Source organism: Armatimonadota bacterium, from assembly GCA_016869025.1.
Classification (GTDB): Bacteria; Sysuimicrobiota; Sysuimicrobiia; order Sysuimicrobiales; family Humicultoraceae; genus VGFA01.
In genome coordinates this window covers 115,343-171,465 of the sequence record VGFA01000003.1, presented here as the reverse complement: position 1 = coordinate 171,465, position 56,123 = coordinate 115,343, and the positions used below count along the sequence as shown (strand labels likewise).

The window sequence follows — 56,123 nt, the reverse complement described above, 5'->3', positions numbered from 1 at the left end:
TTTCGGCAAGGGCGTGATCCAAACCCTGTTCCCCCTGGCAGGCGGTGGAGCCGCAGCCGTGACAACGGCCAAATACCTCACCCCGGCTGGCACGGATATCCACGGCAAGGGGATTCTGCCCGACGTGGCCGCAGGAGATCGCCTCGAGGGTAAGGCAGAGGCAGAGGTTGACCGGATTCAGGCACAGCAACTCCGGCGAGGGATAGAAGTGCTCAAGCAGCGCGCGGCGCAGCGACGCTAGATGGCACGACCCGGACGGCGGCGAACGAAGCGAGGGTCCGAGAGCGTTATGCGAATGGCCTGGCTGGCCATGGCCATCCTGTTGCTGGGGATCGCGGCAGGATGGTGGCTGGCTTCTGAACGGCGGCCGGCACCACCCGACGGGGTTTCGTCTCCTCGGGCGGTCAGGACCCCGCCTTCGGCTGCTGTGCAGACGACGAGACCGCGCCGGTCTCCGGTGCCTGCGCCGTCCTACCCGGCAGATTCGTCTGCCAGGGTGGCGATTGTCTTCGACGATGCAGGCGGCAGCCTGGGCGACGTGGAAGAGATCATTGCCATTGGGCGGCCGGCTACCGTGGCCGTACTTCCAGGCCTGCGGTACTCTGGCGAGGTTTCCCAAAGGGCCCAGACTGCGGGGCTGGAGGTAATCCTGCATCTTCCATTGGAGCCCATGGATGGCGCCAAGGCCCTGGGCCCGGGCGGGGTGACGGTGGCGATGGGCGAGGCCCAGATCCAGGCAGCGGTGCGGGCCGGACTGGCGTCGGTTCCAGGCGCCACCGGCGTTAGTAACCACATGGGATCGCGCGCGACCGCAGACCGGCGGGTCATGCGCGCGGTCATGGACGTGGTCCGGGAGCGCGGTCTCTTCTTTCTGGACAGCAAGACAACTCCCCACTCTGTGGCCGGCTCGGTCGCGGCAGAGACTGGTATCCGGAGCGCCGCCCGTACCGTGTTCCTGGACAATGAGAACGATCCCGAGGCAATCCGCCGTGAGATCCGTCGTCTGATCGAGATCGCGCTCCGCCACGGCGAGGCGGTCGCCGTTGCGCACGCCCAGCGTCTTACCTCGCGCGTTGTGGCTGAGATGCTGCCCGAGTTTGACCGCGCGGGGGTTGCGTTCGTGCCGGTCTCAGCAATCGCCCGATGACGTCGGGACGGGCTGAGATGGGGAGAGGGAGGGGACGCATGAGCACGCAGGGCACGGTGAGGCCGGCGAACGAGGACATGTGGGATGCGGTACTCCAGCAGTTCAACCGCGCCGCCGATCACCTGTCGTTGAAGAGGGGGGTGCGGGAGTTTCTGGCATTTCCCAAGCGCGAACTGGCCGTGAACTTCCCGGTGAAGATGGACGACGGGTCCGTGCGCATCTTCACCGGCTACCGAGTGCACCACAGCACGGTGCTCGGCCCCAGCAAGGGTGGCATCCGCTACGATCGGGGCATCACGCTCAGCCAGGTGAGGGCGCTGGCCATGCTGATGTCCTGGAAGTGTGCCGTGGTCGGCCTGCCCTTTGGCGGAGCCAAAGGCGGCGTGGTGGTCAACCCCAAGGAGCTGTCCCACGTTGAGCTGGAGCACCTGACGCGGCGGTACGCCACCGAGATCTCCATCCTCATGGGCCCTGAGGCGGACATCCCGGCCCCGGACATGGGAACGAATCCCCAGGTCATGGCCTGGATCATGGACACCTACAGCATGCACAGGGGCTACTCCACGCCGGCTGTGGTGACGGGCAAGCCGATCGCCATCGGCGGATCGTACGGCAGGCTGGAAGCCCCTGGCCGCTCGGTGGCGATCGCCGCGCGGGAGGCGACACGGCGTCTGGGAATGAGCATAGACGGCGCGACCGTGGCCATTCAAGGGTTCGGGAAGGTCGGGTCGGTGGTGGCAGCGCTGCTGGCCCAGCAGGGCTGCCGGATCATCGCGGTGAGCGACACGCAGGGTGGAGTGTCCAACCCCGCAGGGCTCGACCATGCCCGGCTCGTGGAGCACAAGCGGCAGGCAGGCACCGTGGTCGGGTTCCCCGGAGCACAGACCATCAGCAATGTGGAGTTGCTCGAACTACCCTGTGACGTGCTGGTTCCGGGCGCCGTCGAAGGGCAGATCACGGCGGACAACGCGGCGCGCGTGAGGGCGCGCTTGATAGTGGAGGCCGCCAACGGCCCGACCACCCCGGGCGGAGACGCGGTGCTGGCCGAGCGCGGGATCAAGGTGATCCCCGACATTCTTGCCAACGCCGGCGGGGTCATCGTCTCGTACTTCGAGTGGGTCCAGGGGTTGCAGCAGTTCTTCTGGACCGAGGAGGAAGTGAACGCAAACTTGGACAGGATCATGGTCCGCAGCTTCGAGGCCGTGGAGCAGATTGCCAGCAGCCGGAGCGTTGACCTGCGGACCGCGGCCCTGATCAAAGCCATTGACCGCGTGGCCCAGGCCGTGCTCATCCGCGGCATCTACCCTTAGCGGGCCGGCCGATGATCCGACAACTGCTGCTCGCTCTCTCCGAGAACGACCGCGTTCACGCTTTTGTCCTCAGGCAGCGTATGGTGCGCCGCGCCGCGCGGAGGTTCGTGGCCGGCGAGACGCTGGACGAGGCGCTGGAGGTCGTGGACCGGCTGGCCGCAGAGGGATACCTCCTTTCGCTCAACCTGCTGGGGGAGAAGACCACTTCGCTCGACGAGGCCCGGGCGGCGGCCGACGCCTACGTTGAGGTCGCGACCCGGCTACGGGGCCGCCCCGTAGACTGCTACATCTCGGTCAAGCTCACCCAGCTCGGTCTTGACCTCGATACCGACCTTGCCGCGGACAACCTGCGCCGGGTGCTCCAGGCAGCCCAAACGGACGGACGGTTCGTCCGTGTGGACATGGAGCACTCGCCGTACGTTGACCGGACCCTTGACATCATCACGCGACTCAGGGCTGAGGGAAATGGCGCGGTGGGCGCGGTCATCCAGGCGTACCTCTACCGGAGCGGAGACGATGTTGACCGCCTTCTGAGGCAGGGCGTTCCCATCCGGCTATGCAAGGGCGCCTACGCCGAGCCGCCCACGGTTGCCTATCCCCGCAAGCAGGACGTGGACGCCAACTTCGCCAGGCTTCAACAGCGACTGTTGCGCGATCCGGCCTGCCATGCCATTGCCACCCACGATGAGCGGTTGATCCAGGCCGCCGTCTCCTTTGTGGAGCGCGAGAACATCGCGCGCGACCGCTACGAGTTCCAGATGATCTACGGGATCCGCCGGGATCTTCAGGAATGGCTGCTCCGAGGGGGACACCGGGTGCGGATCTACGTGCCCTTCGGGACCCATTGGTACCCGTACCTGATGCGGCGCATGGCTGAGCGCCCCGCGAACCTCGCTTTCGTGCTACGGAACCTCCTGCGGGGCTAGGAGGAGGAACCGGCATCCACGGCGGCGAACCATTATTCACTTTCGCGCGGAAGACGCGGAAGACCCAGGTTTGCGGGGAGGTGATCGCAGCCTAGGAATACCCGGTTGCCGGGGGGGCAAGATGTCAGGCGATGATCGCAGACTCCAAGCCACGAGGGAGGGAGAGACAGAGGATGAAGCGCATGAGGATTCCGATTGCTCTCGTTGTCGCCCTGATAATCGCGGGCGGCCCGTACTTCGTTCCGGCGGCTCCTGCGGCGACGGTCGGACCCGTTACGGATCCGGTTGGCGTCGTGAAGATCGCCAAGGGAGCGCCGCTCACCATCGCCTACTGGATGGTCGTCGCCGGCCCTGATGCGAGCCTTGGCACTGACACGAAGCGGGGTGTCGAGATAGCAATCGACGACAGGGGCGGCAAGCTCTTGGGCCATCCAATCAAGCTGATAGGTGAGGACACCGGCTGCAACGCGGAGGGCGGTCAAACCGCGGCGACCAAGTTGGCGGCCAACAAGGCGATCGTGGCCGCCATCGGCTCCAACTGCTCCAGCGAGGCCGTGCCCGGGGCTCCCATTCTCTGGAAGGCGGGCATCGTGACCGTCTCGCCCTCCAACACCGCGCCCAAGCTGACCGCTGCTGACCGGGGGCCGACCTACGATGGGTACCTGCGCACCGCCCACAATGACAAGGTCCAGGGTCGGGTGGCCGCGGAGTTCGCCTGGAAGGTCCTCAAGGTGAAGAAGGCGGCGACTATCCACGACGGCAGCCCCTATGCCGAAGGGCTCCAGGGCGTGTTTGCCGAGGTCTTCAAGAAGCTGGGTGGTACCATCACCGCCCAGGAGGCGATCGGGCCCACCGATACCGACATGCGGCCGATGCTGACCAAGATCGCGGCCGGCAAGCCCGAGTTGATCTACTACCCGATCTTCATTGCCGCGGGCGGCTTCATCACCCGTCAGGCCAAAGAGGTGTCCGGGCTGCCACAAGCCAAGCTGATGGGCGCAGACGGCATGTTCTCGCCGGACTTCATGAAGGCCGCCGGGGAGTCGGCTGTGGGGATGTACCACTCCAGCCCCGACCTGTCGCCTGAAGCGCTGGGCCCGGCGTACAAGACGTTCCTGGACAAGCACCAGAAGAAGTACGGCGAAAAGCCGCTGGCGCCTTTCCACCCGCACGCCTACGACGCCGCGAAGATGATCTTCGCCGCCGTCGAGAAGGTGGCCAAGAAGGATGCGGCGGGCAATACCTACATCGGGCGGAAGGCGCTGCGCGATGCCCTGTTCGCGACAAAGAACTTCAAGGGTCTGACCGGTACCCTGACCTGCGATAAGTACGGCGACTGTGCGGACCCGAAGATCGCGGTCTATCAGACCCTGTCCGCTGACCCGGCGAAGTGGGATCCGGGGAAGAACCCGAAGAAGGTCTACCCGTAGTCGGCAGGGATTGTCGGCAACGAACGTGCAAACGCGGGGGATGAGCCAGAGGAATTCCTTGGGCTCATCCCCATTTTTCGGCTAGGAGGCGGGCGTGCAGCGTAGTCTGATGCGCAGGTTCTCGGTTGTTGACCTCTACCTGTGGGCCTTCCGGATAGTGGTCCTCATGGTGGTGGTCTGGGGGATGATCGGGACGATCATGGCTCGAAGGTACCCGGGCGATGTCTGGATCGACTTCGTGGTGTTTGGAATGTCCCAGGGGAGCATCTATGCTCTGATCGCCCTTGGGTACACCATGGTCTACGGTATCCTTCGAATGATCAACTTCGCCCACGGCGAGGTCTTCATGAGCGGGGCGTACACCGGCTACTTCGTGGCCGCGGCCTTTGGGAGATCCGGCTACCTGGACCGGAATCCCGTGGTGAGCCTTCTGGTAGTCCTGGCTGTCGCCATGATTACCTCGACGGCGATCGCGCTGCTGCTGGAGCGCGTTGCGTACCGGCCGCTGCGACGCTCGCCGCGCCTGGTGCCCCTCATTGCGGCGATTGGGGCGTCGTTCTTCCTGCAGTACACGTTCCGCGGCTTCTTCGGCTCCGGGTTCCAGGCCTACCCCGAAGCTCAGATGCTCAAGGGTACGTGGGTCATTGCGGGCATCGGCATCCTGCGGACGCAGGCCGTGGTGCTCGTGGCGTCCGTACTGATGATGCTGGGCCTCTACGCGTTCGTAATGCGAACCAAGACCGGCACCGCGATGCGGGCCGTGTCCGAGGACAGGGAAGCGGCGGCGCTGATGGGCATTGACGTGGACCGCGCAATCGTCATTGCCTTCGCTGTCGGAGCCTCGATGGCCGGCGCGGCCGGTTTCCTGTACGCGATCGTCTTCAAGCAGGTACACTTCTTCATGGGGTTCGTCCCGGGCATCAAGGCGTTCACAGCCGCGGTGCTCGGCGGCATCGGCAACATCCCTGGTGCCATGCTCGGCGGTCTGTTCCTGGGCCTGTTTGAATCCGTCGGCCCGATCCTGTTTCTCGAAGGCCTTGGGATCGTGGCGCCCTATCAGCTCAAGGACGTGATCGCCTTCACGATGCTGGTCATGGTCCTGATCTTCCGGCCGTCGGGAATCATGGGCGAGCGTCTTGTGGCAAAGAAGGCCTAGCCGGAGATGGCGAGCGCACCGATGAGCATGCGTCGTCAGCCATGGATCGCGGCCGCCCAGAAGGGACTCATCTGGGGCGGCGTGGCAGTCTTCCTCGCCCTCGTGGGCATGGTCGAGACTTTCGCAGGGCGACAAATAGTCGTGGGAGTGATCTCGCTCGGACTCGCGCTGCCGGTTCTCACCGCCGTCGTGGCAGGGTACCAGGGCGCGCAGGGCCATCCGGGCGGCGCACCCGGTGCGTTCCTGGCGCGGGGAGCGCTGGGTGGGGCGGCGGTGGGGACGGTTGTGTCCGGGCTCGTTGTGCTTGGCACCTTTGTCAACATGCGGAGCATGTTCGTGAGTGCCTCGCCCACGATGTTCGAGACCCTGTCGTTCGGCCGGGGCGTCTCTGGGATTCCCCTTGTCCTGCTCGGCGCCGCCGCAGTCGGGGCAGTTGGAGCGGCCGCTTCGCTTCTGTCCCCCGGCGTTCGCAGGCCTCTGGTCACCGCCCTGGCTTGGACCCTGGGCATCGGTCTCTTCCAGGAGCTGTTGCAGATTCTTCTGCATGCGGAGGGCACCAGGACTGCGGTTCGCGAACTGCTGTTCGTCGAAGATGGACTCTCGATGCGCGGTGCGACAATCGTGTTTGCCCTGGCCTGGGGGGCGACCGCCGGCTGGGCCCGCCGTGGCGGTGCCGTGCGGCAGTGGCATGGGCGGCTTTCCGCACCGCGGCAGCGTGTGCTGCGTCTGAGCTCGCTGGGCGCAGCCGTGGCCCTGCTTCTGCTGGTGCCGTTGGGCGGGGGGTTGTTTCTTTCCCAGGTACTCGTGCTCGTCGGGCTCTTCGCCCTGCTGGGGCTGGGGCTCAACATCGTGGTGGGCTTCGCCGGCCTGCTCGACCTGGGTTATGTCGCGTTCTTTGCCATCGGTGCCTACACGGTGGGCCTGCTGACCTCGGTAGGGGAGCACGGCATCATAGGGCTCTCGTTCTGGGCGGCTGTGCCCGTCGCGGTGGCCGTCTCCCTGGTCGCCGGAGTGCTGCTGGGCGTTCCGGTGCTGGGGATCCGCGGGGACTACCTGGCCATCGCCACACTTGGATTCGGTGAGATCATCCGGATCCTGGTTCTGTCCGACTTCCTGCGGCCGTGGCTGGGAGGCTCCCAGGGAGTGCTCGGCATCCCCAAGCCGATGATAGGCGGCTTTGAGTTCCGGGGTCCTGAGCAACTCTTCTATCTGACCCTTGCCAGTTGCGCCCTGGTCATCTTCATCGCCATGCGGTTGCGCGACTCGCGCCTTGGGCGGGCGTGGATGGCTGTGCGCGAGGACGAGGACGTGGCCGAGGCCATGGGAATCAACCTGGTCAACGTCAAGCTGATGGCCTTTGCGATGGGCGCGGCTTTTGGGGGCCTGAGCGGCGCGATCTTCGCAGTCATGCTGGGCTCGATCTTCCCGCACAGCTTCCAGCTGCTCATCTCGATCAACGTGCTGGCCCTGATCATCGTCGGCGGCATGGGGAGCATGCCCGGCGTGATCGTGGGTTCGCTGTTTCTGGTCGGGATGCCGGAGCTGCTTCGGGAGTTCGCCGAGTACCGGTTTCTGATCTATGGGGCATCTCTGGTCTTGATGATGCAGCTCCGTCCCGAAGGCCTGTGGCCTGCCGCGGCCCTGAGACGCGAGCTGCACGCAGCCGAGGAGATGGGTCCCTCAGGTCGAGCCGAGGCCGCGGCCGGCTCAGGCCGCCCCCTTGAGGAATAGCATGGCGATCCTGACCTCGCGGAATCTCACGAAGCGCTTCGGTGGGCTGGTAGCCCTGAACCGAGTGGACCTGGATGTGCGGGAGCAGTCCATCCACAGCATCATTGGACCCAATGGCGCCGGCAAGACCACCTACTTCAACTGCGCGACCGGGTTCTACCGGCAGGAAGAAGGGGAAATGGTCTTCAGGGACACACCCATTGACGGGCTCTCCCCGGATCGCATCACCCGCCTGGGGATCGCCAGGACCTACCAGAACATCCGGGTCTTTGCCAACATGACCTCCCTGGAGAACATCTTGGTAGGAATGCACTCGCACCTGCGATCGTCGTGGGTCGGGGCGGTGCTGAACACCGCCTACACACGGCAGGAGGACCAGGAGTCCACTGCGGCGGCCCGCGACCTCCTGCAGTTCGTCGGGCTGCGGGGCAAGGGCGACTTCCTGGCCAAGAACCTTCCCTATGGCGACCAGCGGCGTCTCGAGGTAGCACGTGCGCTGGCCAGCCGGCCGGCGCTACTGTTGCTTGACGAGCCAACCGCTGGCATGAACCCGCGCGAGACCATCGAGATGATGTCCTTCATCCGACGCCTGCGCGACGAGAAGGGGATAACCATCCTGCTGATCGAGCACCAGATGCGCGTCGTCATGGGCATTTCCGAGATCGTAACCGTGCTCGACTACGGCACCAAGATCGCAGAGGGAACCCCGCAGGAGGTGCAGAACGACCCGCGGGTGATAGAGGCATACCTGGGCACGCGCAAGACCGGCGCGTACGCGACCCACTGATTCAATCTGGCGAGGGCCTCCATGGCGCTTCTGGAAGTTGAGAACCTGCACGTCTACTACGGGAACATCCACGCCCTCAAGGGCATCTACCTGAGGGTGGACCCTGGCGAGATCGTTACGCTGATCGGCGCCAACGGCGCCGGCAAGAGCACCACGCTGAAGACGATCAGCGGGTTGCTGCGTCCCCACCTGGGGCACATAACCCTGGCAGGCGAGGACCTCGTTGCGACCAGCCCGCACGAGATCGTGGCTAAGGGCGTTGTCCACGTGCCCGAGGGCCGGAGGATCTTCGGCCGCCTGACCGTGACGGAGAACTTGGAGATGGGCGCGTTCACGCGCACGGACCGAACCGGGATCGGGCAGGATCTCGACAGGGTGTTTGGGATGTTCCCACGCCTCAGAGAGCGCCGCGCGCAGGTGGCTGGAACCCTCTCGGGTGGTGAGCAGCAAATGCTGGCCATCGGGCGGGGGCTGATGACCCGGCCCAAGGTCCTGCTGCTGGACGAGCCGTCCATGGGGCTGGCGCCGGTGCTGGTGGACCTGATCTACGACTCCATCAAGGACATCAACGCTGCGGGAACCACCATCCTGCTTGTAGAGCAGAACGCCTTCATGGCGCTGTCGGTCGCGAGCCGCGGGTACGTGCTCCAGACCGGCGAGGTTGTGCTCCAGGGCTCCGCGGCCGACTTGCAGGCCAACGAGGAGGTCCGGCGGGCATATCTGGGGGGCTAGAGGTGCCCTTCCACGCCCTCGCGCTGCTTTCCACACTCGCTTTCGTCTCCGCCGCGTCAGGGGAGATGCAGATACACACGATCTGCGCCGACGGCAGCGGCCAGCGAAGGCTGACTGGCCCGTCCGGGCAGGCCGCCACTCCTGTCTGGTCTCCCGACGGCCGCTGGATCGCATACACTGCTTTCGATGGCGGTCGTGCCCAGATCGCGGTCATGGCCGCGGACGGCGGGCGGCGGCGCCGTCTCACAGCCCCGCCCGGAGAAGACTCGTTTCCTTCCTGGTCTCCCGACGGCCGCCGGATCGCCTTCGTGTCAAGCCGGACCGGAGAAGCCCGGGTCTATGTGATGAACTCTGACGGCAGCGGGCAGAGGCCTCTCACTTCCTCGACAGGCGCGCACGCGGCTCCGGTGTGGTCGCCTGACGGCCGCAGCATTGCCTTCGTCGCCAGGCAAGGTCGCGGAGAGCCCGATCTCTATGTGGTGAATGCGGACGGCACCGGTGAACGCCGGCTCGCTGCCGGTCTTGTGCACAGGCCGGGCGTGCTGCATCCTGTCTGGTCGCCGGACGCCAGGCGGATCGCGACCGTGGTCCGGGTCGGCCGCGCGGAGACCGCCGTCCTCGTTGTTAGCGTGACTGGCGCAGAGGAGAGGCGCTTCACCGGCTACGCGCCGGTCTGGTCTCCGGACGGCCGTCGGATCGCGTTCGTCGTCGCCCGCGTCGGGGATGCTCAGATCTATGTGTCGGACGACGGCGGTGAGAGGCCGGTGCGGCTCACCCTGGCGGGCGTGAACTTGCTACCGGCCTGGTCGCCCGACGGCAGGCGGCTGGCATTTGTCTCAAGCCGGGAAGGTGACCTGGCGGTGTACGTCATGAACGCAGATGGCACCGGAGCGCGTCGTCTGGCAGGAGTGGCCGGGGACCTGAGCCTCCTGCCCGTGGTTTCCTGGAGGCCCCTCACATCGCCAGACGGAGCTCGCCTCCCAGCCACCCGGTCACCGCGATGAGCGCGGCGCCCGCCAGCATCAGCGCGGCGACCACGGCACCGCTAGCGCTCGGACGCCGCCACCGGATCAGGAAACTTGCGGCGTAGGTCAGCGTAGCAAGATATGCGAAGACCTGGTGGACCCTGTGGCGGTCCACGAAGGCCTGTCCCACGCCCTCGACTGCGAGCGGCAGCGCGTCCGCGAAGCCCGTGGCGATCGAGACCGCCGCCCCCAGCAGCCCCAATCCTATGAGCCCCCGCGCGGCGCGGAAATGGAAGGGGTCGCCCCGGCGAAGGTAGAGCAGGTCGAGCAGGGCGCTCGTGAGCAAGAGGGCAACGGGAAAGTGGACTGCGAGCGGGTGAAACAGAAAGCGCATGTCGGCCTCCAGGACGGGTCGTGTGTGCGCCGAGCCACGCGCGGCTCCGGTGCGCGGTTCCCTTCGGCGTGTCACCGGGGGTGCTCCTTCCCTCCGGCGCAGGAGTCGGGCGCGCGCGGCGTCGAAGTCATTGAGCGATGCGCGCGTTGGTCAAGACGAAGCCCAGGCCAGGCTGCGAACTCGTAGAACTGCCGGTTCCCTCGCCCGGCCCGGGCCAGGTGCTGATTCGGGTTGCCGCCGCCGGCATCTGCGGGACCGACCTGCACATCTACAAGTGGGACCCCTGGGCGCAGTCGCGCATTCGGCCCCCCCGCGTGATAGGGCACGAGTTCTGCGGAACGGTCGTGGCGACCGGCGAGGGCGTGGACGCCGTAAAGGCAGGCGATCGGGTGGCGGGTGAGTGCCACATCGCCTGCGGGCGATGCGCACTCTGCCTCGGCGGCCAGCCGCACATCTGCCAGCGGCTCGAGATTGTTGGGATAGATTGCGATGGGGCGTTCGCGGACTACGTGGTGCTGCCAGCCGGCAATGCCTGGCACCTGGATCCAGGGATTCCATTCGAAGTGGCCGCGATAATGGATCCGCTCGGGAACGCGGTCCACACGGCCATGGCGACCCAGCTGGCCGGTCGGTCCGTTCTCGTAACTGGCTGCGGTCCCATAGGGCTGATGGCGATTCCGGTCTGCAAGATGGCAGGCGCTCGGCTCGTTGTCGTATCTGACGTCACGGAGAGCCGCCTGGCGCTGGCCCGCAGGATGGGCGCTGATCTGGTGCTGGATGCCCGTGACGGCGGCGTCGCCGAGCGCGTGCGCGAGAGGACCGGCAGCATCGGCGCCGACGCGGTCCTGGAGATGTCGGGCCACCCCTCCGGCATCCGGGATGCGCTGCAGGCGGTGCGGGGCGGCGGTTGGGTGGGGTTGCTGGGCCTGCCCGGAGCGCCTGTCGAGCTGGACCTGGTCAACATGGTGATCTTCAAAGAGGTACGGTTGCAGGGTATCTTCGGGCGTCTGCTGTGGCAGACCTGGGAGCAGATGAGCGCCATGCTCCGCCAGGGGCTGGACATCAGGCCCATCATTACCCACCGGCTGCCGCTGGAACGGTTCGAAGAGGCCTTCGAGCGTTTGGAGTCGGGTGGAGCAGGGAAGGTGATCTTGACCATTGAGCACTGACCCGGGACATCCCCTGGCGTTTGTGGACAGCGAGCTTCAAGAACTGCGCTCGAAGGGTCTGTGGCGCTGGCCCCGGCTCCTGGAGGGCGCACAGTCCGCGGTCGCGCGTTACGACGGGCGCGAGCTCATCAACCTGGCCTCTAACAACTACCTGGGCCTAGCCAACCATCCTGCCCTGAAGGCCGCTGCGCTGGAGGCCATCGCCACCACAGGCGTCGGGTCCGGCGCGGTACGAACGATTGCGGGCAACATGGCGATCCACCAGCAACTGGAGGCGGAACTGGCTGCGTTCAAGCACACCGAGGCCGCGCTGCTCTTCCAGTCCGGATTCACGGCCAACGCGGGCACCGTTGCCGCGCTACTGGGCCGGGAGGACGTGGTGGTGAGCGACGAGCTGAACCACGCCAGCATCATTGACGGCTGCAGGCTCTCCGGCGCGGACAAGAAGGTATTTCCGCACGGCAACGTCGCGGCAGCGCGGCAGATGCTGGCCGAGTGCCGCGGTGCCCGCCGGGTGCTCCTCATCACCGACGGCGTCTTCAGCATGGACGGTGACATTGCACCGCTGCAGTCGCTGGTCGAGGCCGCCGAGGAGTTCGGCGCCATCATGATGGTGGACGACGCCCATGCTAGCGGCGTGCTGGGACGCCACGGCCGCGGCACCGTGGACCACTTCGACCTGCACGGTCGGGTGCACATCCAGGTGGGCACGCTCTCCAAGGCGTTCGCCGGCCTCGGGGGCTACGTGGCTGGCAGCCGGAACCTCGTGGATCTACTGATGCACCGCGCCCGTCCTCTGCTCTTCTCCACCTCGCACCCGCCGTCGGTGGCCGCCTCGGCCCTGGCCGGGGTGCGGTTGGTGCAGCAGAACCCCGAGTTGATATCCCGGCTATGGGAGAACGCCCGCTACTTCAAGGAAGGACTGCGCCGGGCGGGGTTCGACATCGGGGCAAGCGAGACTCCGATCACGCCGGTTGTCGTAGGCGATGAACTGCGCGCCCTCCGGCTCTCAGACCAGCTGTTCGAAGAGGGCGTCTTCGCTGTTGGGATCGTGTTTCCGACCGTGCCGAGGGGCCGCGCGCGGGTGCGTACGATCGTGACAGCGGAGCACACACGGGAGCATCTGGGTCGGGCGCTGGAGGCGTTCGCGCGGGCCGCCCGCGTGGTGGGGGTGTCCTGATCTGACGCCGCGCACCAGGGCCTTCACCCGGTTGGCTGGGCCGGACGAGGCCCGCACCAGGTACGCCGCTGTCCTGCGGCCGGGCCCGCGCGGCACCGAGCGCGTGCCCCTCCGTGCGGCGCTCGGCCGCGTAATGGCTGAAGACGCGGTTGCGTCCACGGATCTGCCGCCCTTCGATCGCTCCACCATGGACGGGTGGGCGGTGCGCGCCTCCGACCTGGCCGCTGCTGCCCCGGGACGTCCGGTGTTCCTGCGGCCCTCTGGTGAGGTTCACATGGGCGTCGCCGCGGATGTCCCTGTACCCCCGTGTGGAGCCGTGCGGATCTCGACCGGAGGGATGCTGCCTGTCGGCGCCGACGCGGTGGTCATGCAGGAGCAAGCGACGGTCGAGGCGGAGGGCCTGCTCGTTTCACGCCCGGTGATCGCCGGGGAGAACGTGGTGGCACGCGGAGCGGATATCCGCGCCGGCGAGCTAGTGCTGCGCCGCGGGTGGCGGCTCCGGCCGCCCGACCTGGGGTTGCTGGCCGGCCAGGGACTGGAGTCTGTTCTGGTCTTTCTCCCTCCGCGCGTGGCGATATTGGCCACCGGCGACGAGCTGGTGCCGGCCGGAGCTCCGCTGACGCCAGGCCGGGTACGCGACATGAACACGGTGGCGCTGGCTGGAGCAGTGGATGCCGCAGGCGGCGTCCCCACGATCTGCGGGATCGTCGGAGATGACCGCCCGGCGATATTGGCTGCTCTGCGCAGCGCCCTGGCCGGTCATGACATGCTGCTGGTTTCCGGTGGCTCATCAGTGGGAGAGCATGATCTCGCGATGGAGGCCATAGCCGCGCTCGGCCCTCCTGGCATCGTTGTGCACGGCATCGCGGTACGGCCTGGCAAGCCCACGGTGCTGGCCGCGGCCGGGACCGTTCCCGTGATCGGCCTGCCCGGTAACCCGGTATCGGCGCTCGTCATCTTCGACCTCTTCGCGCGTCCGGTGCTGGAAGCGATGCTGGGGCTGGATCCCGGATCCCGGCCATGGGGTCTGGTGAGGGCGCGGCTCTTCGAGGCCCTGCCCTCGGCGCGGGTTAGGGAGGACCACCGGCGTGTCCGGCTGGAGCAGCGGCCGGGCGGAATATGGGCAGTGCCCCTGCCTGCAGGATCCCAGATTCTTACCTCCATGGTGCGCGCTGACGGGATCGTCGTCGTCCCTCCCGGTGAGCAGGGACTGGGTGAGGGCGAGGAGGTCGAGGTTCGGCTTCTGACATGAAGGGCTCGCCAAGGAGGCGCAATCTCACGCACGTGGACCGGGCCGGCCGCGCCCGCATGGTGGACGTGTCTGCCAAGCCGGCGACCGCCCGCGTGGCAGTGGCGCGCGGCGAGGTTCGGATGCTGCCCGCGACCCTCGACCTCATCGTGGCCAACCGCGTGACCAAGGGCGATGTGCTGGGGCTGGCGCAGGTGGCCGGCGTTATGGCGGCCAAGCGCACCTCGGACCTGATCCCGCTCTGCCATCCGATTGCCCTCACAGACGTGGCGGTGCGCGCTGTCCCAGACCCCTCCAGGTGTCTGGTCACCATAGAGGCAACCGCCCGCTCGGTCGGACCCACCGGCGTTGAGATGGAGGCCCTGGCCGCGGTGGTTGGCGCGGCGCTCACGGTCTACGACATGTGCAAGGCGGTTGACCGCGGGATGACGGTTGAACGCGTACGCCTGGTGCGCAAGCGCGGCGGGCGCAGCGGCACGTACCGGCGCCCTGGAGAGCGGTCGTGACCGTCACGGCCCGGCTGGACGGGGTTCCGGTCGCCATCCTGACTCTTTCCGACACGGTCGCGCGCGGTCAGGGAACCGACACGAGCGGGGAGGTGATCGCCTCTGCGCTGGTTGCCCTCGGAGCCAGGATCGTGCGTCGGGAGGTCCTCGAGGACGACCGGGATGCAATCAGCCGCGCGTTGATTCAGTACGCCGACGAGGACCGGGTGGCATTGATTCTGACCACGGGCGGCAGCGGGTTCTCGCCCAGGGACGTAACGCCCGAGGCCACTCTCGCGGTGTGCGACCGGCTGGCGCCCGGACTCGTGGAAGCCGCGCGGATGCGCACGCTGGAGCGCACTCCGCTTGCGATGCTGTCGAGAGCCGTGGCCGGGATCCGCGGCAAGACCCTGGTGATTAACCTCCCAGGAAGCCCAAAGGCGGTGCAGGAGTGGCTGGAGATCCTGCTTCCGGTTCTCCCGCACGCGGTGCAGATGGCAGGAGGCGACGCGGGGGTCTGGGGAAGGGATCACCGTCTCGGCTCCGGCTAGGAGACAAGACAAGGGAACTGGAGGCAGCGAGTGCAGACCTACACCCATGATGTGCTGATCCTGGGAAGCGGACTGGCCGGGCTTCGAGCGGCCCTGGAGGTACTGCGCATCTCGCGCGGAGACCTGGACCTGGCGATTCTCTCAAAGGGGCAGCTCATGCGCGCCCACTCCGTGTGCGCCGAAGGCGGCACCGGCGCGGTCCTGCACCCCGAAGAAGGGGACAGCCTGGAGTTGCACGCCTGGGACACCGTCAAGGGCAGCGACTTCCTCGCCGACCAGGACGTGGTGTCGCGATTCGTGGAAGCTGCCCCGCAGGAGATCCTGCGCCTCGATCATTGGGGGACGCCGTGGTCCAGGCGAAAGGACGGCCGCCTCGACCAGCGGGCCTTCGGCGGTCACACCTTCCCCAGGGCCACGTTCGCCGCGGACAAGACCGGGTTCTTTGAGATGCAGACCCTCTACGACACGATACAGCAGTACCGCAGCGTCGCACGATACGAGGAGTGGATGGCGACGCGCATGATCGTGCACAACGGCACCTTCGCCGGGCTCACCGCCTGGGACCTCACCACCGGCGAGTTCGCCCTGCTGCGGGCCAAGGCATTGATCATTGCCACCGGAGGGTGCTGCCGTCTCTACGGCTTCACCACGTACTCCCATGCGGTGACCGGCGACGGGATGGCAATGGCCTACCGGGCCGGGCTCCCGTTGAGAGACATGGAGTTCGTACAGTTCCACCCAACCGGCCTGGTGCCTTCTGGGATTCTTATCACCGAGGCCGCCAGGGGAGAGGGTGGCCACCTGATGAACCGGGACAGGCGCCGCTTCCTGGAGGATTACGCGGCCAAGATGATGGAGCTGGCCCCCCGCGACATCATATCGCGGGCCGAGATGACCGAGATCGAGGCCGGCCGTGGCCTGGTTCACCCCAGCGGCCTCGGGTACGTGGAGCTGGACCTCACGCACCTGGGACGTGATCGCATCGTCGAAAGGCTGCCCCTGATTCGCGAGGTGGCCATAAAGTTCAACGGCATTGATCCCATTGACGGCCCGTTGCCTGTTCGGCCGGCGGCGCACTACTCGATGGGCGGCATCTCCACCGACATCAACGGCCAAACTCCGGTGGCTGGTGTCTGGGCTGCCGGTGAGGCGGCCTGCATGTCGCTGCACGGCGCCAACCGGCTGGGGACCAACTCCACCGCCGAATGCCTGGTATGGGGTGCCATCACCGGCCGGGAGGCGGCCCTATGGGCCAGCAGGGAGCGCGGCCTGCCCGACCCGCCTCTGGCCGAGGCAGCGGAAGAGCAGTCCCGACTGGCCGGCCTGCTGGAGGCGCGCGGTCCGGAGAACCACCACCAGATCCGCGCGCGCCTGCGGGAGCTGATGGATGAGAAGGTGGGCGTCTACCGCGACGCGCATGGGCTGGGCGAGGCACTTGGCGAGGTGCGGGAGCTCCGCGACCGGATGCGTCGCATCCACCTGGACGACAGGAGCTGGGTGTACAACACGGACCTGACCGGTGCCGTCGAGGTGGGGAACCTGCTGGACCTGGCCGAGGTTGTAATAATGGGGGCGCTACAGCGGACGGAATCCAGGGGAGGCCACGCCCGTCGTGACCACCCTGATCGCGACGATGAGCGCTGGTTGGTGCACACGCAGGCATCGCACAGCGAGGCCGGGCCGCGGCTCGCCTACACTCCGGTCACGATCACCACCTGGAAACCCGTGGAGCGCAAGTACTGATGTCGTCTATCAGGCAGGGAGGGGCCATGGTAACCGAGGCACAGACCCAGGCACGGACCCGGGCACCATCCCGGCTGAGCATGCGGCTGGGTCTGCGGGGTTGGGTGTACGCTGGCCGGTATCCGGCGGAGAGGTACCTGTACATCCTCCATCGCATCTGCGGTCTGGGGCTTGTTCTGTACCTGCCGCTGCACGTCTGGGTCACCGGCCGGCGGCTGCAGGGTCCGGATGCCTGGGAGCAGACGATGGCGATCCTGTCACGCCCGGTGTTCGTTGCCGGCGAGATCCTGATACTCGCCGCCTTTGTGTTTCACGCCATCAACGGTTTCCGGCTGCTGTTCGGCCATCTGGGCTGCGCGCTCGGCAGGCCTGGGCACCCGGTCTACCCCTATCCGGTGGCGCTACACCGCCAGCGCAGGATGGTGGTGACGTTGATGGTCCTGGCCGGGGTGTTTCTGGCGGCCGGGGTCTGGGATCTGCTGACCAAGTAGTGGGGAGGAAGGGCCGTGAGGGAATCCAGGCTATGGGCTTTCCACCTGATCTGCGGTGCGGGTCTGCTCGTGCTCCTCTCTTTGCACATGGGGCTGATGCACTATGCCAGCATCCTTGCCCTCCTGGGATGGGCAAGGGAGCCGGTGCTCTCCTTTTCCGCGGTGGCGGATCGTGGCAGGGGCGCGGCCTGGGCGGCCACGTACGTCCTGCTGCTGGGTTTTGCCCTCTACCACGGTCTCTACGGGCTGCGGGGTATCCTGGGCGAGATCTGGGGCACACCCAGGGCGGTGCGAATCATCAATGCGGGCGTTGTGGTGTTTGGGCTGGTAGTGCTTGTCTACGGCGTAGCGGTGGCGTTGCAGGCCGCGCGCCTGTGAGGGGTAGCGTGAGATGGCTGATCTGACCGGCAATCCCAAGGGCGGCTTTCCCGAAGATGGAATCCTCACGCTGAGGGTGGCGCGCTACGATCCCGAACACGACAGGGAGGCGCGGCCGCAGGAGTGGAAGGTGAAGATCCTGCCGGGCATGACCGTGCTGGACGCGCTGTTCTCGGTCAAGGAGGGGCAGGACGGATCGCTGGCGTTCCGATGCTCGTGTCGAATGGGCGTCTGCGGCTCCTGCGGGATGTTCATCAACGGGAAGCCCCGCCTGGCCTGCAACACCCAGGTCAGCGAGCTCGGCCCCGTGGTCGAGGTGGCGCCGCTTCCCAACCACGACGCGATCAAGGACCTGGTACCCGACCTGACCCAGACCTTCCGCAGGCATCGGGCCGTGCTCCCTTACGTCATGCGCAGCGACGCGGCCGAGATGGAGTCGCCGACGCGCGAGTACAAGCAGACGCCGGAGGAACTTGCGCGCTACGTGCAGTTCACCTACTGTCTGAAGTGCAGCCTCTGCCTGGCGGCATGTCCGACGGTCAGCACGTCGGAGCAGTTCCTGGGCCCGCAGGCATTGGCCCAGGTCTATCGGTACTCGGCAGACAACCGCGACCAGGGGCTAGGCGAACGTGCCGGCGTCGTGGATGCGTCCCACGGCGTCTTCGGCTGCCACCTGGCCGGGGCCTGCAGCGAGGCGTGCCCCAAGGGCGTGGATCCTGCGCTGGGCATCCAGCTTCTAAAACGCAGCCTGTTCGTAGGACCTCCGCACAGCGCACCGGCTCAGGTAGTGCCGGCGTTCCCGGAGGGTTACCGAACGCCGGAGGCGGCAGAACGGCCCAAGGCGCCGCCCAGGTCGGTCTAGGCCCGGGCTTGCGGCTTCACGGGTGACAGGACCGTGGGCTACAATGTGCCCATGGAACTCTTGCTTGTACCCATCGAGAAGCCCGAGAGCAACAACGTCATCCTGGGCCAGTCTCATTTCATCAAAACCGTTGAGGACCTTCACGAAGCCCTGGTGACCGCGGTGCCGGGCATCAAGTTCGGTCTGGCCTTCTCCGAGGCCAGCGGCAAGCGGATGGTGCGCAAGTCCGGTACGGACGAGGGGCTCATCGCCCTGGCGGTGCGGAACGCGCTGGCACTGGGCTGCGGTCACGTCTTCGTCATCATGCTCGGCGAAGGGTTTTTCCCGATCAACGTGCTGCACGCGGTCAAGGCCTGTCCAGAGGTCGTGCGCCTGTTCGCGGCAACGGCGAACCCTATCCAGGCGATCGTCGCCGAGGAAGGCGATCAGCGCGGGGTCTTGGGAGTGCTGGACGGTTTCAAGCCGCTGGGCGTGGAGGACGATGAGGGAACCGCCTGGCGCAGGGATCTGCTCCGGCGCTTCGGCTACAAGCTCTAGCCCGCGGGAATCGGTTGGCTTGACCCCACTCTGATCCGCCGATATAATCGCGCTGTCGGGCAGAGAGCCCGTCTGCCAAAACGGCGAAGATCGGAAGTAGTAGGCAGTGGCCGGCCGGCGCCACCAGGCGCACGAGAGATTCGGGGGAGGGTGTGACCCGAACGGCGGTGCTGCCGAACTCGTCCGGGAGCCGTGGGAACGAGGTTCCGAACCGGACCGTAGTTTCCACCGTTTGCCCGCGATAAGGGCTTGAGCGGACAGGTGCGCGGGGCAGTAGCTCAGGGGGAGAGCGCCTCTTTGGCGTAGAGGAGGTCGCGGGTTCAATTCCCGCCTGCTCCACCAATCGTCTGGCGATAGCGCGATTCTGGAGCGCCTGTCAACCGGGGTGGTACCGCGGAGGCCGTCTTCGTCCCTATGGATGAAGGCGGCGTTGCTGCTTCTGGAGGTGCAGTGAATGAAGGCATCTGGCCAGATATGGCTGGACGGGGCGCTGGTTCCCTGGGACGAGGCCCGCGTCCACGTGGCCGCGCACGTGGTCCACTACGGATCCAGCGTCTTCGAGGGCATTCGCGCCTACCAGACACTGAGCGGGCCCGCGGTGTTCTGTTTGGGCCAGCACGTCCGGCGGCTCCTGGACTCGTGTCGGATCTTCCGTATGATGCCCTCGTATTCGAGCGACGATCTCACCCGGGCGATCCTGAAGACGGTGAGCGTCAACGGTCACGGGGACTGCTACATAAGGCCCGTGGTCTTCCGCGGCGTGGAGTCCCTGAGCGTGGACCACCGCAGGTGTCCGCTGCACGTGGCGGTCATCACCTTTGAGTGGGGCCGCTATTTGGGCGAAGAAGCCATCGAGCACGGCGTGGATGTCATGATCAGTTCCTGGCGGCGCATTGCTCCCGACACCCTGCCCGGCATGGGCAAGATCGGTGGCAACTACGTGAACTCGGCGTTCATCGTAATGGAAGCGGCGGACAACGGATATGCCGAGGGCATCGCCCTGGACGTGCAGGGCTACTTGAGCGAGGGCAGCGGTGAGAACCTATTCCTCGTCAGGGACGGCGTCGTCTACACTCCACCGCTGGCTGCCTCGATCTTGGGGGGCATAACCCGGGGCGTGGTCATGACCCTCTGCCGCGAGGCCGGCATCGAGGTGCGCGAGATGGCGATCCCCCGCGAGATGCTCACTGTGTCGGACGAAGCCTTCTTCACGGGAACCGCGGCCGAGATCACACCCATCCGGTCGGTGGACCGCCAGCCCGTTGGGTCGGGACGCCGCGGCCCGCTGACCGAGCGGCTGCAGGAGCGATTCTTCGGCATCACATCGGGCCGCCTGCCCGACACCCAGGGGTGGCTGACGCAGGTGCGGGATGCCGTCTAGCCCAAAGGAGAACCCGATGCGCTACGACCCCGCCAGCATTGAGCCCAAGTGGCAGGCGCGATGGGAGGCGGACGGTCTCTACCACGCGCCCGACGGTGATCCGAGACCCAAGTTCTACTTCCTGACGATGTACCCTTATCCGTCCGGCGACTACCTCCACATCGGCCACTGGTATGCCATGGCGCCTTCGGACGTCGCCGCGCGGTACAAGAGGATGCGGGGCTTCAACGTAACGCTCCCCATGGGGTTTGACGCGTTCGGACTGCCCGCGGAGAACGCCGCAATCGAACGTGGCATCCATCCCTACCGCTGGACGATGAGCAACATCGAGGTGATCCGGCGCCAGCTTCGGTCAATGGGCGCGATGTGGGACTGGCCGCGAGAGGTGGTCACCTGCGACCCCGCCTACTACAAGTGGAACCAGTGGTTCTTCCTCAAGATGCACGAGAGAGGCCTTGCATATCGTGCGCTCTCGCCCGTGGACTGGTGTCCCAAGGACAACACCACGCTTGCCCGCGAGCAGGTGGTCGGCGACGACCGGGTGTGCGAGCGGTGCGGCACGCCGGTAGTCAAGAAGAACCTGGAGCAGTGGTTCCTGAAGATCACGGCCTACGCCGAGGAGCTGCTGGATTTCTCCAAGATCGAGTGGCCGGAGCGCGTCCGCACACTTCAGACCAACTGGATCGGCCGCAGCGAGGGCGTCGAGTTCGCGATCCCTCTCAGGGATCACCCAGGCCTGGAGTTCAGGGTCTTCACGACCAGGCCCGATACCGTCTATGGGATGACCTTCTGCGTGCTGGCTCCCGAGCATCCGCTAGTGGATCGCCTGACGACGCCGGAACGTCGTGCCCAGGTAGAGGCCTACAAGTTCAAGGCCGCGCGCGAGTCCGACATCGAGCGGCTTTCGACCGAGCGGGAGCACGACGGCGTCTTCATCGGCGCGTACGCCACCAACCCGATGAGCGGCTCAGACGTGCCGGTGTTCATCGCCGACTACGTCCTGCTGAGCTACGGCACGGGTGCTATCCAGGGCGTTCCGGCCCACGACACGCGCGATTTTGAGTTTGCCAGGAAGTACGGCCTGCCGATTCCGGTGGTCGTGGCGCCGCCGGGATGGAACGGCGGGCCGCTGTCCGAGGCCTATCTGGAGGAGGGCACGATGGTGAACTCCGGGCCCTTCGACGGCCTGCCGTCCGCCGAGGGCTGGCAGCGGATCGCCGATGCGATGATCACCCGCGGCGTCGGTGAGCGGAAGGTGCACTACCGCCTCCACGACTGGCTGATCAGCCGGCAGCGCTACTGGGGTACCCCGATTCCGATCATCTACTGCGACGCGTGCGGCGTGGTTCCGGTGCCGTTCGAGCACCTGCCGGTGATCCTGCCGGAAGACGCCGAGTTCCGGCCCACTGGCGAGTCCCCGCTGAAGCATCATGGCGGCTTCCAGAACGTCGCCTGCCCGCACTGCCGCAGGCCGGCCAGGCGCGAGACCGATACCATGGACACGTTCGTAGACTCGTCGTGGTACCAGTACCGGTACCTTAGCCCTGACTACGACGAGGCCCCCTTCGATCCCCAGAAGGGAGCGTACTGGTTGCCGGTTGACCAGTATACCGGTGGTATCGAGCACGCGGTGATGCACCTGCTCTACACGCGGTTCTGGACGAAGGTGATGCGCGATCTGGGTCTGGTGTCCTTCGACGAGCCGATGAAGCGGTTGTTCAACCAAGGGATCATTCTGGGCACGGACGGAAACCGGATGAGCAAGTCCCGGGGCAATGTGGTGAATCCCGACGAGTTCGTGCGCGGGTACGGTGCCGACGTGCTGCGTGCCTACCTCATGTTCATTGGGCCGTGGGACGAGGGCGGTCCGTGGAACAGCCGGGGCATTGAGGGAATCTGGCGATTCCTGGCGCGGGTCTGGTCGGTTGTGGCCGTGCCCGCGGGGGAGGCATCAGGTTCACCGGTTCAACCCATCGAGGCATCCGACCTGGAGTTCTGGATGCACCACACGATCAGGCGTGTGACCGAGCAGATGGAAGGGTATAGGTTCAACACTGCGATCGCGGCGTTGATGGAGTACGCCAACGTTCTGCAGCGGGCCAGGAGCTCGCCACTCTCCGGCACGGCGCTGTGGAGCGAGGCGCTCCGGATGCTCGTGCTGCTGCTCGCGCCGCTCTGCCCCCATACCTCTGAGGAGCTCTGGGTCGAGCACCTCGGGGGCTCATACAGCGTGCACACCCACCCCTGGCCGGCCTTCGATCCGGCCAAGGCGGCCGCCAGGCAGATCACGCTGGTGCTGCAGGTGGACGGGCGCGTGCGCGACCGGGTCCAGGTGGACGCAGGGATCACCGATGCCGAGGCCCGGGAGGTCGCGCTGGCAAGCCCGCGCATCCGCCAGTTCCTGGCCGGCAAGACCGTGGCCGACGTCATCGTGGTCTCCGGCCGCCTGGTCAACATAGTCGTGCGATAGCCCGCAGGACGCCCCATTCCCTGCCGATGAGATAGCAGGAGGAGGTGACGACCATCGAGCGGTCCGACCAGTTGGCGCTCGCCGGGCTGGCCGCGGCCCTGGTCCTGGCAGGCGGTGCTGCGATCCGGGCCGGACGGACCCCAGGTCCCCTGCCGGTCAGCGGGCCCTCGGCGCCCGCGCAGATCAGCGTGCACGTGGTAGGCGAGGTGACCTGGCCGGGGATGTACGTGCTGCCGGCCGGTGCCCGCCTCCAGGATGCCATATTAGCGGCCCACGGCCCCACATTGATCGCCGATCTCAGGCGTGTGAACCTGGCCGCCCAGCTACGGGATGGTGACCGGGTGGTCGTGCCGCGGATCATACAGCCGACCTACCCGTTTGCTCTGGCGCGACGCCCAGAAGCCCGGCCAGAAGCGCCGCCGCCAGAAGGGGAGAGGGCTTCCACGATGAACGTGAACACCGCGACCGCGGCGGATCTTGAACGCCTGCCCGGTATAGGCCCTGTTCTGGCGCGCCGCATAGTGGAGCATCGCGAGGCCAGGGGGCTGTTCCGGCGCCTGGACGACCTCCTCGAGGTCCAGGGCATAGGGCCCAAGCTCTTCCGCCGTCTGGAGCCCTTGCTCCGGCTGGAGTAAGGGAACCGCGACGACCCTCCGTTCGTAGATCACCAAGAGGGGGCGCCGCGGTCGCAGGTGGCGTGTGGCGCAGTCCAAGGAATCGGAGCGGCCCGCGGGTCCCCAGGATGATCGGGCGCGGTTTGAGGCCCTGGTGGAGAAGTACGCGCGGCGCGTGTATGCGATGGCCTACAGGATGGTCGGGCACGAGGCCGATGCCAAGGATCTTACGCAGGAGGCCCTCATACGAGTGTGGCGGTCCATGCCGCGGCTGCGACCCGGCGTTCCGCTGGAGGGCTGGCTATATCGAATCGTTACGAACCTGTTCATTGATCTGCTGCGGCGCCGCCGGGGCACGCGGGTCCAGTCTCTCGACGAGCCGCTGGCCACCGAGGCAGGCGAGCTGGCAAGAGAACGGGCGGATCACTCAGCAGACGTCGAGCGCACTGTGCTCGGTGCGATGTTGGACCGGCGCGTGCAGCAGGCGCTCCTGTCGCTCCAGCCCGAGATCCGCATGGTTGTAGTGCTGGCAGATGTAGAAGGGTACGCTTACGAGGAGATCGCCTCGATGATGGGGATCCCCGTGGGCACGGTGAAGTCGCGGTTGCACCGCGCGCGCCTGACGCTGCGAGATCATCTGGCGCCCCTCCGCGACAGCCTGGAGGGCCGATGAACCACCGACGCACCGCGCGGCTGCTGAGCGCCTACCTTGATGCCGAGCTCTCTTCAGAGGAGATGGCCGAGGTCCAGGGTCACCTGGCGGGCTGCCTTGATTGCAGTGCAGAACTGGGGGAGCTGCGCGCCACGCGGCGCCTCTTGAGCTCTCTGGAGGCACCCGACCTGCCACAGGGGTTTGCAGCGGATCTGCAGCTGCGCCTGTGGCGCCGGGCGCCCGGCCCGTGGGCCTGGCTGCCCGTCTGGGAACCGCGCCCCGCGACAGCGCTTGCTGTCCTGGCGCTCGTTCTGGCCCTTGTGTCTGTGCCCGCGATCCGGGGCCACCAGCACCGCCTTCGCGCCGCGGAGATCGGCCCTGATCTGTTTCTCCGTAGGGCGGCGCAGGCGCAGGCGAGGGATCCACTCATGGACCGTGCCTTTGTGGGCCTCGTCTTCACCGACGCCAATCTTCGCCTGATCGGCGAGGATCCACGGGGGCCGGTGCGGTGATCCGGTGCGCCTCCGCAGGGTTCGTCATCTGGCTGGCAGTCGCGGCGCCGGCCCTGTCGCAGGGCTCGCCAGAGCCCCTTCTGGATGGGGTGACGTTGCAGGAAGTCGCCCGCCACGCCGCAATCGCCTCGCAGATCGTGGACTACGAGGGCACCAAGGTGCTCTCCGTGCTCCGCGGCGAGGCCATGGAGACCGTCACGCTGATCGAGACCCGCAAGCGGCCCGGGAGGACGCGTCTGGAGTTTCTCTCACCCGAGGGCGTGGCCGGGCGGCTGGTCGTTGACGACGGGCTGCAAACCTGGCACTACGAGCCGCGGCTCCATACGGTATTCCAGGGGCCGTCTCTGGCACCGCCAACCGATGCTCCACCTGTGGGATGGCTCTCAGAGTACCACCTGCGGCTGCTCGGTGTTGAGGATGTGATCGGCCGGCGCACCGCGGTGCTGAGTCTCCGGCCTCGGTCCGGGCAGGGCGAGCGCCGCCTCTGGATTGACCGAACCACAGGTGTGGCACTGCGGGCAGAGGAGCGCGACCCAAGCGATGGGCCCGTCATGGTCGCCTACTTCACGCGGATCAGCTTCGGTCTCAACGTGCCCTCCGCGCTCTTCCACATGCGCCCTCCCGCTGGCGCCCGGATCATCGGCCAGGGTGGTCCGGTTGGGCCGCTCCTTGCTCTTCCCGACCTGGAGCGGGCCGTTGGGTTTGCGTTGAGCGTTCCCCGGACGCTTCCCGGAGGTTACTCGCTGCGGGGCGGGACGCCGGTGCGTCACGGCCCGCTTCTCACCGCCTCCCTGGACTATTCGGACGGCTCCCGTAGCCTGGTTCTCTTTGTGGTGCCTGCTGGTCGCGCGCGTCCTCCTGGTCGCGGCGAGGCTGTGCCGGTCCTGGGTCCTGGAGCGCGGGCGTTTGGAGCCGGCGCCATACGGATCGTCACCTGGGAGAACCAGGGCCGTCAACTGGCACTGGCAGGGGCTCTCCCGATGATGGATCTGACGGGCGTCGCCGCCGTCATCTCGAAGGGGAGCGGGCCTTGACGTTGCGCGAGTTCCAGGACCGCATCGAGGCCCAATACGGCGAGCGTGACCGCTCGCGCGGCGTGGACGCGGCCCGAGCCGCGGGGCGCTACGCCTCAGGATGCCCGAAGTGCGGTTCTACCCCGTGCGCGTGTCCCCCGGACGCACGAATGCCAGCAGCATCTCGCGCAGCAACCAAGCAGCTAGGATAGAGGTCCGCCCCGACGGATCGCAGGGCGGGCTGACCTCAACCAGGTCGAATCCGACAATCCGGCATTCGGCAAGCACCCCCAGCAGCGAGGCGAACTCGCCTATGCTCAACCCAAGTGGCTCGGGGTTCCCTGTGCCAGGGGCAATGCTTGGATCGAAGGCGTCAATGTCCACCGACAGGTAGATCGGGCGGTCCTTTAGGGCCGCTAGTGCGGTGGGTGGCAGTTCTCCCGTCCGGGAGGCCGCGGCAAGCGAGGCTGCCGCCGCCCATTCTTCACGGCTCCCTGATCGAGCGCCAAGGACCGCGCACCGTTCAGGTCCGAGGCGGTCGGTGATCCTGCGCAGGATTGTGGCGTGCGACCAGCGCGCTCCCTCGAACTCGCCGAGCAGGTCCAGGTGGGCGTCCAGGACAACGACGCCCAAATCAGGGTGTCGTTCGGCCAGCGCGGCGACCGCCCCGAACGTCACGGCGTGATCGCCCCCGATGAGCACGGGCAGACCGGTCGTCGCTGCGACCCGCGCGCGGACGCGCTCGACCATCGCCTCGGCAGAGCAGCCGGCCAGGTCGAGGTCGCCTGAGTCCGAGAAGGTCAGGTCGGCGAGGTCACGCTGCTGGAACGGGCTGTAGGTCTCGACGCTCTCCGAGGCCCAGCGGATTGAAGCCGGCGCGTGGGCAGAGCCCGGCCGGAATGTGGAGGTGGCGTCGTATGGCGCGCCGATCAGCACGGCCGCAGGGCGTGCGTGCTCCCGGGCTCCGAGGAACGGCACTGGTGTCTATCTCGCCGACATCGCTTCTTGCAGGAACGGCGGCGGCACGAAGAGGCTCCGGTGTGCCGCAGGGAGATAGTAGCGGGTGGGGATGTGGCGCATTCTCTCAACCAGCTCCTCCGGGTCAACACCGACCGGATCTCGGCCCTGGGAGCCCACGGTGAAGGTCCAGAAGACTCCCGGGTAGGTAGGCACCGCGCCCAGGTAGGTGCGCACCCACCTAAAGTGAGGAGCCATGTGCCGTTGCACCATCGCAATGAGGTCCTGCTGGTAGATGGGCGATCCGCTCTGCACCGCCAGCACTCCTGCCTCGCCCAGAAGTCCTGCCATGTGGCCGTAGAACTCGCTGGAGAACAGCCCTAACGACGGCCCTTTCGGATCTGTGGAGTCCACCATGGCGACGTCAAAGCGCTCGCCGCTCTCGCGTACGAACCGGATGCCGTCGTCAACCAGGAGCCGGGCACGCGGGTCGCCATAGCAGCGGGCCGGGATCGAGGGAATCCACCGGAGCGTTGCGTCAATGACCGCGCGGTCTATCTCGACCATCGTCGCGTGTTCGATCGGGTGCCGCAGCGTCTCGCGCAGCAGCCCGCCATCCCCGCCTCCGATGATCAGCACCCGGCGCGGCGCGGGATGCGTGCACAGCGGGACGTGTGCGAGCAGCTCATGGTAGATGAACTCGTCTCTCTCGGTCGTCTGCACCGCGTCGTCGAGAATGAGCATGCGGCCGAAGTCCAAGTTCTCGATGACCCGGACCCGCTGAAACGCCGAACGGTCGTCGTGCAGCACGGCGTCTACCCGGTAGACGTGGGCGAAGGCCTCTCCACCCTGGTCCGTGATCCACTCTGGCTCCCGGGGCGGTCGCATGGCACCTACTCCGGCCAGAACAGCACTGCGGCAACCACGCAGCCCGTGCGCTGGACCACGTGCTCTTTGGAAGCGACGACGATCTCGGCGGTCTTGAGACCCCGCGCTGTCATGGCTTCTTCGACCATGCGCCGGACGATCTGTTCCGCGTTCTCGGCCGAACCGGTGTGGGCATACTCCATTATTACGCCAAAGCTGTCGACGCCGACCCCGATCCCCACGGCCGCCGCGATGCGTTCTCCTGGAGTGTGGCCGTTTATCCGGGTATAGACCGCGGGCATGAGGATGCCCGGCGTGTACGGACGCATCGGAACAATGCGGGCTCCCTCCGGGCAGATGCTGGTGACCCTCAGGAAGTTCAGGTCAGCGATTCCGGCATCCAGGAGCGCGTGATCGAACGCGTTGAGGTCCGTGCCGCCTTCACCCGCACCGGCCACAGCAGTGAGGGCCCGCGGGAGTGTCCACATCATCTTGTCTCCTCCGTGTGCTTCATGCTTTGGCACACCAAGTAATATACATTCCGCCCAGAGAGATGCCTACCCCCTTGCGGTGGAGGGAGGGCCGTCTTCGCGCAGAACACACCTTCTATGTTTCGGGTTTGTCGCCGATGGATGTGGTCAGCGGCTGCCGCGTGCACGGTGGTCCTGGTCTGCATCCAGCTGGGCCTGGGGCAGACAACGCCGCCCGGACCCGTGCTGCTGGGATTGACCGACCCGGACTCCGCCGGCTATGCCCTGGCCCGCGCCTCCGGCATCCGGTCTGCCAGGATCACGGCAGACTGGAGCGCGATCGAGCCGCAGCGAGGCCGGCCGGTCTGGACCGATCTGGACCGCGCGGTGGCAACCGCCCAGCGCGAGGGAGTGGCCCCGCTGCTCGCGCTCGCCTTCACGCCAGGATGGGCCAGCATCGGAACCGGCGTTGATCTCACGCGGCCTGAGATCTATTCCCGCCAGCCACCGCGCGACATCAACGACTGGGGCCGCTTTGTAAGCGCGGTAGCAGCGCGCTACCGCGACCGGGTGCGCGAGTGGCAGGTGTGGACGCATCTCGGGCTGCCCCACTACCGCGGAACAGGCAACGAGTATGTGGCTTTACTTCAGACCGCGCACGCGCGCATCAGGGCGCTGGACCCTTCTGCAAGGGTGGCATCGGCTACTCCAGAGGGGATGGACCTGGGGTTCGGCGTACGCATGCTGGCGGCCGCGCCTCAGCAGTTTGATGCCCTCGTCGTGTCGGCGAGGGGCACGGCGCCCGAGTCACTTCTGCGTCCGTTGGGGATACTGGCGGGCCGCGCGCGGGCCGTCGGGAAGGCGCTCTGGCTGGACTGGGCCCCGGAGCGGTCCGGCAGCGCCGACGCCGGCGTAGGGCTGCTGACTCGCGTCCTTGCGGTGGCTCAGGCCACAGGCGTAGAACGGTTCTTCCTGACCGAACCAGCCCTGTCGGCCGCCGACCTCCGCCAGGCCGCTGCGCCGCTGGCCGGCAGACCCTATGTCGGATACCTGGCGCGCGATCCTGATGTCTTCGCCGTGCTCTATGGCGCCGGCGCCGATGCGGTTCTCCTGGCATGGACGACTGCCGAGGGGAGGAGCCTTGACATCCCCGCCTCTCCCGGGATCCGAGTGGCCACGCTGCAGGGACGGGTAGTTGGGACAGAGATCCGCGACGGCCGGATGGTGCTGCGTCTTGCCGCCTCGCCGCTGGTGGTCACGGACGTTGCACCGGCGCTGCTCGAGGAAGCGCGGGCCACGGCCACCACCCGGGGTGCGCTCCTGCCGGTGGTCGGCGCCGACCGCGACTTTAGCCGCAGCCCGGAGGTATTCGCACGGCTCGGACGGACCGGTGAGGAGCGCGGGCTCTACAACCTGCCCTACCGTGCCCGTTCCAACGGCGCCGTGGAACCGGTGGAGACCGCAGGAGGCGAAGGTGTACGAACGGTCATTGCGCGCGGTGTAGTCTATGTCTACTTCGATCTCGATGACACGTTTGCGTTCTTTCTGGAGGGTCGCACTCCCCTGGAGATCACGGTGGAGGCCTGGGGGAGCAGCGCGCCCGGGCAGGTAGGATTCAATCTGCTGTACGACTCCACCGGGGGTTACCGGTTCACACCCTGGCAGTGGGTGGAGGTCGCCGAGGGTTGGGTCAACCACACGCTGCGCCTGACCGATGCCTCGATGGCCAACACGTGGGGGTGGGACCTTGCCATCAACGCTGGAGGCAACCGCTCGGAGGACCTCGTCGTGCGCACTGTTACCGTGCGGAAACTCCGGCCACCATAGATCTGGTGCGCGTTGACACCCCCTGGTACCCGTGCTAGATTTGCATCGGTTTTCAGCGCGTCCCGCGTGTTTCGCTGAACGGGTCCTGAGGTCTATGCGTCTCTCCCAACGCCACGGATACGATCTGGACAATCAGGGGCACCTCGTCATAGGCGGCGCGCGTGCGGCCGATCTGGCGTCCGGGTTCGGCACGCCGCTGTACGTCCTGGATGAAGATCGCATGCGGGCGAACTGCCGCGCCTACCTGGGGGCGATGCGGGAGGCGTACCCCGGACCGGGCCGGGTGCTGTTCGCGTCTAAGGCGCTGTGCACTGTCGCGACATGCCAGGTCGCGTACGAGGAGGGACTGGGCATTGACGTGGTCAGCGTCGGCGAGATCCTCACAGCGCTGACCGCAGGGGTGCCGGCTGGCGATCTCTTCTTCCACGGCAGCAACAAGACTCCCGAGGAGATCGCCTACGGTCTGGATGCCGGAGTCGGCCGGTTCGTGGTTGACAACGAGCACGAGCTGGGATGGCTGAACCGTCTGGCGCGCGAGCGCGGCCTGCGGGCCGACATCCTGCTGCGCGTCACCCCGGGGATCGAGCCCCACACGCACAAGGCCATCCAGACCGGAGGCGTGGACTCCAAGTTCGGGTTTGGACTGCTGGGGCCGTCCGCGGAAGGCGCTGTGCTGCAGGCCCTTGATCTCCCCGGTGTGCGCCTGCGTGGTCTGCACTGCCACATTGGATCTCAGATACTCGATCTGGATCCCTTCGTCATGGCCGCGCGGTCACTGGTTTCGTTTGCTGCCGAGATGCGCGGGAGCGGGTTCGTGCTCGAGGAACTCAACCTGGGTGGCGGGCTGGGCATTCGATACTTGGCAGATCAGGAGCCGCCGACCCCGGGCAGCCACGTGCGGGCGATGGCGGAGATGGTGCGCGATCTCACGGCGCGCTACAAGATGCCCCTGCCGGCCATGATAGTCGAGCCCGGCCGCGCGATCGTGGGCGACGCGGGCGTAACGCTCTACACCGTGGGCGCCATCAAGACCGTTCCGGGGGCGCGCAAGTTCGTGTCCGTGGACGGCGGTATGTACGAGAATCCGCGCCCGGCGCTCTACGAAGCGCAGTATGAAGCCCTGGTGGCGACGCGGGCGGGCGAGGAGCCCACGCAGAGCGTGTCCATCGCCGGGCGCTGTTGCGAGTCCGGGGACGTGCTGATCTGGGACGCCCAACTGCCGGATGTGGCAGCGGGGGATCTCCTTGCGGTTTTCTCCACGGGTGCCTACAATTTCTCGATGGCCAGCAACTACAATCGCTATCCGCGGCCGGCCCTCGTCTTCGTACGCGACGGCGAGGCGCAGATCGCGGTTGAGCGCGAGACCCCGGCCGACCTGGTGCGGCTCGACAGAGCCCTCCGGAGGCGCGATGGTACGCCGCGGCCCGGCGCCACCCTGCTGCCCGACACCCCCCTGCCGGGTGAAGGTTGATGCTGCGGGGCGACCCTCTGGACCTGCTGCTGCGCGTGATCGCGATTCTCGCTGCCGTCACGGTGCACGAGTTCGCGCACGCCTGGACCGCCGATCGGCTGGGCGATCCCACACCACGCACCCGCGGCCGCCTCTCGCTCAACCCGGTTGTGCACCTGGACCCGATCGGGGCCCTGCTGCTCCTGATCGCGGGGTTTGGGTGGGCCAAGCCCGTCGAGGTCAACCCCAGGTACTTCCCGGACCCGCGCAAGGGGATGCTGGTGGTGGCAGCGGCCGGCCCGCTCGCGAACGTCGCAACGGCATTCCTGCTCGGGCTGGTCTACCAGCTCGGCCTGGCCGAGCCCGGCTCCTGGTTGGGGGGCCTGCTGCTGACCGTGATCTTCATCAGCGCGGTGCTGGCCATCTTCAACCTGCTGCCCATACCCCCGCTGGATGGATCGAAGGTCCTCTCCGGTCTGCTGCCCCCGGTCCAGGCCCGCGCCTATGACCGGCTGGCCCAGTTCGGCCCGTTGCTGTTGCTGGCCCTGATCCTGCTGCCCGGCCGCCTCATTGGTCTTCTTCTGGATCAACCCGTGCGGTGGCTGGTCACACTGGCGATTGGCGCAGGCGGCCTTTGATGACAACCGAACCATCCGGCCCGTTCACCCGCAACCCCGCATCTGCCTACACGGTGAGCATACCCGGCTACGAGGGCCCGCTTGACCTGCTGGTAACGCTCGCCCACCAGGGGAAGATAGATCTCAACGACATCCCGCTGGCCGAGATGGCAGACGAGTTCCTGCGGCGCGCCAAGGCCTCCCTGGACCTCAATCAGGCCGTCGAGACGCTCTGGCTGCTTGCCGCGCTTGTTGAGATGAAGGCCAAGTTGCTCCTGCCCAAACCCCCTCCGCCTGAGCCCGTCCAGGTTCCTGAGGACAGCGACCTACCCGAACGCCTGGAGGAGCAACTCGCCGAGTACCGGGCTTTCAAGGAAGCCGCCGAGGCGCTCCGGGTGCTGGAGAGTCTCCAGCAGCAGGTCTTCGTACGGCCGTGGCAGGGGGATCCGGCAGACGTCCTGCTGGAGGGAGTGACGGTTGAGGATCTCTTCCGGGCCTTCGAAGAGGTGCTTGCGCGTGCCCGGGAGGAGCGCGCCGCCGAGGTCGTGGATGAGCCGGTTCGGGTTGCCGATCGCATGTCGGCCATCCTGGGCGCGCTGGACAACGCGCCGCAGGGCCTGGAGTTCTCTGCGCTGTTTCCGCGACGGGCAACCGCCGTCGTCGTGGTGGTGACGTTCCTGGCCTTGCTGGAACTGATCAAGGACCAGAAGGTCCGAGTGCAGCAGGCCTCCCCGCTGGCGCCAATCATGGTGCAGAGGGCCTAGGTCAACGACTGTCGGCTAAAGCCGGCAGCTTGTGAGTGAGCCATGCGAAGCACTGCTCCCCACGATAGGCAGGTTGACGGGCTGCCCACCACCGCCGGGTATACCGACGGCGGCATGGTACTTGGCCGCGATGTTGCGCGCCCCATTCAAGTCGGCGTGGAGCAAGAAACCGCACGCACGACATTGGAACCAGGCGCGGGAACGGCGGTTGTCGCGAGCAATATGCCCGCAGGAGGAGCACATTTGGGAGGTATGCCGAGGGTCTACCCCGACCACCGTTATGCCTCTTCCTTCGGCCTTGTACCGGACGAACGACTTGAGTTGAGCGAACGACCAGCTATGCAGACGACGGGCCTGCTTGCCGTGGCGGACCTTGGTTCGACGGCGGATGTCCTTGAGATTCTCCAAGATAATCGTTCCCCCATGAGGGCAGGCCTCGACGATCTGCTTCGAGAGCACGTGATCGCAGTCTCGACGGAACCGCTCCTGTCGGCGGCGCATCTTCCGCAGGTGTCGCTTGGCGGACTTTGTGCCCTTGGCCTGGAGGGCACGGCGGAGGTTGAAGTTGCGGGTCTCCACCGCCCGCCAACCCTTCTTCCCGAGGAAGCGGTTGTTGGAGGTGACGGCGGGTTGGGCAATGCCAAGGTCTACGCCGACGACCTCCGCATTGGGAGTAACCTCAGGCGCAGGCAGGTCAACGACGATGTGGAGCCACCAGTTGCCGTCGCGCTGGAGAAGGTCGCTGGTCAGGACAGTCGCGCCAGCGCACTTTTCAGCATAGGCGAGAAGCTGGAAGGGGAGGCTCATGCGGCCCTGTGTGGTCGAAAGCCGAACCGTCCGGTTAGGCCAATCCACCTTGAAGGTGTGCTTGTTGAAGCGGGGCGGACACTGAGACGACCTCGGGGCAGATACCTTGCGCCCCTGACGCCGCAAAACGAATACACTCCTCAGGGCTTCCGTCGCTTTGACGCGGGCCTGGCAATGCAGGTCAGAGACGAGTGCAGGGTAGCGTTCCTTCAGCGGGTAGTAGGTGGCGTGGTGAAGGCGGACACCGTTTTTCTCGTTATGCGCCCAGCCGTAGGCGCAGACCTCGTTGAAGACGGCGCTGAAGAGGCGTGCGGTCTCTGCGAGGGCTGCGGCCTGTTCAGGAGTGGTCTGAAGAAGTACGCGAACGGTGCGGTTCATGCTCGTATTATGCCATATGTGCCGACACTCTGCGGGTAGAGAGGAGGGCAGGCGGCATTCCCCCGCCGCAGTTCCTATGGTATCCCCTGATGGTATCGGGGAACTGGCGCGCTCGGTTGAGAGCCTGCTGTTTGTCGCCGACCGGCCGGTACCACTCGATCGCCTGGCAGCCGTGCTGGATGTCCCAGCGGACCGCGCACGGGAGGCAGTAGATCACCTAGAGTCGCGCCTGGCAGACGGCGGCCTTCAGGTGCAGGAGGTCGCCGGCGGCTATCAGCTCTGCACCAGGCCGGAGCACGCCGATCTGGTGCGCCGGTTTCTCCAGTACGAGCACGGCGAATCCCTGTCCAAGGGAGCCCTCGAGACCCTTGCGATAATCGCGTACCGGCAGCCGGCGACCAGGGGCGACATCGAGCAGATCCGCGGAAGCAGCAGCGATTGGCACATCGAGCGCCTGCTCGAGCGCCATCTGATCCGCGTGGTGGGTCGTCGCGAGACGGTGGGACGCCCCATGCTGTTCGGGACCACGGAACGGTTCCTCCGGTACTTCGGCCTCCGCGGGCTTTCTGATCTGCCGCCCGCGGGCGAGCGCGGCGTGCAGGCCATGCTAGATCCGGTGGGGTGAGCGCCGTGCTCCGGCACGCCCTGTTGGCAGGCCTGCTGCTGGCGCTGTGCGCAGTGATGACGGCAGGAGCGGCTCCGGCGGATGCCGCGGCGGCCAGTCCTGCCGCACCCGATGGGCCCACCGCCGCGATCGTCATGGACGCTACAACCGGCCGCATCCTGCACGCTCTTGCGGCGCACCGCCGGTGGCCTCCGGCGTCCACCACGAAGATCCTGACCGCGATCATGGCCATCGAGCGACTACCTGCCGGCACGGTCGTCACCGTGAGCACACGCGCTGCCGCCCAGCATCAGGGTGCGTTCGTAGGGCTTGTGGCCGGAGAGAGATGGCAGGCCAGAGATCTGCTGCTTGCGATGATGCTCCGCTCGGCCAACGATGCGGCGGTGGCCGTGGCCGAGGCGGTCTTCGGTACCAGTGAACGCTTCGTCGAGGAGATGAACACCAAGGCACGGCAGTTGGGCGCCCGCGAGAGCCGGTTTGTCAGCCCGCACGGGTTCGAGGCCGCGGGGCACTACAGCACCGCCCTCGACCTCGCCCTGATCGCACGCCATGCCCTTCGCAACGCGGATTTCGCAGCCCTGGCGCGTACCGAAACCTCGGAACTGGTACGGCCTGGCCGACCGCCCCAGCGCCTCGTCAACACCAACCGGCTCCTCGGGCGCTATCCTGGAGCCGATGGGGTGAAGACCGGGTGGACCGCGGCGTCAGGGCCTTCGCTGGTTGCCTCGGCAACGCGGGACGGCCGCCAGATGCTCGTGGTCGTGCTCAACAGTCGCGACGTCTTCGGTGATGCGGAACGGTTGCTGGATCTTGGATTCCGCTCCGTCCCGGCGGGCGCGCTGTCGGGGGGCCAAAGGCCTTCGGGGCACTGAGGGGCAGCGGCATGAAGGTTGATCGCAAGAAATGGGAAGCCAGGTACGCAGCAGGCGAGCGCGTGCACGACGGGCCGCCGTCAGGCCTATTGAGGAGGTGGCTACCGCTCCTGCCTCGGGGCCGCGCGTTGGACGTGGCCACCGGCCTGGGGCGCAATGCCCTGCTGCTGGCATCGGCCGGCTACGATGTGTGCGCCGTTGACATCTCGCCCACTGCGCTGGCAGTAGCGGCCCGCCGGGCTGCACGGAGGCACCTGCGCGTGCGGTGGGTCGAGGCGGATCTCGACACCCACCTGTTCCCGAAGGCGCGGTACCATGTGGTCGTGAACACGTTCTTCCTGAAGAGGAAGCTGCTTAGGGCGATGCAGGAGGCGGTGCGGCCCGGTGGGGTGATGATCCTGGAGACACACCTGGAATGGCCCGAGCCGGACCCTGGTCCCCGCGGGCCCGCACACCGGCTCAGAAAAGGCGAACTGCGGCGTCGGTTCCGGGACTGGGAGGTGCTCTATCTTCAGGAGGGTCTTTTCCGGGAGGGCGGACGCACCCGCGCGCTTGGTAGGATTGTGGCCAGAAAGCCAAGGGGATCCCGGCGATGAGGGTGGCATCGGAGCGGGTCACGGCGCTTCGATCCGCGGTTGCTGTCCTGCTTGCTCTGCTGATGGCGGCCTCTGTCGGCGCATTCGCAGCCGCGGCCGTCGGAGCCACAGGTGCCGGCGGGACCTATCCGATGACTTTGACGGATGCCTCCGGGGTACACCTCACCATAGGGGCCAGGCCGGTCCGGATAGTCTCAATGGCTCCGAGCGTGACAGAGGTCCTGTTCGCCCTGGGCCTAGACCGAGAGGTCATCGGGATCAGCGACTCCGACGACTACCCGCCTGAGCGGGTTCGCAGCAGGCCGCGCGTGGGCGGCGTTGTGGTCAGCCTGGAGCGCGTGATGGCCCTCAAGCCGGATCTGGTTGTCGGAATGCCAAGCCTGCAACATGACCAGCTTGTTCGTCTGCGGGCGCTCCGCCTGCCCGTCCTGGCGGTGGACGCCGCCTCGGTTGAGGGGACGGTTGATCTGGTTCGACTACTGGGCCGGGTGACGGGCCGCACCAGGGAGGCCGAGGGCCTGGCCCTGTTCCTCCGGCGCCGGGCAGCGGCCGTTCGCCCAGCCGTCCGGCGCACTGTCTACATCGAGGTGTGGCATGAACCAGTGCTGGCCGCGGGCGGCCGAACGCTGGTGGACGATCTGGTCACCCGCGCCGGCGGCGCCAACATCTTCGGCGACCGCCGCGGATACGTTCCTGTCCCGATCGAGGACGTCCTGAACAGGAACCCGCAGGTGATCCTGCTGCTCTACCCGGGGAGAGACCGACTGCGGGGGAGACCCGGCTGGGCCGCCCTGGACGCGGTGAGGGCAGGGCGGGTGTACGATCTGCCGACCTCGCTGGTAGCGCGGCCCGGTCCCCGCGTGGTGGAAGGTCTGGATCTAGTTGCCAGGCTGCTGGGCAATGGACGGTAGTTTGTCTGCCGCAGATGGGTGTCGGGTCGAGATCGCCGGACTGGTGTGCCGGCTGGCCGGCATCACGGCGCTGGGTGGTGTCTCCCTTGAGATACCGTCCGGGGCGTTCTTCGGCATCGTCGGACCCAACGGCGCGGGCAAGACCACCCTGCTGCGTGCGATAGCCGGCGCAGTGGGTCCGGAGGCGGGTGGGGTGCTGGTGGAAGGACTCGCCCCGCACGAGACGCCGGTAGAAGTCCTGGCCAGACAGATCTCTGTCCTGCCACAGCATCCGGTCGTGCCAGCAGGTGTCACGGTGCGAGAGGCCGTGGCGTGGGCGAGGAACCCCCACCTGGGCCGGCTGGCGCGCCCTGGTCCGGCCGATCTCCAGGCCGTGGACGGGGCCCTGGAGCAGACCGGTGCTGTGGAACTGGCCGACCGCCCAATAGAGGCCCTAAGCGGCGGAGAGCGACAGCGTGTGCTGATTGCCCGGGCCCTAGCCCAGCAGCCGCGCCTCCTGCTCCTGGACGAGCCCACGGTGCACCTGGACCTGGGACGGCAGCTTGAGATCATGGAGCTCCTGAGAACCCTGGCCGGCCGCGGCCTCACCGCCGTGGCAGCGATCCACGACTTGAACCTGGCGGCCAGTTTCTGTGATCGCATGGCGCTGCTGAGCCAGGGCCGCCTCCTTGCCAGCGGCCGCCCGGCCGATGTCGTCGCCCCAGACCTCATCCGTGAGGCGTATGGTGCTGGCGTGACCGTTCGGATCGACGCCAGGACCGGGCGCCCGTACCTGACGGTGGCTCCTGGACCGGCGGCTCAAGGGACCGGGCCACGGGTTCACGTGATCTGCGGCGGCGGGACCGGCGTTGAGATCCTGAACCGCTGCGCCGAGGCGGGCTGTCGCCTGAGCGTGGGAGTTGTGCACGTGATGGACGCCGACGACGAAACAGCACGGGCCGTGGGAGCCCAGGTGATCGAGGAGGCACCGTTCTCGCCGATCAGCAGTGCCGCTGCCGACGAGGCCATCCGGGCCGCCCTGACCTGCCGCGCCGTGATTATCGCGCCCACCCCCATCGGTCCGGGTAACTTGCGGAATCTGGAAGTTGCGGAAGCTGCGCTGACTGCCGGGGTTCCGGTTGTCATGGTGGAGGGGCAGGAGGCGCGGGATTTCACCGGCGGCGCAGCCGCGGATGCTGCAGCGCGCCTGGCCGCGGCAGGCGCGCTGGTGGTCCCGGATACGGCGGCGGCGCTCGAGGCGCTCAGCCGGCTGCTGGCCCGCGGGGGGGCCCGGTCGTGAGCCGACGGCGCCCGGCGGTGGCTATAGACGGTCCTACCGCGTCCGGCAAGTCCACCGTGGCGCGGGCCGTGGCCGACAGGCTTGGGTTCAAGCACATAGACACCGGTGCCATGTATCGGTCGGTGGCGCTGGCCTCCATGAGGCGACGCGTTGACCTGCGCGACGCAGCCGCGCTTGCAGCCCTGGCCGCCTCGCTGGCCATCGAGTTCCGACCAGCACGCGGTGGGGATAGAATCGTGGTGGACGGCGAGGACGTGACCGAGGCGATCCGCGCCCCGGAGGTCAGTACCGCGGCTTCGATCGTCAGCGCTGTGCCCGGAGTGCGCGCGGCGCTGGTGGCGCGGCAGCAGGCCCTCGGGGCCGCCGGGGGAATCGTGATGGAGGGCCGGGACATAGGCACGGTCGTCTTCCCCAACGCCGAGGTCAAGGTGTTCCTCGAGGCCAGTCTTGAGGCGAGGACCCGGCGGCGGCACGACGAACTGAGGGCAAGGGGGGTGGACGTGGATCAGGACGAGGTCCGCCGCCAGGAGGCCGAGCGGGACGAGCGCGATGAGACGCGGTCTCTCTCACCGCTGCGGCCGGCAGGTGACGCTGTTGTTCTCGACACCACCCTCTTGACTACTGAACAGGTGGTCGCAACGATCGTACAGCTCGTCAGGGAGCGCACGGATGTGGTATGACTTCTGGAAACTGCTCTTCACGGTCTACTTCTCCCTGCAGTTCCGGCTGCGCGTGGAGGGCCGCGAGAACGAACCGGCAGAGGGCCCGGTCCTGGCCGTATGCAACCACGTCAGCGCCGCGGACCCTCCGATCGCCGGGGTTGCGCTTCGGCGCAGGGCCCGCTTCATGGCCAAGCACGAGCTGCTTCAGATGCCCGTTCTCGGCTGGCTGCTGCGCACGGTGGGCACTTTCCCTGTGAGGAGGGGCCAGGCGGACCGGCGCTCGATCCGCACCGCGCTCGAGGCTCTTTCCCATGGCGAACTCGTCCTGATGTTCCCCGAAGGCACGCGCAGCGCCGACGGCCGGTTGATGCAGGCCGAGCCCGGCGCCGCGCTGCTGGCCCTGCGCGCCGGCGCGCCGGTGCTTCCCATGGCAGTAATCGGTACGCAGCACGCCATGCCCAAGGGCACGCGGCTGCCCCGCCGGCACTCGGTTGTCGTCCGGCTGGGCCCGCCCATTGCCGTCCCGCGGCACGACGGCCGCATCACGCGGACAGACCTGGAGGCATGGGGAAGGCGCTTCATGGACGGAATCGCCGCGCTCCTGCCGTCCGACCAGAGGCCGTCGTCAGGGACAGGTGGGTGAGGCGCGGAGGTCTTCCCCCCAGCGCAGGACAGATACTTTGAGCGGGGTTCCGTAGAGCGGCGAGGCCCCACCGTAGGTGATGTCCACCTCGGCGCGAATCGTACGCGTCAACAGAACCGTGAAGGTGGCGTCGGGGTTGTAGCGGCGGATCTCGCCGGTGGACAGGATGCACCAGCGGCGGGCCGCGACGTTGATGGTGCAGTCGTCCAGGGTGGGAAGCAGGCAACGCCGGGTCGTGGTGTACCAGGTTCGCTGATCCGCCGTGGCAGGGTAGTTCGTGTACGGGACCGCCGCGGCCGTCTTGTCTGCCTTGAGCAGGTAAATCTGGTGCTCGAGGCCTGCCTGGGCCAGGTACTGCGCCTCGGCGTCCCACCGCACAAGCCGTCCCATCTCCATCTCGGCGATCATCAGTTGGGCGATGCCCGCCACGATCAACGCCAGGATCATCGTCACCACGACCGCCATGACGAGGGCAACGCCTGCCTCGCCTGACCGCGACCGCTTCACCGTGGCCGCAGGGGGCTGCGCTCGGGCAGCGAGCGGCCTGCTAGGGGGCCTGCCGGTACGCACTCGAGGTGACCACAATGTCGGCGACCTCCCCGGTGGGATCCATGGCGGTGAGCGCAACCTGCACCGACCTGACTGCCTCGGCCGACGGGCCCGGAGCCGCCGGGCACGCGACTGCGCTGCCGGCAGCGTTGAAGCACTGGACGCTCATGGCGCGGAAGGGGCCGGCCAGGGGCTGCCAGGCGGCAGGTACCGGCGCCGCCTCCTCGGCGGCCAGCGCCGTGGCCGGTTCGGAGGACACACGACGCCGAACGATGATGTTCCGGTGGCGGTGGTCCTGCGGGCTCGTGTACCCATCAACCTGCCCATAGTGCGCGCCGGATGCGACGGTCGAGTGGGTCACCTCGAGCCTCCAGCCGGGCTCAGCCGCACCGACGGCCCAGTACTTCACCTTGAGGGCTGAGCCGACCAGATAGAACCTGCCGTAGTAGTTCGTACCTGGCGTGACGCTTGCGGAGACCGATCCGATGGCCCCGCCGGTGGTGCTCCAGACAGTCCAGTACCGGATTCTCAACGTCGCGTTGGTCTCATCAGCCAGTGTGACGATGTAACCCACGCCGGTATCGCTGCGCCGCGCGCTGACGCCGGTCTGGTGACCGTCCGCGTCGCTGTGCGGGACGTTCTTGCTGAACTGGCGATGGCAGGAGCCGCTGCTCGCGGTGAAGACGAACCCGTCGGCGGAGGCGGAGTGTGTGCCGGCACACCCGTCCCTCCGAGTCCACCCCGCCAGGCTCGTTCCGTCTTCGTAGTCCAAGAAGACGTGCACGCCGTTCGACGGCGGGGTGCCCGCTGAGAGGTCCCCGTAGAACAGGTAGTAGTCGCCATCAGAACCGCCGGCTGCTATTGGTGCCTGCAGCCTGAACCATACTCGCGTCGTCGTTGAGTTCCACGCGGTCGGGATGTCCCTGAAGCGATCCAGTTCCACCCACCTCGTCCCGGCCCGGTAGCGCACACGCACGTCGTTCCCGCTTGCCAGGCTCTTGCCCGCGGCTACCAGCGCGGCGTGGTCGAAGACGACAGGGACGGAGTAGCCAGCTGGCACCGCGGTCCCGGCGGTGACCGTGATGCGGCGGCGGAAGAAGTACTCTCCGCTCTGTCGGTACTCCAGATTTCCGGTGCCGGCGTTGAGCTGGTACTCCACAGTCGGCGTCGCGCCGGTTCCGTCGCCCGAAGCCATGGTCAAGCGTATAAGCGAGTCGCCCACGACCTGGAAGCTCCCTGCGGCGCGCACCTCCCGCACGATTTTGTCCAGCGCCCTGCGGGCATTTTGCGTGACCTCGGTGTGCCGGTCAACGCGGTTCCATGTTTGCTGGCCGGTCCACAGCAGCGGTACCAGCGCGACGATCACCAACGTGAGCATGGCCACAACCGCCAGCAGTTCGGTCAGGGTGGCGCCGCGTTCGTTCGCCGGTATCCCATGATCTCTACGCGGCATCGCGGGCTCCTATGGGCGCGAGGTTACCTTGGTGTCGTATCGCACCTGCGCTTCGTCCACATCGCAGGCGCTGTTGGCGTTCGCGTCCCGGCACGCTATCGTGGCAATCGTTCTGAGCGATCCCACACCTGGGGCGGCACTCGAGAGCTCTGTTGTAATCGTCCACTGCAGCCGGCATTGTGGAAGGTCGGCGCATGCCTCGGCGCCCGATGTCACGCTGCTGATGTCCGCGCGCAGGCGTCCAAGGATCTCCTCGGTCTTGCGCGTGGCCGCCGCGGACAGCCGCAGATCCGTCTCGGTGACCTGGGCAGGAGCAAGCACGCCTGGCATGACCTGAAGCAGTGGGATGATGGCGACGCCCAGGATCAGGGCCGCCGCCAGCAGCTCGACGAGCGTGAAGCCGGCCTGCCCGCGCTTCACGGTCCGGTCACCTTCACGTGCCCGGTGGCCGCTGTAACCTGGACCGTCGCCGTGGCACCACTGGCCGTCAGCGTCACCGTGCCGCTGGCCGCCGCGCTGCCATTGGAGGAGAAGACGAACTGCAGTGGGCCGGTCACGGAGACCTCCTGTGGCAGGTTCTTTGGGAAGTCGGGCTCGGCGCCACCGCCTTCCTGCCTCACGATGTAGCCGGTGTATGGCGGTGCAGACGGACTGAACTCCAGCATGACGTTCGCGCGCCGGGCGATCGCTAGCCGCTGCGCCAGCCGCAGATCGGCGGCCAGTTGACGGGCGGATGAGCGCGCGTGGAGGGTCTCGGGGACCATCAGCCGCGGCACCGCGACGACCACCAGGATCGCCAGCAGCGCCGCGACCACGAGACCCTCCACAAGGCTGAACCCGCTTTGGCAGGCCATCTCATCCTCCTCCTTGCAGCGTGTTGCTCTGTGACCTCAGTGGCCTGCCCCGGTATCGTGGTTCACCCCTCCGGCGCTCATCTGAACCCTGCACAGGGTGTCGCTGTAGGTGGTCGAGTAGGGCGTAGCGGTACCGGTTCTGGGATCAACAGGCCGGCCGTCCGGGAAGTACGCGGTGTTGTCCAGGAAGGCCAGAAAGTTCGCGCCCGCGGTCGGGCACGCCCCGCTGTTCCGGTATTGGTAGAGGGCCAGGGCGGAGTTGATCGCCCGGACGTTGGCCATGTCCACCGAGCGCCGCGCGTCGGCCTCGGCGCCGAAGTAGTTGGGCAGCGCGACGGCGATCAGGACCCCGAGGATCAGGATCACCGCCAGTACTTCCACGAAGGTGAAACCGCTCTCACCCGAGCGCTTCCCTTTCATCCCCTTTCACCTCCTGCTGTGATGTGCCTTGCCTGACATCTCGCATCCAACACCGAACCTGGTACTACCTTAGAATGGCCCTGGGCAGGCCGAAGATCGGCAGGTACAGGGCCAGCAGGATCAAAGCGATGACACCTCCAAGGGCCAGCGTCAGAAGCGGCTCGGCCAGCGTGACCAGCCGCTTGATCGAGAGGTCTATGTCGCGGTCGAGCAGATCGGAGACCCGTTGAAGCAGCTCGTCCAGGCGGCCGGCCTCCTCGCCCATCGCGGTCATCCGGTGCACTATAGGAGGGAAGAGGGCGACCCCGCGCATCGCCTCGCTCAGGCGATGGCCGGATGAGATCCTCTCCTTGAGGTAGCTGGCCGCGGCCTTCACCTGGGGTTCGGAGACCGACTCGGCCGTGATGTTCAGCGCCTGTATCACCGGCACGCCGCTGGAGTACATCGCACCGAACGTCCGCAGCAGGCGGTTGACTTGAAGCAGCCGCACAACCGCGCCGACGCGCGGGATTCGGCAGAGCAGGCGCGCTCCGGCGGCCGCGAGCCTTGCCAGTGTGCCGGTCTGGAACAACGCCCATCCCGCGGTTGCGGCCACTACCAGGCCCGCCAGCCAGTACCCACGCAGCAGCCGGCTGAACTCGATGAGGACCGCGGTGGCTAGAGGGAGGGGTGCTCCGGCAGAGCGGTATACTTTCTCGAACGCAGGAATCACGAAAACGGCAAACACGCTTGTGACCACCGTGGCCAGGACGAGCACGAACGCCGGGTAAACAGCAAGCGAGGCGGCTTTTTGTCGCAGCGCCACCTCGCGGTCGAGGTAGTCGGTCAGACGCATCAGGGCCTGGTCCAGCACGCCGCCTACCTCGCCGGACCGCACCACCCCGACATATACCGGGGAGAACACCTTGGGATGGCGGCTCATCGCGGCCGACAGACTCTGCCCGGCCTCGATGCGATCGCGCACGTCCCCGATCACCTCGCGCAGCGTCACGTCTTCCTCTTGCTCGCGCGCCACCTCCAGGCCGCGGAGCAGCGGGATGCCGGACGCCGCGAGCCCGGCCAGGTGATAGGTGAAGGCCGCAACCTCTTGAAGGCCAGGCCCTCGACGCCGCCAGACCGCTGTGGCCCAGCGTGTCCGCGGCCGCAGTGACGTGATGAACAGCACCTGTTCGCGCAGCCGGGCGCCGGCCACGGCCTCGCTCTCGGCCGCGATCACACCTCTGACCGGAACGCCGGTACCGTCCCTGCCCGTGTACGCGAAGGCTGGCATGGCCCGCTCCATCTCAGTCAATCGCCGCGAAGACCACGCGGCGAAGTTCGTCCACGCTGGTCGTGCCGTCGAGCGCCCTGGCAATACCTGCTTCGTTCATGACGCGCATCCCATCGCGCCGCGCGGCCTCGCGGATGGCGGTGGCAGGGCGCCGCTGCAGGATCAGGTCGCGGATTCCGTCCGTCACCTTCATTATCTCGAACACGCCGGAGCGCCCCCTGTATCCCATCTGGCCGCACTCCGGGCAGCCGTGCGGGCTCCAGACAGTTGCCGTCGTGTTGGCTGGCAGCCCAAGTTCCACCGCCTGGTCCGGGGTGGCCTCGTGCGGTTGCCGGCAGGCCGGGCAGAGCGCACGGATCAGGGCTGGCCGATCGAGGCCAGCAGGGTGGAGGTGATCAGGTAGGGCTCCACGCCCATCTCAACGAGACGAACGATGGCGCCGGCGGCGTCGTTCGTGTGAAGGGTGCTCAGCACCAAGTGGCCGGTGAGGGCTGCCTGGACGGCGATCTGGGCGGTCTCTGTGTCGCGGATCTCGCCCACCATTACTACGTCGGGATCGTGGCGGATGATCGCCCGCAGCCCTGCCGCGAACGAGACCGCCATCTTCGTCCGCACGGCGATCTGGGTGATGCCCTCGAGGTGGTACTCCACCGGATCCTCGACGGTCATGATGTTGCGCGTTCGCTCGTTGATCCGATTGAGGCAGGCGTACAGCGTGGTCGTCTTGCCCGAGCCCGTTGGACCCGTGACCAGGATCATCCCGTACGGTCTGGCCAGCAGCCCCTCGAGCACCTTCTGTTGATCGGGAAGGAGGCCCAGCCGTTCAAGGCCCAGCAGCACGCGGTGCTTGTCCAGCACCCGGACGGTCACGCGCTCCCCGAAGTTGGAGCCAACAGACGCGATGCGCAGGTCGTGCTCGCGCTCCCCGAACTCGTACAGCAGGCGGCCGTCCTGCGGTCTCACCCGCTCGGCGATGTCCAGTCCTGCCAGCGCCTTGATGCGGGAGGCCGCACCGCCGCCCACACTCCGGGACAGCCGCGCCTTGTCGTACAGGAGCCCGTCTATGCGATAACGCACGGCGGTGCCGTCGGCCTGTGGCTCTATGTGGATGTCGGTCGCTCCCTCGCGCACGGCTCCTTGGATCATCGAGTCCACCAGCCGTACCATCGGTGGGTCGAGCGGGGAGTCGCCGGCCAGCACCGTTGCGAACTCGGGCTCAACACCTACGGCACCGGCGGCATCCAGGTCCTCGCCCACGGCCTGCGTAACGTTCAGCCGTGTGGCCAGCAGCCACTCGAAGTCGCGCTCAGTGGTGAAGAACGGCCGCACCCGGGCGCGTATCAGGCCGGAGAGCCGGTCAATGGCCCTAACGTCGGAGGGATCGGGCATGGCCACGTGGACCTCCTGCCCGACCCTCGCGAAGGGCGCCGCCCTCAGCTCGGTGATCACCGACGCCGGAATGCTGCGCAGCAACTCGTCGTCAATCGGCGTCGTGACCAGGTTCACGTATGGATTGCTCCGCTGCGCGCCCAGCGTCTCGCCCACGGCATGCTTCGTGACCAGGCCCCTGCCAATCAGCACCTGGCCCAGCCGCTGCCCGGTCTTGGCCTGCTCGGCCAGGGCCTCCTCCAACTGGGCTTCGGTTAGGAGGCCGGCCTCGACCAACATCTGGCCGAGGCGCTTCTGCGTCGAGGTTGGTGCGTACGTCGTTTCTACCCCGCCCCGGCGCACCAGCGAGCCATCCCCCACAAGGGCATCCAGGGCAATCTGCACCTCCGCGAGATCGGCGCCCAGGTGCGCCGCGATCGCTGGGGCCGTGGGGAGTTCGCGGGCATGGACCTGGACATACGCCTGCACGCGGCGTTGTAGCAGGCCGTTGGTCTCCCCGGGCTGGACCTGGCTAGCGGGGGACACGGCGCCTCGGGTTGGAGCGCCCGCGCGGCTTGGCCGGTTTGGCGGGCTGATCTTGGGAGTTGGCCTCATGTCTGTGCAGCCAGGAGTCTATCTCGTCCTTCCTGAAACGCCAGCCGCGGCCGACACGGATCGCGGGCAGTCTGCCCAGCCGGATCATCCGGTAGACGGTGATCGCGTGAACCCGCAGATAGCGGGCAACCTCCTGGACGGTCATTATGGTCGGCCTGCGTTCCAACATAGGGCAATCGGGCCTCCGAGTCAGTGTGCACTGTTCAGTACTCTATATGCCACAAATAGACCTTTTCTAGCCCTAGGCAGCACGACAGAACTCTAAGATTCTCGAAGAGGCGTTCGAATGCAGCCGTGCCGAGGAGGGGGAGGACGGTCAGACGGCGGGGATCAGGACCTCTAGCGCGCCAGGATGCACACGGAAGGTGGCCGGCAGCGTTCCAATAGTCTCGCCGTCCGCCTGGACCCTCAGTGGAGTCGAACTCGTGACGATGATCTCGCGGCCCTGGGCCTGGCGGATCTTGGGATGCAGGAGGTGGCGCCCAGAGTAGACTCTGGGCAGCACGCCCAGCGTTTCAATCCGGCTGAGCGGCCCCGCGATCACCACGTGCAGGATGCCGTCGTCCGGGCGTGCCGGCGGGACCATCCACATTCCCCCGGCGTTCCAGGCGGTGTTGCCGACCGCTATCAGAAAGAGCCTTTCGCGGTCCGCTACCCCGTCGATGACAATCCCGACCTCAACCGGCCGGTAGGTGACCAGCATCTTGAGGATGCCCAGCACGTACATGGCGGTTCCGCCCAGCACCTTAGGCCACGCGTTCACCTGTCCTGCAACCTCGCCGTCGAAGCCGGCGCCCGCGACCGTCAGGAAGCAGCGGTCGTTGACGACCCCAACGTCAATAAGCTTGGGGCGTGCGGTCAGAAGCATGCCCGCCGCGGCAGCGGGGTCCCGCGGCAGCCCGAGCGCCCGCGCGAAGTCGTTGCCCGTTCCCACCGGTAGTACGCCCATGACCGGCCGCCGGCTACGCCGGAGCAGGCCGTTGGCAACCTCGTGCGCGGTGCCGTCTCCGCCGACGGCCAGGATCACCTCAGCGTCCGAGGTTGCGGCCAGTTCAACGGCATAGCCCTGCCGCAGGGAGAAGCTCTCAGTGACTTCCCAGCCGGCTGATTCGAGTACGGGCTTCGCGCGGGCCCACGCCTGGGCTCCGCGGTTACGTCCGGCTACAGGGTTAACGATGGCGTGTGCGCGCATCCGCATGCCCCGGGTCTGACAAGTGGCAACGAGGGGATAACTACCAGGGATCTCCTGCAACTCCTGCTGGGGTGGCAGGAGTTGCCGCCCGGTTGCTCGGAGTCTTTATGCATGGAGCCGCCCCTTGGCGAGGTTCGGTTGCTGACGGTCGAGGTCCTCGCACGCGGCCTGACCGGAGGCGGCCCCCCGCGCCTGTCTGTCCCGGGCTCCGGCGCGGACAGGGGCGAGGCCTACCGCCTCTTCCATCTTCTGGACCGGCTGCAGGTGGTCTTCGGGGGCCGGGTCGCCGTGTACCTGGTCGAGCCGTTCTCGCTGACGTGGATCGCGCGCATCATCCGACACCGGCCGCGCCGCTATCCGGCGTTCATACTGGGTGGGCGTGAGGTGATCGCGGGCCTGGACGAGGGGGCGGTGCTCTCGCGGGTGGAGGGGTTGCTGGGAACGGTCAAGGAGTTCGGTCGAGACGAGTAGAAAGAAACCTGTGTGGGGGTGGGTTGACGGGCTAGAGGTCGAGGGGAGGTAGATCAGATATGCACCGGACCGTCTGGATCGTTATTGTAGCGGTCAGTCTTGCGCTGACGGCCCTGAACGCGGTGCCGACCAGGGCACAGGTGACCATCGAGGACCGGCTCGTCGTGATCACGCCTGTTGCGCGGACCGTCGCAGACCCAACGGTGGCCGCCTTCACGGAGTTCGCGCGCCGGCAGTTCGGCACCGCCGTGCGGGTGACCGTGGTCTCGGCAGGTACGCCCGTGGCCTACGGCCGGATCCGGGAGTGGGGCGGCCGGCCTGAGGCAGACGTCTTCTGGGGCGGCGAGCCCGCGCTGTTCGACGACCTGGCGGACCGTAAGCTCCTGGTGGCTCACGAGGTCCCCGAGGCGGTCCTGCGAGACATACCGGCCACGATCGGGACACCCAAGCCCATCCGGCTCAAGGATCCCAAGGGTTTCTGGGTTGGTTGCTGCCTGACCCCGTACGGGCTGATCTGGCACCCACGCCTCATGAGGCGTTTGGGTGTGGAGACGATCCGCGACTGGGATGACCTGCTCGATTGCCGCCTCAAGGGGCAGGTTGCACAGTGCACTCCTGACCGGTCGAGCTCCAACCATGCCTCGTATGAGGTCATGTTGCAGATGCTCGGCTGGCAGAAGGGCTGGGAGTGGTCGCAGAGGTTGGGCGCCAACACCGGGATGTTCGTAGCACGCAGCCGCGATGTGCCCACGGTCGTGGCCAAGGGTGAATTCGCAGTAGGATACGCCGTGCCCGCCTACATGGCGTTCGAGGATGTGCTAGGAGGGCACGATCTGAAGTATGTGACCCCGACCGCCGGGTTCGTTACCCCCGAGCCCCTGGCGGTCCTGGCCGGGTCTCGGAGCTTGAGGGCTGCCAGAGCCTTCATCCAGTTCGCGCTCAGCGACGAGGGGCAGCGGGTGATGATGTCGCGCGGGCAGTTCGGCATCGCGCCCAAGTACCGGCTGGAAGGACCCGCCGGTTCGCCGGTGGAGCGCATGGCGGAGTTCGCCGGCGCGCGGTCGTTCTTCGACAAGCCGGTCCGGAACGTCTACGACGACGACGTGGCCGAGAAGCGTTACAGCGAGGTCAACGAGGTGTTCCGCAAGTTGATCCTCGAGCGGCACAAGGACCTCCAGAAGCTGCACTGCCCGTAAGGTCTGCTTGGATCGGGGGTGTGCGCCTTTCGGCGCCCGCCCCCGGCTTCCGCCCAGAGGAGTGACTTCGGATGCAGGTACGGCTGATTGACCTTGTAAAGCGGTTCAAGGCGGTCGAGGCGATGGCCGGGGTTTCGCTCACCATCGCCGAAGGCGAGTTCTTTACTCTGCTGGGGCCTTCCGGGTGCGGCAAGACGACCACGCTGCGGATCGTCGCCGGGTTCTACGATCCCGATGAAGGATCGGTCTTCTTCGGCGACACGCCGATGAACGGCATCCCCCCGGCCGAGCGCGGCATTGGGATCGTCTTCCAGAACTACGCACTCTGGCCGCACATGACGGTCTTCGAGAACGTCGCCTACGGCTTGAAGATCCAGCGCACACCGCAGGCAGAGATCAAGACCCGCGTGATGGATACACTCGTGCAGGTTGGCCTCGAGGGGCTGGAGTCCCGCACCCCGGGCCAGCTTAGCGGCGGCCAGCAGCAGCGGGTGGCGGTGGCGCGCGCGCTCGTGTTGAACCCGCGCGTGCTGCTGCTCGACGAGCCGCTCAGCAACCTGGACGCGAAGGTGCGGGCCCGGCTGCGTAGCGAGATCCGTCGTCTACAGCAGGACCTGCACATCACCACGATCTACGTTACCCACGACCAGGAAGAAGCGATGGTTCTCTCGGATCGCATTGCGGTCATGGACGCGGGCCGCGTACTGCAAATAGGAACGCCGGTCGAGCTCTACGAGCAGCCGGCCGGGCTGTTCGTCGCCGATTTCATCGGCACCAACAATCTGGTGTCCGGTACTGTAACCGAGGTCTCCGGCGAGATGGTGGCCCTGAAGACCCCTGCGGGCATCCTGCGGGGAAGGGCAGTTGGTACGGTCAAGCCGGGCAGCGCGGCCGTCGTGGCGATCCGGCCAGAGAACCTGACGCTTGCCGAAGGCCGAGGCGATCTGGGTGTAGTGGTGCGAGGTCGCGTCGCCGTCTCGCAGTACATGGGCAACGTGGTTCGTTACGAGGTGGATGCCGGCGATGGCGTGGTGCTCCTGGTGGACGTCCACGATCCAAGGCGCCACCAGCTCCTGGGTCCCGGCCGGGAGATAACCGTGGGGTTCACCGCTGCGTCCGCGCTGGTCTTCCCGGCGGAGCGCCAGGCATGACGCCGCGGACCGTTCGGGCAACGGCAGCGCATCCCGTGGCGCGGCCGCGCGTGCCCGCCATTGTAGTGGCCCTGCCGATATACGCGTTTCTCTTCCTGTTCATCGCCTTCCCGCTGTGGCGTCTCTTCGTGGACGCGGTGACGACGGAGGAAGGGAAGCTCACCCTCGCCTTTCTTCGGGACTTCGCCACCGACGGCTTCTACAGGCGGTCGCTCGTGAACTCGCTCATAGTCTCGGCCGGCACGGTTGTCGGCTGCGTCGTGATCGGGTTCCTTGCCGCCTTCCTGCTTGTCCGGTACGACTTCCCCGGCCGCGAGACGTTCTCGTACCTGACCATCCTGCCCATAATCATGCCCCCGCTGGTGGGCATAATGGGATTGGTGTTCGTCCTGGGCCGCGCAGGCACAATCAACGTCATCCTGATGGACTACTTTGGCCTTGCCAGGCCGATCAACTTCATCTACGGCTGGCACGGCGTGCTGCTGGCGATGATCATGCACTACTTCCCGCTCATCACGCTCAACGTCGTGGACGGTCTCAGCAAACTCGACGCCTCGCTCGAAGAGGCCGCCGAGGCGATGGGTTCTCGCGGCCTGAGAAAGATACGCGACATCACTATTCCGCTCGTCACCCCGGGCTTCATCTCGGGCGCCACGCTTGTCTTCATCCTGGCGTTTGCGGATTTCGCCACGCCACTCGTCGTCGGGATGCAGGATCTGATCTCGTCCCAGGCCTACCTGAACATAGTTCAGTACATTGATAACCGGTTGTTCAAGATGGGTATTGTAATCGGCGCCCTCATGGCCGCCATGGCTATCGTCTTTCTGGTGATCGCCCGGCGCATCGTGGGGTTGCGCGAGTACGCCGTCGTCTCCTACCGCGCGGTCGAGAGGCGCCCCCTCAGGGGCGTGGCCGGGGTGCTGGCGCCGGCGTTCTTCATCGTAGTCCTGACCGTGGCGTTCCTGCCGTACCTGGGCGTCACGCTGGCGGCGTTTGGTAAGGCCTGGTCGCTCACGCCGTTTCCGACCCGGTTCACGCTGGCGCACCTGGATCAGGTGCTGCACCTGACGCCCGTCTACCTGATCAACACCCTGCGTTGGAGCGCAATCGCGGTGCTGATTATCCTGGCGTTCGGCGTTCCCATCGGATGGGTACTGGCCCGCAGCACGCTGCCTGGGAGGGGGGTGATTGACTCCGCCGTCATCCTGATCCTGGCCCTGCCCGGGACCGCGCTGGGGATCGCCTACATCCGAGCGTTTCACTTCCCGCTTCCGGCAATCGGCCTTGTGCTGAGCCGCATGTGGATCATCATGCCGCTCGTACTGGCAGTCCGCCGCATGCCGTACACGGTGCGGGCGACGTATGCGTCCCTGCTGGGCCTTCACCGTTCCATGGAGGAGTCGGCCGCGAGCGTGGGCGCCTCAGGGCTGCGGACGTTCTTCGACATCACGCTTCCGCTCATCTGGCGCGGGGTGCTGGCAGGCGCCCTGTTCTCGCTGATGTTCGCGCTACAGGAGGCGGCGGCGACCATACTGCTGGTCCTGCCTGGTTGGGAAACGATGACCGTGGGCATTTTCACATTCTACACGTCCGGCACGATCGGGCAGGCCGCTGCTCTAGGGTTTGTCCTGATCCTGCTCTGCGCCGCCACGCTGTACGCGGTCTACCGGCTGACGGGCGCGCGAATGGGCGGCCTGTTCGGTTCGGGCGGCGGGTAGCGTGCGCACGGCGCGCAACATGGGTCCGGTGGTGCGGCGGCCGGACCGTCTGTACGCCGGATATGCCTTCGACCTGGACGGCACGGTCTACTTGGGCGAAGCACTGCTGCCGGGAGCAGTGCGCACCGTCGCGTATTTGCGGGCTGCCGGCAAACCGGTTGTTTTCCTGTCCAACAACCCATTGCGCAACCGGGAGGAGTACGCGGCGAAGTTGACGCGGCTGGGCATTCCGGCTGGGCCGGGGGATGTGGTCAACTCATCCTATGTGCTCGTCAGGCACCTCCGGGTCACATCCCCAGGGGCCCGGCTCTTCGTGATCGGGGAGGATTCGGTGCGCTCAGAACTGGAATCCGCGGGATTCGTGCTCACCGATTCTCCCGGCGATGTGGAGATCGTGGTGGCCTGCTTCGACCGCACTTTTGACTACCGCAAGCTCCAGGTGGCCTTTGACGCGATCAGGGCCGGCGCACGGTTCGTGGCCACCAACCGGGACGCGTACTGCCCTACGCCGGAGGGCGGGCTTCCGGATTGCGGTGCGGTGATCGCGGCGGTAGAGGCCGCCACCGGCCATCGGGTGGAGGAGGTCGTGGGAAAGCCCTCGCCCATCATGGGCCGCGTGCTGGCCGAGCGGCTGGGCGTGCCGCCCGCCGATAGCCTGATCGCCGGGGACAGGCTGGAGACCGACATCGTGATGGGCCGTGCCTCGGGCATGGCCACGGCCCTCGTGCTGACAGGCGTGACCACGGTTGCGGCTGCGATGGCCGCCGACCCGCGGCCGGACTTCATTTTGGAGCGGCTCGATCAGCTCATCCAGGATTGAGGTGTCGAGGTGAGCGGCAGGATTCCTCAGGTGGTAGCCCACCGGGGTGCCTCGGCCGAGGCACCCGAGAACACGCTGGCCGCGTTCCGGAGGGCTCTGGAGATCGGCGTGGACGCGGTCGAGCTGGACGTGCACCTGACCAGCGACGGCGAGTTGGTCGTGATTCACGACCCCATGCTGGACCGCACCACGGATGGTCGCGGCTTGGTTAGAGACCAGACCCTGGCGGCGATGCGCCGCCTGGACGCAGGGCGGTGGTTTGGCGAGCGGTTTGCAGGTGAGCGCATCCCAACGCTGGCCGAGGCCCTTGATTTGCTCCGGTCCGTACGCGTCATCGTCGAGGTCAAGAACGGTCCAATCTACTACTCTGGGATCGCAGCTCGCGTGGCGGCTGAGGTTCGCTCCACCGGACACCCCTCGGTGACCGCGTCGTCGTTTGACCACCCGGTGCTGGTGGAGCTGAAAGCCGAGGCGACCCGCCTGGGCACCACCATGGACGCCGCCGTGCTGTTTGTGGGCCGGCCGGTGGACCCGGTCGGCCTGGCCCTGGACGCAGGGGCCGACGCCCTGCACCCACACTGGGCCTACCTGACCCCAGAGATGGTTGGCGCGGCGCACGCGGCAGCCCTGCGCGTGGAGACCTGGACCGTGGACGATCCGTTGTGCCTGGCGCACGTGGTAGGGATGGCGCCCGACGGCGTGATGTCCAACTATCCGGACCGGCTGCGCGAGTTCCTGTCAGCGCGTGGTCACCCGCTGCCGCCGGCTGTCGCGGCCCGGCAGGCCTAATCAGAGGGCGCGGGAGATCTTCCAGCTAGATTCCCGCTCGCGCTGCTCCTCGTAGAACTCCCGCTGGCGGCAGACCTCGGCCGCGTCCCATCCCAGTTCGGCCGCCATGAGCGACGCCACGGTTTCGACCGCGGCGTCGGCCGCTCCGGCATCCAGCACTGCCAGCCGCGTGCGCAGGAACATGCAGTCGGTCAGCATCGAGGCCTGCTCAGCCCTGCAGGCATACACCACCTCGGCCGCGGTGGCCGCGAAGCCCGCGACCAGCCGTCCGGCCAGGGCAGGTTCGGCCTTCATCAGCGCCAGCACGTCCAGGCTCGCAGCGCCGTAGGACTCGAGCAGGTGGACCTGCTGGTCCGGTGCCAGGCCGGCAGCGGCGAGGGCCGCGCGAGCCTGCTCCAGTCCTGCGCCGCCGGCCAGGGGCAGGTCCGCGGTCCTGCAGGGACGGCGTGTGCCATCGCGCGCGGCGATCGCGTCCACGGTGTCCTCGGCCATTGCCCGGTACCCGGTCAGTTTGCCGCCCACGATGCTTATCAGCCCTCCAGGCGAGACCGCAACGTGATGGTCGCGTCCCATCACCGATGTCGGCCCGGATGCCGAGGCGACCAGCGGCCGGATGCCCGCGAACGCGCCGGTCACATCGCCGCTTCCCAGCGGCCGCCTGAGATAGCGGTTGGCGTGGTCCAGCAGGTAGTCAACGTCGCCGCCTGTCACGAGAGGCGACGACAGGTCACCATCGTAGGCGTCATCGGTCGTGCCCAGCACGTGGCGACCCGCCCACGGCACGATGAACGCCAGCCGGCCGTCGTCGGTCTCCGGGATCACAATGGCTTCCTTGTGCGCCACGGCGCCCGGGCGCAGCACCAGGTGCGATCCCTTGCTGTGGCGGATCCGAAACTCGGGTTTGGGGTCCAGCGCCGCGATCTGTTCCCCCCAGATTCCGGTCGCGTTGACCACGAAACGGGCGCTCACCTCGAACGAGCGGCCGGTAAGCCGATCCTCGACCGCCGCGCCCGCAATGCGATCCCCATCGCGGCGCAAGGCCCTGACCGCGGCGTAGTTGCACGTTGCGGCGCCGTGGGCCCGGGCCGTTGCGAGGACAGCGTGCGTCAACCTGACGTCGTCGGCGCGGGCGTCGTAGTAGACCAGGGCACCGCGCAGCCCGTCCGGTTTCAGGTCAGGCACCTGGCGCTCAACCTGCGCGCGCGACATCGTCTGGTGGTGGAGCGCCGGGTCCCTGGCGAAAAGATCGTATGCCGCCAGGCCCACCCGGATTCCCAGCGGCGCAAACGGTCTGAGGAATGACGGGATCCAGACACCCAGCGGGCGCCGGAGACCCGCGTAGAGCGGCACAATGAACGAGAGGGGATGGACCAGATGGGGCGCCAGGCGCAGCAGGCGGCCTCGCTCGCGCAGCCCTTCGCGCACCAGGGCCAGGTGGCCCTGGGGAAGGTAGCGGATCCCGCCGTGCACTAGCTTCGTCGAGCGGCTGCTGGTCCCTCCGGCATAGTCGGCCTGCTCGACGAGCCCTACGCGGTAGCCCCGTGATGCCGCGTCCAGCGCCACGCCGGCGCCGGTGATCCCGCCGCCGATGACCAGTACCTCGACACCGCGCCCTATCGCCGCCAGGGACCCCGCTCGGGAAGCAGCAGTCATTGTGGAATCTCGGCGAGCGCGACCCGCCTGCCCTGCTCTGCCGAGAGATACCCGGCGTAGATCACGTCCACCACGTCGTAGGCCAGCTCAGCGCCGGACAGCGGCTCGTCTCCAGAGGCGATGGCGTGGACGAAATCCGCCATCTCCTGGGGATACCCACGCATCCAGTCCTCGTCCGGGGATGCGAACTGCCAGCCCGCGGTGGTCTCGACCTTCTCGGCGATGTACTCGCCGCTCAGAATGCGGCCGTCCGGCGCGTAGGTCACCACCGAACTGTTGGGATTGATGTTCGCGTACAGCACCGCGTTGGAGAGGTAGGCCTGTACCGTGTTCTTCACCCCGCCCAACGAGACGTCCGTGGAGAAGACGGTCGCCCGGGTGCCGTCATCGAAACCGATCACGGCGACCGACCAGTCCTCGACGTCCTCCCAGGCGTCCACCATGAACCGCTCCGGGCGGCTGCGGAAGGCCTCTGTGGCCGTCAGCCGCGCGGTCTCGGCGGTGACCCACACCGGCCGGATGGGCGCTCCGGCCCGCAGCCCTCCCTCGAAGGCCTTGAGGTGCAGGACCGCGCCCACCGGATGCGATCCCATCCGCAACAGCGAGCCGCCGCCTGAGGTGCGCCAGCGGCGCGAGTAGACCGCATGAGACCCCGAGTGGCTCTCCTCGGCGCGCAGGTCAAGGATCACTCCGCCGCTCTGGCGGATGAACCTTCTGATCTTCTCGACCGGCGGCGCGTAGACGAAGTTCTCCGCGTAGCAGAGCCGCACGCCAGCCGTGACGGCGGCGTCCAGGATCTGGCGGGCGGTATGGCGGGCCCGGGACCACATGTGGGGTTTTGGCACGGCCTCGCCGACGCGCTCCTCGGTTGAGTCGTCGCCGAAATACCCGGTTAGGGGTTTCTCGACGATGATGTGCTTGCCCGCGCGGGCCGCGGCAATCGCCATCTCCGCGTGGAGGTGGTTGGGCACGCACAGATCCACCGCGTCAATGTCGTCCCTCGCCAGGAGCGCC

61 protein-coding genes and 1 tRNA gene (2 of these 62 running past the window's edge) are annotated in these 56,123 nt (G+C 67.1%); 45 read left to right on the top strand and 17 right to left on the bottom strand.

Going from position 1 to position 56,123, the window contains the following annotated elements:
• The 10 genes from FJX73_03370 to FJX73_03325 all read left to right on the top strand — a co-directional run.
• On the top strand, positions 1-241 hold the final stretch of the coding sequence (locus tag FJX73_03370) for a S41 family peptidase (protein ID MBM3469814.1). The gene continues 977 nt to the left of window position 1, outside the view; the window shows 241 of its 1,218 coding nt (coding positions 978-1,218); the start codon falls outside the window, past its left edge; its stop codon occupies positions 239-241.
• Positions 242-1,147, top strand: coding sequence for a divergent polysaccharide deacetylase family protein (locus FJX73_03365; protein ID MBM3469813.1), 906 nt, complete (start codon positions 242-244; stop codon positions 1,145-1,147).
• A gap of 38 nt (positions 1,148-1,185) precedes the next feature.
• Positions 1,186-2,457, top strand: a complete 1,272-nt coding sequence (locus tag FJX73_03360; GenBank protein ID MBM3469812.1) for a Glu/Leu/Phe/Val dehydrogenase — start codon at positions 1,186-1,188, stop codon at positions 2,455-2,457.
• An 80-nt stretch (positions 2,458-2,537) separates the two neighbouring features.
• Complete coding sequence (locus FJX73_03355) at positions 2,538-3,383, top strand: proline dehydrogenase (protein ID MBM3469811.1); 846 nt, start codon at positions 2,538-2,540, stop codon at positions 3,381-3,383.
• A gap of 131 nt (positions 3,384-3,514) precedes the next feature.
• A complete protein-coding gene (locus FJX73_03350) occupies positions 3,515-4,813 on the top strand; it encodes a branched-chain amino acid ABC transporter substrate-binding protein (GenBank protein MBM3469810.1) in 1,299 nt (432 codons plus the stop codon).
• Between the two features lie 109 nt (positions 4,814-4,922).
• The gene (locus FJX73_03345; GenBank protein ID MBM3469809.1) at positions 4,923-5,969 is read left to right on the top strand and encodes a branched-chain amino acid ABC transporter permease; all 1,047 of its coding nucleotides are present in this window, start codon (positions 4,923-4,925) and stop codon (positions 5,967-5,969) included.
• 27 nt (positions 5,970-5,996) lie between these two features.
• The gene (locus tag FJX73_03340) at positions 5,997-7,700 is read left to right on the top strand and encodes a leucine/isoleucine/valine transporter permease subunit (GenBank protein MBM3469808.1); all 1,704 of its coding nucleotides are present in this window, start codon (positions 5,997-5,999) and stop codon (positions 7,698-7,700) included.
• Position 7,701: 1 nt separating this feature from the next.
• Positions 7,702-8,487, top strand: a complete 786-nt coding sequence (locus tag FJX73_03335) for an ABC transporter ATP-binding protein (protein ID MBM3469807.1) — start codon at positions 7,702-7,704, stop codon at positions 8,485-8,487.
• A 21-nt stretch (positions 8,488-8,508) separates the two neighbouring features.
• Complete coding sequence (locus FJX73_03330; protein MBM3469806.1) at positions 8,509-9,219, top strand: ABC transporter ATP-binding protein; 711 nt, start codon at positions 8,509-8,511, stop codon at positions 9,217-9,219.
• 2 nt (positions 9,220-9,221) lie between these two features.
• Positions 9,222-10,223, top strand: a complete 1,002-nt coding sequence (locus FJX73_03325; protein MBM3469805.1) for a hypothetical protein — start codon at positions 9,222-9,224, stop codon at positions 10,221-10,223.
• Here the strand turns inward: FJX73_03325 and FJX73_03320 are convergent.
• The gene (locus FJX73_03320; protein MBM3469804.1) at positions 10,174-10,653 is read right to left on the bottom strand and encodes a DUF2231 domain-containing protein; all 480 of its coding nucleotides are present in this window, start codon (positions 10,651-10,653) and stop codon (positions 10,174-10,176) included. The two genes, FJX73_03325 and FJX73_03320, sit on opposite strands and share 50 nt — an antisense overlap.
• Positions 10,654-10,715: 62 nt before the next feature.
• On the opposite strand from FJX73_03320, the gene FJX73_03315 reads away from it, so the two are divergent.
• The 18 genes from FJX73_03315 to FJX73_03230 all read left to right on the top strand — a co-directional run bounded on the left by FJX73_03315 (position 10,716) and on the right by FJX73_03230 (position 26,077).
• The gene (locus FJX73_03315; protein MBM3469803.1) at positions 10,716-11,747 is read left to right on the top strand and encodes an L-threonine 3-dehydrogenase; all 1,032 of its coding nucleotides are present in this window, start codon (positions 10,716-10,718) and stop codon (positions 11,745-11,747) included.
• Entirely contained in the window at positions 11,737-12,927 is a 1,191-nt protein-coding gene (locus tag FJX73_03310) for a glycine C-acetyltransferase (GenBank protein ID MBM3469802.1), read from the top strand. Before FJX73_03315 ends, FJX73_03310 begins: the two co-directional genes overlap by 11 nt.
• 31 nt (positions 12,928-12,958) lie before the next feature.
• A complete protein-coding gene (locus tag FJX73_03305) occupies positions 12,959-14,179 on the top strand; it encodes a molybdopterin molybdotransferase MoeA (GenBank protein MBM3469801.1) in 1,221 nt (406 codons plus the stop codon).
• On the top strand, positions 14,176-14,682 hold the full coding sequence (gene moaC, locus FJX73_03300) for a cyclic pyranopterin monophosphate synthase MoaC (protein MBM3469800.1): 507 nt from the start codon (positions 14,176-14,178) through the stop codon (positions 14,680-14,682). Before FJX73_03305 ends, moaC begins: the two co-directional genes overlap by 4 nt.
• A 14-nt stretch (positions 14,683-14,696) precedes the next feature.
• The gene (locus FJX73_03295; GenBank protein ID MBM3469799.1) at positions 14,697-15,212 is read left to right on the top strand and encodes a MogA/MoaB family molybdenum cofactor biosynthesis protein; all 516 of its coding nucleotides are present in this window, start codon (positions 14,697-14,699) and stop codon (positions 15,210-15,212) included.
• Positions 15,213-15,242: 30 nt separating this feature from the next.
• Complete coding sequence (locus FJX73_03290) at positions 15,243-16,955, top strand: succinate dehydrogenase/fumarate reductase flavoprotein subunit (protein ID MBM3469798.1); 1,713 nt, start codon at positions 15,243-15,245, stop codon at positions 16,953-16,955.
• Positions 16,955-17,446 (top strand): succinate dehydrogenase, cytochrome b556 subunit, encoded by a 492-nt coding sequence (gene sdhC / locus FJX73_03285; GenBank protein MBM3469797.1) that lies wholly within the window; start codon positions 16,955-16,957, stop codon positions 17,444-17,446. Before FJX73_03290 ends, sdhC begins: the two co-directional genes overlap by 1 nt.
• 15 nt (positions 17,447-17,461) lie before the next feature.
• Positions 17,462-17,824 carry a hypothetical protein gene (locus FJX73_03280; GenBank protein MBM3469796.1) on the top strand — a complete coding sequence of 121 codons (363 nt, stop codon included), beginning with the start codon at positions 17,462-17,464 and terminating at the stop codon, positions 17,822-17,824.
• 13 nt (positions 17,825-17,837) lie between these two features.
• Entirely contained in the window at positions 17,838-18,686 is an 849-nt protein-coding gene (locus FJX73_03275; protein ID MBM3469795.1) for a succinate dehydrogenase iron-sulfur subunit, read from the top strand.
• Positions 18,687-18,737: 51 nt separating this feature from the next.
• On the top strand, positions 18,738-19,223 hold the full coding sequence (locus FJX73_03270; protein ID MBM3469794.1) for an adenosine monophosphate-protein transferase: 486 nt from the start codon (positions 18,738-18,740) through the stop codon (positions 19,221-19,223).
• A gap of 267 nt (positions 19,224-19,490) precedes the next feature.
• Positions 19,491-19,565, top strand: a tRNA-Ala gene (locus FJX73_03265).
• A 112-nt stretch (positions 19,566-19,677) separates the two neighbouring features.
• Positions 19,678-20,604: a branched-chain amino acid transaminase gene (locus FJX73_03260; GenBank protein ID MBM3469793.1), complete on the top strand. Its 927-nt coding sequence runs from the start codon at positions 19,678-19,680 to the stop codon at positions 20,602-20,604.
• 16 nt (positions 20,605-20,620) lie between these two features.
• Entirely contained in the window at positions 20,621-23,074 is a 2,454-nt protein-coding gene (locus FJX73_03255; GenBank protein MBM3469792.1) for a leucine--tRNA ligase, read from the top strand.
• Between the two features lie 44 nt (positions 23,075-23,118).
• Positions 23,119-23,709, top strand: a complete 591-nt coding sequence (locus tag FJX73_03250; GenBank protein MBM3469791.1) for a ComEA family DNA-binding protein — start codon at positions 23,119-23,121, stop codon at positions 23,707-23,709.
• A 64-nt stretch (positions 23,710-23,773) separates the two neighbouring features.
• A complete protein-coding gene (locus tag FJX73_03245) occupies positions 23,774-24,361 on the top strand; it encodes a sigma-70 family RNA polymerase sigma factor (GenBank protein MBM3469790.1) in 588 nt (195 codons plus the stop codon).
• Positions 24,358-24,852: a hypothetical protein gene (locus tag FJX73_03240; protein MBM3469789.1), complete on the top strand. Its 495-nt coding sequence runs from the start codon at positions 24,358-24,360 to the stop codon at positions 24,850-24,852. Before FJX73_03245 ends, FJX73_03240 begins: the two co-directional genes overlap by 4 nt.
• Positions 24,849-25,886: a hypothetical protein gene (locus FJX73_03235; GenBank protein ID MBM3469788.1), complete on the top strand. Its 1,038-nt coding sequence runs from the start codon at positions 24,849-24,851 to the stop codon at positions 25,884-25,886. The genes FJX73_03240 and FJX73_03235 overlap by 4 nt, the downstream gene beginning before the upstream one ends.
• Positions 25,883-26,077 carry a hypothetical protein gene (locus tag FJX73_03230; protein MBM3469787.1) on the top strand — a complete coding sequence of 65 codons (195 nt, stop codon included), beginning with the start codon at positions 25,883-25,885 and terminating at the stop codon, positions 26,075-26,077. Before FJX73_03235 ends, FJX73_03230 begins: the two co-directional genes overlap by 4 nt.
• On the opposite strand, the gene speB is transcribed toward FJX73_03230, so the two are convergent.
• The 3 genes from speB to FJX73_03215 are packed head-to-tail and all read right to left on the bottom strand — an operon-like array spanning position 26,004 to position 28,177.
• The gene (gene speB / locus FJX73_03225; protein ID MBM3469786.1) at positions 26,004-26,843 is read right to left on the bottom strand and encodes an agmatinase; all 840 of its coding nucleotides are present in this window, start codon (positions 26,841-26,843) and stop codon (positions 26,004-26,006) included. The two genes, FJX73_03230 and speB, sit on opposite strands and share 74 nt — an antisense overlap.
• Before the next feature lie 6 nt (positions 26,844-26,849).
• Complete coding sequence (speE, locus tag FJX73_03220) at positions 26,850-27,710, bottom strand: polyamine aminopropyltransferase (protein ID MBM3469785.1); 861 nt, start codon at positions 27,708-27,710, stop codon at positions 26,850-26,852.
• A 5-nt stretch (positions 27,711-27,715) separates the two neighbouring features.
• Complete coding sequence (locus FJX73_03215) at positions 27,716-28,177, bottom strand: arginine decarboxylase, pyruvoyl-dependent (GenBank protein ID MBM3469784.1); 462 nt, start codon at positions 28,175-28,177, stop codon at positions 27,716-27,718.
• A gap of 144 nt (positions 28,178-28,321) precedes the next feature.
• On the opposite strand from FJX73_03215, the gene FJX73_03210 reads away from it, so the two are divergent.
• The 4 genes from FJX73_03210 (at position 28,322) to FJX73_03195 (ending at position 32,817) form a co-directional block, all read left to right on the top strand.
• A complete protein-coding gene (locus FJX73_03210) occupies positions 28,322-29,986 on the top strand; it encodes a hypothetical protein (protein MBM3469783.1) in 1,665 nt (554 codons plus the stop codon).
• Between the two features lie 94 nt (positions 29,987-30,080).
• On the top strand, positions 30,081-31,457 hold the full coding sequence (gene lysA / locus FJX73_03205; protein MBM3469782.1) for a diaminopimelate decarboxylase: 1,377 nt from the start codon (positions 30,081-30,083) through the stop codon (positions 31,455-31,457).
• Positions 31,457-32,074, top strand: coding sequence for a site-2 protease family protein (locus FJX73_03200; GenBank protein ID MBM3469781.1), 618 nt, complete (start codon positions 31,457-31,459; stop codon positions 32,072-32,074). The genes lysA and FJX73_03200 overlap by 1 nt, the downstream gene beginning before the upstream one ends.
• A complete protein-coding gene (locus tag FJX73_03195) occupies positions 32,074-32,817 on the top strand; it encodes a segregation/condensation protein A (protein ID MBM3469780.1) in 744 nt (247 codons plus the stop codon). Before FJX73_03200 ends, FJX73_03195 begins: the two co-directional genes overlap by 1 nt.
• Before the next feature lie 15 nt (positions 32,818-32,832).
• Here FJX73_03195 and FJX73_03190 read toward each other — a convergent pair whose 3' ends face one another.
• Positions 32,833-34,002, bottom strand: a complete 1,170-nt coding sequence (locus FJX73_03190; GenBank protein MBM3469779.1) for an IS200/IS605 family element transposase accessory protein TnpB — start codon at positions 34,000-34,002, stop codon at positions 32,833-32,835.
• Between the two features lie 76 nt (positions 34,003-34,078).
• Between FJX73_03190 and scpB the strand changes: the two genes are divergently transcribed.
• From scpB to FJX73_03155, 7 genes are read left to right on the top strand one after another with little or no spacing between them, the layout of a single operon-like run.
• Entirely contained in the window at positions 34,079-34,627 is a 549-nt protein-coding gene (gene scpB / locus FJX73_03185) for an SMC-Scp complex subunit ScpB (protein MBM3469778.1), read from the top strand.
• Positions 34,624-35,499 (top strand): D-alanyl-D-alanine carboxypeptidase, encoded by an 876-nt coding sequence (locus FJX73_03180; protein MBM3469777.1) that lies wholly within the window; start codon positions 34,624-34,626, stop codon positions 35,497-35,499. The genes scpB and FJX73_03180 overlap by 4 nt, the downstream gene beginning before the upstream one ends.
• Before the next feature lie 11 nt (positions 35,500-35,510).
• Positions 35,511-36,095, top strand: a complete 585-nt coding sequence (locus tag FJX73_03175; GenBank protein MBM3469776.1) for a methyltransferase domain-containing protein — start codon at positions 35,511-35,513, stop codon at positions 36,093-36,095.
• A complete protein-coding gene (locus FJX73_03170) occupies positions 36,092-37,006 on the top strand; it encodes a cobalamin-binding protein (protein ID MBM3469775.1) in 915 nt (304 codons plus the stop codon). Before FJX73_03175 ends, FJX73_03170 begins: the two co-directional genes overlap by 4 nt.
• Entirely contained in the window at positions 36,996-38,285 is a 1,290-nt protein-coding gene (locus tag FJX73_03165; GenBank protein MBM3469774.1) for an ABC transporter ATP-binding protein, read from the top strand. The genes FJX73_03170 and FJX73_03165 overlap by 11 nt, the downstream gene beginning before the upstream one ends.
• Positions 38,282-38,965, top strand: coding sequence for a (d)CMP kinase (locus FJX73_03160; GenBank protein ID MBM3469773.1), 684 nt, complete (start codon positions 38,282-38,284; stop codon positions 38,963-38,965). Before FJX73_03165 ends, FJX73_03160 begins: the two co-directional genes overlap by 4 nt.
• Positions 38,955-39,590, top strand: a complete 636-nt coding sequence (locus tag FJX73_03155; protein ID MBM3469772.1) for a 1-acyl-sn-glycerol-3-phosphate acyltransferase — start codon at positions 38,955-38,957, stop codon at positions 39,588-39,590. Before FJX73_03160 ends, FJX73_03155 begins: the two co-directional genes overlap by 11 nt.
• On the opposite strand, the gene FJX73_03150 is transcribed toward FJX73_03155, so the two are convergent.
• The 10 genes from FJX73_03150 to FJX73_03105 all read right to left on the bottom strand — a co-directional run bounded on the left by FJX73_03150 (position 39,573) and on the right by FJX73_03105 (position 47,317).
• The gene (locus tag FJX73_03150; GenBank protein MBM3469771.1) at positions 39,573-40,097 is read right to left on the bottom strand and encodes a hypothetical protein; all 525 of its coding nucleotides are present in this window, start codon (positions 40,095-40,097) and stop codon (positions 39,573-39,575) included. The genes FJX73_03155 and FJX73_03150 overlap by 18 nt on opposite strands.
• Positions 40,098-40,137: 40 nt before the next feature.
• The gene (locus FJX73_03145; protein MBM3469770.1) at positions 40,138-41,592 is read right to left on the bottom strand and encodes a hypothetical protein; all 1,455 of its coding nucleotides are present in this window, start codon (positions 41,590-41,592) and stop codon (positions 40,138-40,140) included.
• 9 nt (positions 41,593-41,601) lie between these two features.
• Positions 41,602-42,012: a prepilin-type N-terminal cleavage/methylation domain-containing protein gene (locus FJX73_03140; protein ID MBM3469769.1), complete on the bottom strand. Its 411-nt coding sequence runs from the start codon at positions 42,010-42,012 to the stop codon at positions 41,602-41,604.
• A complete protein-coding gene (locus FJX73_03135) occupies positions 42,009-42,446 on the bottom strand; it encodes a prepilin-type N-terminal cleavage/methylation domain-containing protein (protein ID MBM3469768.1) in 438 nt (145 codons plus the stop codon). The genes FJX73_03140 and FJX73_03135 overlap by 4 nt, the downstream gene beginning before the upstream one ends.
• A gap of 36 nt (positions 42,447-42,482) precedes the next feature.
• A complete protein-coding gene (locus FJX73_03130) occupies positions 42,483-42,866 on the bottom strand; it encodes a prepilin-type N-terminal cleavage/methylation domain-containing protein (GenBank protein MBM3469767.1) in 384 nt (127 codons plus the stop codon).
• Positions 42,867-42,930: 64 nt separating this feature from the next.
• Positions 42,931-44,148: a type II secretion system F family protein gene (locus tag FJX73_03125; GenBank protein MBM3469766.1), complete on the bottom strand. Its 1,218-nt coding sequence runs from the start codon at positions 44,146-44,148 to the stop codon at positions 42,931-42,933.
• A gap of 1 nt (position 44,149) precedes the next feature.
• Positions 44,150-44,365: a hypothetical protein gene (locus FJX73_03120; GenBank protein ID MBM3469765.1), complete on the bottom strand. Its 216-nt coding sequence runs from the start codon at positions 44,363-44,365 to the stop codon at positions 44,150-44,152.
• 128 nt (positions 44,366-44,493) lie between these two features.
• Complete coding sequence (locus FJX73_03115) at positions 44,494-46,119, bottom strand: hypothetical protein (protein MBM3469764.1); 1,626 nt, start codon at positions 46,117-46,119, stop codon at positions 44,494-44,496.
• Positions 46,037-46,288, bottom strand: coding sequence for a helix-turn-helix domain-containing protein (locus tag FJX73_03110; GenBank protein ID MBM3469763.1), 252 nt, complete (start codon positions 46,286-46,288; stop codon positions 46,037-46,039). The genes FJX73_03115 and FJX73_03110 overlap by 83 nt, the downstream gene beginning before the upstream one ends.
• Before the next feature lie 147 nt (positions 46,289-46,435).
• Entirely contained in the window at positions 46,436-47,317 is an 882-nt protein-coding gene (locus tag FJX73_03105) for a diacylglycerol kinase family lipid kinase (GenBank protein ID MBM3469762.1), read from the bottom strand.
• A 105-nt stretch (positions 47,318-47,422) separates the two neighbouring features.
• Between FJX73_03105 and FJX73_03100 the strand changes: the two genes are divergently transcribed.
• From FJX73_03100 to FJX73_03075, 6 genes are all read left to right on the top strand, one after another.
• The gene (locus tag FJX73_03100) at positions 47,423-47,782 is read left to right on the top strand and encodes a hypothetical protein (protein ID MBM3469761.1); all 360 of its coding nucleotides are present in this window, start codon (positions 47,423-47,425) and stop codon (positions 47,780-47,782) included.
• A gap of 59 nt (positions 47,783-47,841) precedes the next feature.
• Positions 47,842-48,978, top strand: a complete 1,137-nt coding sequence (locus FJX73_03095) for an extracellular solute-binding protein (GenBank protein ID MBM3469760.1) — start codon at positions 47,842-47,844, stop codon at positions 48,976-48,978.
• 71 nt (positions 48,979-49,049) lie between these two features.
• Complete coding sequence (locus FJX73_03090; GenBank protein ID MBM3469759.1) at positions 49,050-50,129, top strand: ABC transporter ATP-binding protein; 1,080 nt, start codon at positions 49,050-49,052, stop codon at positions 50,127-50,129.
• On the top strand, positions 50,126-51,847 hold the full coding sequence (locus FJX73_03085) for an iron ABC transporter permease (protein ID MBM3469758.1): 1,722 nt from the start codon (positions 50,126-50,128) through the stop codon (positions 51,845-51,847). The genes FJX73_03090 and FJX73_03085 overlap by 4 nt, the downstream gene beginning before the upstream one ends.
• 19 nt (positions 51,848-51,866) lie before the next feature.
• Positions 51,867-52,667: an HAD-IIA family hydrolase gene (locus FJX73_03080; GenBank protein ID MBM3469757.1), complete on the top strand. Its 801-nt coding sequence runs from the start codon at positions 51,867-51,869 to the stop codon at positions 52,665-52,667.
• 9 nt (positions 52,668-52,676) lie between these two features.
• Complete coding sequence (locus tag FJX73_03075) at positions 52,677-53,456, top strand: glycerophosphodiester phosphodiesterase (GenBank protein MBM3469756.1); 780 nt, start codon at positions 52,677-52,679, stop codon at positions 53,454-53,456.
• Here FJX73_03075 and FJX73_03070 read toward each other — a convergent pair whose 3' ends face one another.
• Together FJX73_03070 and FJX73_03065 are read right to left on the bottom strand one after the other, a co-directional pair.
• Positions 53,457-55,109 carry a glycerol-3-phosphate dehydrogenase/oxidase gene (locus FJX73_03070; protein ID MBM3469755.1) on the bottom strand — a complete coding sequence of 551 codons (1,653 nt, stop codon included), beginning with the start codon at positions 55,107-55,109 and terminating at the stop codon, positions 53,457-53,459.
• Positions 55,106-56,123 carry the 3' portion of a Gfo/Idh/MocA family oxidoreductase gene (locus FJX73_03065; protein ID MBM3469754.1) on the bottom strand. Its footprint extends 170 nt past the window's final position, so only the last 1,018 of its 1,188 coding nucleotides appear in the window; its start codon lies off the right edge, out of view; the stop codon is at positions 55,106-55,108. Before FJX73_03065 ends, FJX73_03070 begins: the two co-directional genes overlap by 4 nt.

Coding starts and splice junctions, on each gene's coding strand:
- FJX73_03365 (MBM3469813.1), top strand. CDS start 242: ATGGCACGACCCGGACGGCGGCGAACGAAGCGAGGGTCCGAGAGCGTT.
- FJX73_03360 (MBM3469812.1), top strand. CDS start 1,186: ATGAGCACGCAGGGCACGGTGAGGCCGGCGAACGAGGACATGTGGGAT.
- FJX73_03355 (MBM3469811.1), top strand. CDS start 2,538: ATGGTGCGCCGCGCCGCGCGGAGGTTCGTGGCCGGCGAGACGCTGGAC.
- FJX73_03350 (MBM3469810.1), top strand. CDS start 3,515: ATGATCGCAGACTCCAAGCCACGAGGGAGGGAGAGACAGAGGATGAAG.
- FJX73_03345 (MBM3469809.1), top strand. CDS start 4,923: ATGCGCAGGTTCTCGGTTGTTGACCTCTACCTGTGGGCCTTCCGGATA.
- FJX73_03340 (MBM3469808.1), top strand. CDS start 5,997: ATGCGTCGTCAGCCATGGATCGCGGCCGCCCAGAAGGGACTCATCTGG.
- FJX73_03335 (MBM3469807.1), top strand. CDS start 7,702: ATGGCGATCCTGACCTCGCGGAATCTCACGAAGCGCTTCGGTGGGCTG.
- FJX73_03330 (MBM3469806.1), top strand. CDS start 8,509: ATGGCGCTTCTGGAAGTTGAGAACCTGCACGTCTACTACGGGAACATC.
- FJX73_03315 (MBM3469803.1), top strand. CDS start 10,716: ATGCGCGCGTTGGTCAAGACGAAGCCCAGGCCAGGCTGCGAACTCGTA.
- moaC (MBM3469800.1), top strand. CDS start 14,176: ATGAAGGGCTCGCCAAGGAGGCGCAATCTCACGCACGTGGACCGGGCC.
- sdhC (MBM3469797.1), top strand. CDS start 16,955: ATGTCGTCTATCAGGCAGGGAGGGGCCATGGTAACCGAGGCACAGACC.
- FJX73_03275 (MBM3469795.1), top strand. CDS start 17,838: ATGGCTGATCTGACCGGCAATCCCAAGGGCGGCTTTCCCGAAGATGGA.
- FJX73_03270 (MBM3469794.1), top strand. CDS start 18,738: ATGGAACTCTTGCTTGTACCCATCGAGAAGCCCGAGAGCAACAACGTC.
- FJX73_03260 (MBM3469793.1), top strand. CDS start 19,678: ATGAAGGCATCTGGCCAGATATGGCTGGACGGGGCGCTGGTTCCCTGG.
- FJX73_03255 (MBM3469792.1), top strand. CDS start 20,621: ATGCGCTACGACCCCGCCAGCATTGAGCCCAAGTGGCAGGCGCGATGG.
- FJX73_03240 (MBM3469789.1), top strand. CDS start 24,358: ATGAACCACCGACGCACCGCGCGGCTGCTGAGCGCCTACCTTGATGCC.
- speE (MBM3469785.1), bottom strand. CDS start 27,710: ATGCGACCGCCCCGGGAGCCAGAGTGGATCACGGACCAGGGTGGAGAG.
- FJX73_03215 (MBM3469784.1), bottom strand. CDS start 28,177: ATGTGGACACTCCCGCGGGCCCTCACTGCTGTGGCCGGTGCGGGTGAA.
- FJX73_03210 (MBM3469783.1), top strand. CDS start 28,322: ATGTGGTCAGCGGCTGCCGCGTGCACGGTGGTCCTGGTCTGCATCCAG.
- lysA (MBM3469782.1), top strand. CDS start 30,081: ATGCGTCTCTCCCAACGCCACGGATACGATCTGGACAATCAGGGGCAC.
- FJX73_03200 (MBM3469781.1), top strand. CDS start 31,457: ATGCTGCGGGGCGACCCTCTGGACCTGCTGCTGCGCGTGATCGCGATT.
- FJX73_03195 (MBM3469780.1), top strand. CDS start 32,074: ATGACAACCGAACCATCCGGCCCGTTCACCCGCAACCCCGCATCTGCC.
- FJX73_03190 (MBM3469779.1), bottom strand. CDS start 34,002: ATGAACCGCACCGTTCGCGTACTTCTTCAGACCACTCCTGAACAGGCC.
- scpB (MBM3469778.1), top strand. CDS start 34,079: ATGGTATCCCCTGATGGTATCGGGGAACTGGCGCGCTCGGTTGAGAGC.
- FJX73_03175 (MBM3469776.1), top strand. CDS start 35,511: ATGAAGGTTGATCGCAAGAAATGGGAAGCCAGGTACGCAGCAGGCGAG.
- FJX73_03170 (MBM3469775.1), top strand. CDS start 36,092: ATGAGGGTGGCATCGGAGCGGGTCACGGCGCTTCGATCCGCGGTTGCT.
- FJX73_03165 (MBM3469774.1), top strand. CDS start 36,996: ATGGACGGTAGTTTGTCTGCCGCAGATGGGTGTCGGGTCGAGATCGCC.
- FJX73_03155 (MBM3469772.1), top strand. CDS start 38,955: ATGTGGTATGACTTCTGGAAACTGCTCTTCACGGTCTACTTCTCCCTG.
- FJX73_03145 (MBM3469770.1), bottom strand. CDS start 41,592: ATGCCGCGTAGAGATCATGGGATACCGGCGAACGAACGCGGCGCCACC.
- FJX73_03135 (MBM3469768.1), bottom strand. CDS start 42,446: ATGGCCTGCCAAAGCGGGTTCAGCCTTGTGGAGGGTCTCGTGGTCGCG.
- FJX73_03130 (MBM3469767.1), bottom strand. CDS start 42,866: ATGAAAGGGAAGCGCTCGGGTGAGAGCGGTTTCACCTTCGTGGAAGTA.
- FJX73_03125 (MBM3469766.1), bottom strand. CDS start 44,148: ATGGAGCGGGCCATGCCAGCCTTCGCGTACACGGGCAGGGACGGTACC.
- FJX73_03120 (MBM3469765.1), bottom strand. CDS start 44,365: ATGGGATACAGGGGGCGCTCCGGCGTGTTCGAGATAATGAAGGTGACG.
- FJX73_03115 (MBM3469764.1), bottom strand. CDS start 46,119: ATGAGGCCAACTCCCAAGATCAGCCCGCCAAACCGGCCAAGCCGCGCG.
- FJX73_03110 (MBM3469763.1), bottom strand. CDS start 46,288: ATGTTGGAACGCAGGCCGACCATAATGACCGTCCAGGAGGTTGCCCGC.
- FJX73_03105 (MBM3469762.1), bottom strand. CDS start 47,317: ATGCGGATGCGCGCACACGCCATCGTTAACCCTGTAGCCGGACGTAAC.
- FJX73_03100 (MBM3469761.1), top strand. CDS start 47,423: ATGGAGCCGCCCCTTGGCGAGGTTCGGTTGCTGACGGTCGAGGTCCTC.
- FJX73_03095 (MBM3469760.1), top strand. CDS start 47,842: ATGCACCGGACCGTCTGGATCGTTATTGTAGCGGTCAGTCTTGCGCTG.
- FJX73_03090 (MBM3469759.1), top strand. CDS start 49,050: ATGCAGGTACGGCTGATTGACCTTGTAAAGCGGTTCAAGGCGGTCGAG.
- FJX73_03085 (MBM3469758.1), top strand. CDS start 50,126: ATGACGCCGCGGACCGTTCGGGCAACGGCAGCGCATCCCGTGGCGCGG.
- FJX73_03080 (MBM3469757.1), top strand. CDS start 51,867: ATGGGTCCGGTGGTGCGGCGGCCGGACCGTCTGTACGCCGGATATGCC.
- FJX73_03070 (MBM3469755.1), bottom strand. CDS start 55,109: ATGACTGCTGCTTCCCGAGCGGGGTCCCTGGCGGCGATAGGGCGCGGT.